General features: G+C 71.9%; 49 protein-coding genes and 1 pseudogene (1 of these 50 running past the window's edge). 33 read left to right on the top strand and 17 right to left on the bottom strand.

Annotation, left to right across the window (positions count from 1 at the left end; genetic code table 11):
- A protein-coding gene (locus tag ACFWRV_RS26155; protein ID WP_384338178.1) for a BTAD domain-containing putative transcriptional regulator crosses the window boundary here: on the bottom strand, positions 1–2258 show its 5' portion. Its footprint begins 709 nt before the window's first position; only the first 2258 of its 2967 coding nucleotides appear in the window; its start codon is at positions 2256–2258; its stop codon lies beyond the left edge, outside the window.
- A gap of 302 nt (positions 2259–2560) precedes the next feature.
- Between ACFWRV_RS26155 and ACFWRV_RS26150 the strand changes: the two genes are divergently transcribed.
- Complete coding sequence (locus ACFWRV_RS26150) at positions 2561–3781, top strand: amidohydrolase family protein (protein ID WP_384338177.1); 1221 nt, start codon at positions 2561–2563, stop codon at positions 3779–3781.
- Positions 3782–3841: 60 nt separating this feature from the next.
- On the opposite strand, the gene ACFWRV_RS26145 is transcribed toward ACFWRV_RS26150, so the two are convergent.
- A complete protein-coding gene (locus tag ACFWRV_RS26145) occupies positions 3842–4669 on the bottom strand; it encodes a MerR family transcriptional regulator (RefSeq protein WP_384338176.1) in 828 nt (275 codons plus the stop codon).
- A gap of 158 nt (positions 4670–4827) precedes the next feature.
- Positions 4828–5031 (bottom strand): cold-shock protein, encoded by a 204-nt coding sequence (locus ACFWRV_RS26140; RefSeq protein ID WP_003967102.1) that lies wholly within the window; start codon positions 5029–5031, stop codon positions 4828–4830.
- Positions 5032–5363: 332 nt separating this feature from the next.
- Here ACFWRV_RS26140 and ACFWRV_RS26135 point away from each other — a divergent pair, with 332 nt between their 5' ends.
- The 4 genes from ACFWRV_RS26135 to ACFWRV_RS26120 all read left to right on the top strand — a co-directional run bounded on the left by ACFWRV_RS26135 (position 5364) and on the right by ACFWRV_RS26120 (position 10679).
- Complete coding sequence (locus ACFWRV_RS26135) at positions 5364–6245, top strand: menaquinone biosynthetic enzyme MqnA/MqnD family protein (RefSeq protein WP_384338175.1); 882 nt, start codon at positions 5364–5366, stop codon at positions 6243–6245.
- 292 nt (positions 6246–6537) lie between these two features.
- Positions 6538–8520, top strand: coding sequence for a protein kinase (locus ACFWRV_RS26130; protein ID WP_384338174.1), 1983 nt, complete (start codon positions 6538–6540; stop codon positions 8518–8520).
- Between the two features lie 72 nt (positions 8521–8592).
- Positions 8593–9792 carry a cyclic dehypoxanthinyl futalosine synthase gene (gene mqnC, locus ACFWRV_RS26125; protein ID WP_384338173.1) on the top strand — a complete coding sequence of 400 codons (1200 nt, stop codon included), beginning with the start codon at positions 8593–8595 and terminating at the stop codon, positions 9790–9792.
- 206 nt (positions 9793–9998) lie between these two features.
- Entirely contained in the window at positions 9999–10679 is a 681-nt protein-coding gene (locus ACFWRV_RS26120) for a hypothetical protein (protein ID WP_384338172.1), read from the top strand.
- A 20-nt stretch (positions 10680–10699) separates the two neighbouring features.
- Here ACFWRV_RS26120 and ACFWRV_RS26115 read toward each other — a convergent pair whose 3' ends face one another.
- The 3 genes from ACFWRV_RS26115 to ACFWRV_RS26105 are packed head-to-tail and all read right to left on the bottom strand — an operon-like array spanning position 10700 to position 13194.
- Positions 10700–11722 carry a DUF3152 domain-containing protein gene (locus ACFWRV_RS26115; RefSeq protein WP_384338171.1) on the bottom strand — a complete coding sequence of 341 codons (1023 nt, stop codon included), beginning with the start codon at positions 11720–11722 and terminating at the stop codon, positions 10700–10702.
- On the bottom strand, positions 11719–12675 hold the full coding sequence (locus ACFWRV_RS26110) for a hypothetical protein (protein WP_384338170.1): 957 nt from the start codon (positions 12673–12675) through the stop codon (positions 11719–11721). Before ACFWRV_RS26110 ends, ACFWRV_RS26115 begins: the two co-directional genes overlap by 4 nt.
- Before the next feature lie 9 nt (positions 12676–12684).
- Positions 12685–13194 (bottom strand): SigE family RNA polymerase sigma factor, encoded by a 510-nt coding sequence (locus ACFWRV_RS26105; RefSeq protein ID WP_384338189.1) that lies wholly within the window; start codon positions 13192–13194, stop codon positions 12685–12687.
- 474 nt (positions 13195–13668) lie between these two features.
- On the opposite strand from ACFWRV_RS26105, the gene ACFWRV_RS26100 reads away from it, so the two are divergent.
- Genes ACFWRV_RS26100 through ACFWRV_RS26080 form a run of 5 tightly spaced genes read left to right on the top strand, consistent with a single transcriptional unit; the run spans position 13669 to position 18181 of the window.
- A complete protein-coding gene (locus tag ACFWRV_RS26100) occupies positions 13669–14559 on the top strand; it encodes an ABC transporter permease (RefSeq protein ID WP_384338169.1) in 891 nt (296 codons plus the stop codon).
- A 53-nt stretch (positions 14560–14612) separates the two neighbouring features.
- Positions 14613–15665 (top strand): ABC transporter substrate-binding protein, encoded by a 1053-nt coding sequence (locus tag ACFWRV_RS26095; RefSeq protein WP_384338168.1) that lies wholly within the window; start codon positions 14613–14615, stop codon positions 15663–15665.
- Complete coding sequence (locus ACFWRV_RS26090; protein WP_384338167.1) at positions 15649–16476, top strand: ABC transporter ATP-binding protein; 828 nt, start codon at positions 15649–15651, stop codon at positions 16474–16476. The genes ACFWRV_RS26095 and ACFWRV_RS26090 overlap by 17 nt, the downstream gene beginning before the upstream one ends.
- A gap of 58 nt (positions 16477–16534) precedes the next feature.
- Entirely contained in the window at positions 16535–17458 is a 924-nt protein-coding gene (locus ACFWRV_RS26085) for a TauD/TfdA dioxygenase family protein (RefSeq protein ID WP_384338166.1), read from the top strand.
- A gap of 30 nt (positions 17459–17488) precedes the next feature.
- A complete protein-coding gene (locus ACFWRV_RS26080; RefSeq protein WP_384338165.1) occupies positions 17489–18181 on the top strand; it encodes a demethylmenaquinone methyltransferase in 693 nt (230 codons plus the stop codon).
- Between the two features lie 181 nt (positions 18182–18362).
- Here ACFWRV_RS26080 and ACFWRV_RS26075 read toward each other — a convergent pair whose 3' ends face one another.
- On the bottom strand, positions 18363–18890 hold the full coding sequence (locus tag ACFWRV_RS26075; RefSeq protein WP_384338164.1) for a GNAT family N-acetyltransferase: 528 nt from the start codon (positions 18888–18890) through the stop codon (positions 18363–18365).
- Positions 18891–18987: 97 nt separating this feature from the next.
- Here ACFWRV_RS26075 and ACFWRV_RS26070 point away from each other — a divergent pair, with 97 nt between their 5' ends.
- A complete protein-coding gene (locus ACFWRV_RS26070; RefSeq protein ID WP_384338163.1) occupies positions 18988–20271 on the top strand; it encodes a geranylgeranyl reductase family protein in 1284 nt (427 codons plus the stop codon).
- On the opposite strand, the gene ACFWRV_RS26065 is transcribed toward ACFWRV_RS26070, so the two are convergent.
- The gene (locus tag ACFWRV_RS26065) at positions 20237–20905 is read right to left on the bottom strand and encodes a CGNR zinc finger domain-containing protein (RefSeq protein ID WP_384338162.1); all 669 of its coding nucleotides are present in this window, start codon (positions 20903–20905) and stop codon (positions 20237–20239) included. The genes ACFWRV_RS26070 and ACFWRV_RS26065 overlap by 35 nt on opposite strands.
- A gap of 100 nt (positions 20906–21005) precedes the next feature.
- Between ACFWRV_RS26065 and ACFWRV_RS26060 the strand changes: the two genes are divergently transcribed.
- From ACFWRV_RS26060 to ACFWRV_RS26050, 3 genes are all read left to right on the top strand, one after another.
- Complete coding sequence (locus ACFWRV_RS26060) at positions 21006–21743, top strand: metallophosphoesterase (RefSeq protein WP_384338161.1); 738 nt, start codon at positions 21006–21008, stop codon at positions 21741–21743.
- A gap of 256 nt (positions 21744–21999) precedes the next feature.
- Entirely contained in the window at positions 22000–22176 is a 177-nt protein-coding gene (locus tag ACFWRV_RS26055) for a hypothetical protein (protein WP_384338160.1), read from the top strand.
- Positions 22177–22594: 418 nt separating this feature from the next.
- On the top strand, positions 22595–23884 hold the full coding sequence (locus ACFWRV_RS26050; protein WP_384338159.1) for a Cmx/CmrA family chloramphenicol efflux MFS transporter: 1290 nt from the start codon (positions 22595–22597) through the stop codon (positions 23882–23884).
- Position 23885: 1 nt separating this feature from the next.
- Here ACFWRV_RS26050 and ACFWRV_RS26045 read toward each other — a convergent pair whose 3' ends face one another.
- On the bottom strand, positions 23886–24731 hold the full coding sequence (locus ACFWRV_RS26045) for a C40 family peptidase (protein ID WP_384338158.1): 846 nt from the start codon (positions 24729–24731) through the stop codon (positions 23886–23888).
- 774 nt (positions 24732–25505) lie between these two features.
- On the opposite strand from ACFWRV_RS26045, the gene ACFWRV_RS26040 reads away from it, so the two are divergent.
- The 15 genes from ACFWRV_RS26040 (at position 25506) to recQ (ending at position 43866) form a co-directional block, all read left to right on the top strand.
- A complete protein-coding gene (locus tag ACFWRV_RS26040) occupies positions 25506–25865 on the top strand; it encodes an NADH-quinone oxidoreductase subunit A (protein WP_003967084.1) in 360 nt (119 codons plus the stop codon).
- An 18-nt stretch (positions 25866–25883) separates the two neighbouring features.
- Positions 25884–26438 carry an NADH-quinone oxidoreductase subunit B family protein gene (locus ACFWRV_RS26035; RefSeq protein WP_018490715.1) on the top strand — a complete coding sequence of 185 codons (555 nt, stop codon included), beginning with the start codon at positions 25884–25886 and terminating at the stop codon, positions 26436–26438.
- Positions 26435–27160, top strand: coding sequence for an NADH-quinone oxidoreductase subunit C (locus ACFWRV_RS26030; protein WP_384338157.1), 726 nt, complete (start codon positions 26435–26437; stop codon positions 27158–27160). The genes ACFWRV_RS26035 and ACFWRV_RS26030 overlap by 4 nt, the downstream gene beginning before the upstream one ends.
- A complete protein-coding gene (locus tag ACFWRV_RS26025) occupies positions 27160–28482 on the top strand; it encodes an NADH-quinone oxidoreductase subunit D (RefSeq protein ID WP_384338156.1) in 1323 nt (440 codons plus the stop codon). The genes ACFWRV_RS26030 and ACFWRV_RS26025 overlap by 1 nt, the downstream gene beginning before the upstream one ends.
- Before the next feature lie 29 nt (positions 28483–28511).
- On the top strand, positions 28512–29351 hold the full coding sequence (nuoE, locus tag ACFWRV_RS26020) for an NADH-quinone oxidoreductase subunit NuoE (protein ID WP_384338188.1): 840 nt from the start codon (positions 28512–28514) through the stop codon (positions 29349–29351).
- Entirely contained in the window at positions 29348–30730 is a 1383-nt protein-coding gene (gene nuoF, locus ACFWRV_RS26015; protein WP_384338155.1) for an NADH-quinone oxidoreductase subunit NuoF, read from the top strand. The genes nuoE and nuoF overlap by 4 nt, the downstream gene beginning before the upstream one ends.
- On the top strand, positions 30727–33237 hold the full coding sequence (locus ACFWRV_RS26010; RefSeq protein ID WP_384338154.1) for an NADH-quinone oxidoreductase subunit G: 2511 nt from the start codon (positions 30727–30729) through the stop codon (positions 33235–33237). Before nuoF ends, ACFWRV_RS26010 begins: the two co-directional genes overlap by 4 nt.
- The gene (nuoH, locus tag ACFWRV_RS26005) at positions 33234–34637 is read left to right on the top strand and encodes an NADH-quinone oxidoreductase subunit NuoH (RefSeq protein WP_384338153.1); all 1404 of its coding nucleotides are present in this window, start codon (positions 33234–33236) and stop codon (positions 34635–34637) included. Before ACFWRV_RS26010 ends, nuoH begins: the two co-directional genes overlap by 4 nt.
- On the top strand, positions 34630–35319 hold the full coding sequence (gene nuoI / locus ACFWRV_RS26000; RefSeq protein ID WP_384338152.1) for an NADH-quinone oxidoreductase subunit NuoI: 690 nt from the start codon (positions 34630–34632) through the stop codon (positions 35317–35319). Before nuoH ends, nuoI begins: the two co-directional genes overlap by 8 nt.
- Positions 35316–36182 (top strand): NADH-quinone oxidoreductase subunit J, encoded by an 867-nt coding sequence (locus ACFWRV_RS25995; RefSeq protein WP_384338151.1) that lies wholly within the window; start codon positions 35316–35318, stop codon positions 36180–36182. Before nuoI ends, ACFWRV_RS25995 begins: the two co-directional genes overlap by 4 nt.
- Positions 36179–36478 carry an NADH-quinone oxidoreductase subunit NuoK gene (nuoK, locus tag ACFWRV_RS25990; protein ID WP_205080985.1) on the top strand — a complete coding sequence of 100 codons (300 nt, stop codon included), beginning with the start codon at positions 36179–36181 and terminating at the stop codon, positions 36476–36478. Before ACFWRV_RS25995 ends, nuoK begins: the two co-directional genes overlap by 4 nt.
- A 12-nt stretch (positions 36479–36490) precedes the next feature.
- Positions 36491–38386, top strand: coding sequence for an NADH-quinone oxidoreductase subunit L (gene nuoL / locus ACFWRV_RS25985; protein WP_384338150.1), 1896 nt, complete (start codon positions 36491–36493; stop codon positions 38384–38386).
- 4 nt (positions 38387–38390) lie between these two features.
- Positions 38391–39962, top strand: coding sequence for an NADH-quinone oxidoreductase subunit M (locus ACFWRV_RS25980; RefSeq protein WP_384338149.1), 1572 nt, complete (start codon positions 38391–38393; stop codon positions 39960–39962).
- A complete protein-coding gene (gene nuoN / locus ACFWRV_RS25975) occupies positions 39959–41623 on the top strand; it encodes an NADH-quinone oxidoreductase subunit NuoN (RefSeq protein ID WP_384338148.1) in 1665 nt (554 codons plus the stop codon). The genes ACFWRV_RS25980 and nuoN overlap by 4 nt, the downstream gene beginning before the upstream one ends.
- Positions 41624–41790: 167 nt before the next feature.
- Positions 41791–43866: a DNA helicase RecQ gene (gene recQ / locus ACFWRV_RS25970; RefSeq protein WP_384338147.1), complete on the top strand. Its 2076-nt coding sequence runs from the start codon at positions 41791–41793 to the stop codon at positions 43864–43866.
- Positions 43867–43892: 26 nt separating this feature from the next.
- Here recQ and ACFWRV_RS25965 read toward each other — a convergent pair whose 3' ends face one another.
- Both ACFWRV_RS25965 and ACFWRV_RS25960 read right to left on the bottom strand, forming a co-directional pair.
- Positions 43893–44501 carry a Uma2 family endonuclease gene (locus tag ACFWRV_RS25965; RefSeq protein WP_384338146.1) on the bottom strand — a complete coding sequence of 203 codons (609 nt, stop codon included), beginning with the start codon at positions 44499–44501 and terminating at the stop codon, positions 43893–43895.
- Between the two features lie 107 nt (positions 44502–44608).
- Positions 44609–46068 (bottom strand): annotated as a pseudogene (locus ACFWRV_RS25960) (alpha/beta hydrolase).
- A 191-nt stretch (positions 46069–46259) separates the two neighbouring features.
- Here ACFWRV_RS25960 and ACFWRV_RS25955 point away from each other — a divergent pair.
- Positions 46260–47525, top strand: a complete 1266-nt coding sequence (locus tag ACFWRV_RS25955) for a sensor histidine kinase (RefSeq protein WP_384338145.1) — start codon at positions 46260–46262, stop codon at positions 47523–47525.
- Complete coding sequence (locus ACFWRV_RS25950; RefSeq protein ID WP_384338144.1) at positions 47512–48204, top strand: response regulator; 693 nt, start codon at positions 47512–47514, stop codon at positions 48202–48204. The genes ACFWRV_RS25955 and ACFWRV_RS25950 overlap by 14 nt, the downstream gene beginning before the upstream one ends.
- Positions 48205–48259: 55 nt before the next feature.
- Here the strand turns inward: ACFWRV_RS25950 and ACFWRV_RS25945 are convergent, their stop codons facing one another.
- The 6 genes from ACFWRV_RS25945 to ACFWRV_RS25920 all read right to left on the bottom strand — a co-directional run bounded on the left by ACFWRV_RS25945 (position 48260) and on the right by ACFWRV_RS25920 (position 54952).
- Positions 48260–48526: a DUF4235 domain-containing protein gene (locus ACFWRV_RS25945; RefSeq protein ID WP_384338143.1), complete on the bottom strand. Its 267-nt coding sequence runs from the start codon at positions 48524–48526 to the stop codon at positions 48260–48262.
- The gene (locus ACFWRV_RS25940) at positions 48523–49110 is read right to left on the bottom strand and encodes a DUF3618 domain-containing protein (RefSeq protein ID WP_384338142.1); all 588 of its coding nucleotides are present in this window, start codon (positions 49108–49110) and stop codon (positions 48523–48525) included. The genes ACFWRV_RS25945 and ACFWRV_RS25940 overlap by 4 nt, the downstream gene beginning before the upstream one ends.
- Positions 49111–49317: 207 nt before the next feature.
- Positions 49318–50031 (bottom strand): GPP34 family phosphoprotein, encoded by a 714-nt coding sequence (locus ACFWRV_RS25935; protein WP_384338141.1) that lies wholly within the window; start codon positions 50029–50031, stop codon positions 49318–49320.
- The gene (gene fahA / locus ACFWRV_RS25930) at positions 50028–51257 is read right to left on the bottom strand and encodes a fumarylacetoacetase (RefSeq protein ID WP_384338140.1); all 1230 of its coding nucleotides are present in this window, start codon (positions 51255–51257) and stop codon (positions 50028–50030) included. Before fahA ends, ACFWRV_RS25935 begins: the two co-directional genes overlap by 4 nt.
- A 159-nt stretch (positions 51258–51416) precedes the next feature.
- Positions 51417–53411, bottom strand: a complete 1995-nt coding sequence (locus ACFWRV_RS25925; protein ID WP_384338139.1) for a CocE/NonD family hydrolase — start codon at positions 53409–53411, stop codon at positions 51417–51419.
- Positions 53412–53452: 41 nt separating this feature from the next.
- Positions 53453–54952 carry a peptide MFS transporter gene (locus ACFWRV_RS25920; protein ID WP_384338138.1) on the bottom strand — a complete coding sequence of 500 codons (1500 nt, stop codon included), beginning with the start codon at positions 54950–54952 and terminating at the stop codon, positions 53453–53455.
- A gap of 159 nt (positions 54953–55111) precedes the next feature.
- Here ACFWRV_RS25920 and ACFWRV_RS25915 point away from each other — a divergent pair, with 159 nt between their 5' ends.
- On the top strand, positions 55112–56122 hold the full coding sequence (locus ACFWRV_RS25915; protein WP_384338137.1) for a polyprenyl synthetase family protein: 1011 nt from the start codon (positions 55112–55114) through the stop codon (positions 56120–56122).
- Between the two features lie 205 nt (positions 56123–56327).
- Positions 56328–57584 (top strand): outer membrane lipoprotein carrier protein LolA, encoded by a 1257-nt coding sequence (locus tag ACFWRV_RS25910; RefSeq protein WP_384338136.1) that lies wholly within the window; start codon positions 56328–56330, stop codon positions 57582–57584.
- Positions 57585–57671 lie beyond the last annotated feature (87 nt).

The following is a 57671-nucleotide window of genomic DNA, read 5'->3' as shown; positions in this document are numbered from 1 at the left end:
GCTTCGTCGAATCGGCCCGCGAAGTGAAAGACGTTCGTGAGAGCGGTCCGGGCCCTGCCCTCGGCGTGCACATCGCCCGTACGGACGGCGGCGGCGAGCACGGCCTGAGCGGCCAGCTCGTACCGCCGGGAGTTGGCCCCGGACTCGGGCAGATCCTTCGCGGCGAGCAGGAGATCGGCCGCCCGGCGCAAGGAGGCCGAGTCGGTGCACTGGTGGGCGCACGCCAGCAGGCACTCGGCCTCCGCGTGGATCCAGTCCAGGGCGGGGCCCCGCTGCTCGAACACCAGGCCCGGCTGGTCGACGCGCGCCAGGTGATCCACCAGCCGGTCCCCCGGCCGCTCCAGCGCGTACACCCCCGCCGCCGTCGCCAGATAGAAGTCCAGCAGCCGCGACAGCGCCAGCTCCCGCTCCACCGGCGGCTGTTCGTCCCGCTCCGCGCACGCACGCGCGTAGAGCCGCACCAGGTCGTGGTAGCGGTAGCGGCCCGGAGCGGCGGACTCCACCAGGCTCGTGTCGACCAGGGCCTCCAGGAGGTCCTCCGCCGCATGCTGGTCCAGGTCCAGCAGGGCGGCGGCCGCCGCGAGGGAGATGTCCGGGCCGTCGGCGAGGCCCAGGAGGCGGAAGGCGCGGGCCTGGGCCGGTTCCAGCTGGCCGTAGCCGAGTTCGAACGTGGCCTTCACCGCGAGGTCGCCCGCCTGCAACTCGTCCAGGCGGCGGCGCTCGTCCGCGAGCTTCGCGGCCAGGACCGACACCGTCCAGGTGCGGCGGGCCGCCAGACGGGAGGCGGCGATACGGATGGCCAGGGGCAGGAAGCCGCACGCGGCCACCACGTCGAGGGCCGCCTCGCGCTCCGCGCCCACCCGCTCCGCGCCGACGATCCGGGTGAAGAGCTGGAGCGCCTCCTCGGGCGACATCACGTCCAGGTCCACCAGATGCGCCCCGGCCAGGTCCACCATCCGCACGCGGCTCGTCACCAGTGCCGCGCACCCCGGCGTACCGGGCAGCAGCGGGCGGATCTGGGCGGCGTCGTGGGCGTTGTCGAGGAGGATCAGGATGCGGCGGCCGTCCAGCGTCGAGCGGTACAGCGCGGCCCGCTCGTCCAGCGTGTCCGGGATCGCCGAGTCCGCCGTGCCGAGGGCCCGCAGGAACGAGCCGAGGACCGTCTCCGGCTCGGCGGCCCTGGCCCCCGCGCCCTGGAGGTCGACGTAGAGCTGCCCGTCCGGGAAGTGCCGGCGGGCCTGGTGGGCGACGTGCACGGCCAGCGTCGTCTTGCCGACGCCGCCGATCCCGGCCACCGCGGAGACCGCCATCACCGAGCCCTCGGCGGTGGCGAGCCGGCTGCCCAGCTCCGATACGAACGCGGACCGGCCGGTGAAGTCCGGCACCGTGGCGGGGAGCTGTGCGGGGCGCAACGGCGCGGGCGCGGGGGCCGGTTCGTCCGCCGGGCGGGCCAGCTCCTCGTCGGCGCGCAGGATCCGCTGCTGGAGCTGGGCCAGTTCGGGGCGCGGGTCCACGCCCAGCTCCTCCGCGAGGAGCCGGCGGGTGTCCGCGTACACCGCGAGGGCCTCGGCCTGCCGGCCGCTGCGGTACAGCGCCACCATCAGCAGCTCGCGCAGCCGCTCGCGCAGCGGGTGCGCGGCGGTGAGCGCGGTCAGCTCGGAGACGGCCTCCGCATGGCAGCCGACCTCCAGGTCCAGGTCGAGCCGGGTCTCGGTGAGCTGGAGCCGCCACTCCTCCAGCCGGGTCCGCTGGTTGTCGGCGTACGGTCCCGGCACCGAGGCCAGCGCCTCGCCGTCCCACAGCCCCAGCACCTTGTTGATCAGGGTGCGTGCCTGGCAGCGGTCCCCGGCCGCGCGCGCCTTCTCCGCCTCGCCCGCCAGGTCCTCCGCCAGGGTGAGGTCGAGCGCACCCCGGCCGATCCGGATCGCGTACCCGCCCGACTCGCTGACCAGGGTGTCCTGGCCCAGGATCTTGCGGAGCCGGGAGGCGTACGTCCGGATCGTGGCCAGTGCCTGCGAGGGCGGGTCCTCGCCCCAGAACGCGTCGATCAGCTCGCCCGCGGTGGCCGTCCGGCCCTCACGCAGCAGCAGCGCGGTCAGCAGGGCGCGCTGCTGGGGCGAGCCGGAGGACAGCAGCTCCGGGCCCCGCCAGGCCCGTACGGGGCCGAGCACGGTGAACCTGAGGGCGTCCGCCGTTCCCGGTTTCTCCGGAGCACGCTGCTCCGGTACGCGCACGCGTGGCCCGTTGTCACGGTCCATTGATGCCCCCTGTCCTGCTCGCCTGCCGGTCCCGCTCGTCTGCGGATCCTGCCGGTGGTGCCCGCGCCCGAAAGTCCGCCGTGCGCCGAAGTGCGGTGTGCATCCGGATGGCGCGGTACCGCTGGTATCGCGCTCAACAGTCTGCCTTGTCCCGGGCGGACTCGTCAGCAGTGGGTGACGCTCTGCACAAGCCCTCGACAACGATTCGGGAACCGCGCACCGTGCCGTGCTCCCCGCCGGATCCCACGTCAATGCGCGCACACTAGCTGACGGTTCGTCAGATCGACGCTACCGTGGAACGCATGGAGACCTTCCCGAAGATCATCTCGGTGGACGACCACACGGTGGAGCCCGCTCATGTCTGGCGGGACCGGCTCCCGTCCAGGTACGCGGACTCCGGACCCCGCGTCGTCCGCGCACCGCTGAAGGAAATGACCTTCATGGGCGGCAAGTTCGCGCCCGTGATGGGCGCGAAGGGCGACGACGGGCCGGTCGGCGACTGGTGGGTGTACGAGGACCTGCACCGCCCGCTCACCCGCCTGGACACGGCTGTCGGCTACGACAGGGACGAGATCAAGCTGGAGATCATCACCTACGAGCAGATGCGTCCGGGCTCCTTCTCGGTCCCGGACCGGCTCGCCGACATGGACGTCAACCACGTCCAGTCCGCGCTCTGCTTCCCGACCTTCCCGCGCTTCTGCGGGCAGACGTTCACCGAAGCGAAGGACCGCGAGCTGGGGCTCCTCGGCGTGCGCGCGTACAACGACTGGATGGTGGAGGAGTGGTGCGGCCCCGAGGCGCACGGCCGCCTCATCCCGCTCACCCTGGTCCCGCTGTGGGACGCGGAACTGGCCGCCGCCGAGGTACGGCGCAATGCGGCGCGGGGCGTGCGCGCCGTCGCATTCTCCGAGATACCTCCCCATCTCGGGCTCCCGTCCATACATACGGACGACTGGGATCCGTTCCTCGCGGCCTGCGACGAGACGGGCACCGTCATCGCCATGCACATCGGCTCCTCGTCGAGGATGCCGTCCACCTCCGCCGACGCGCCGCCCGCCGTCGGTTCCACCATCACCTTCGCCAACTGCTGCTTCTCGATGGTCGACTGGCTGATGAGCGGCAAGTTCGAACGCTTCCCCAACCTGCGGATCATGTACGCGGAGGGGCAGATCGGCTGGATCCCGTACATCCTGGAACGCGCCGACGTGGTCTGGGAGGAGAACCGGGCCTGGGGCGGCGTCGCCGAGAAGGTCCACCGGCCCCCGTCCGAGCTGTTCGCCGAGCACGTCCACGGCTGCTTCTTCGACGACGCCTTCGGGCTGAGGAACCTCGACGCGATCGGCGTCGGCAACGTCCTGTACGAGACGGACTACCCGCACTCCGACTCCACCTGGCCCCGCTCCCGCGAGGTCGGCGAGGAGCAGATGGGCCACCTCGCCCCGGATGTCGTCGACCGGATCGTGCGCGGCAACGCGATCGAGCTGCTGGGACTCACGGAGGACGGGCTCTGGGCGGGCCCTTGAGCCTCGGTGCCCAGCACGTGCGTACGGGGAGGGGGCCCGCGCCTCCCCGTACGCCCCGCGTCAGCTCTTCGCCACCGGCTCCTGGAGCTCCGTCACCCACTGCGTCCGGTCCGGCGGGCACTCCAGGTTGACCTCGCGGCTGTAGCCCGTGGAGCGGTAGCCGTTGGCGTCCAGCCAGCCGGCCAGGGTGTGGGTCGCCGGCAGTACGTCGTCCATCGCGCCGCGGTGCACGATCGTCGCCGCCTCGAACGCCGGCAGCTCCACCACCCGCACTCCCGTGTCCCCGACCGCGCCCACCGGGGCCGACACCGTCACCCCGGCGTGCACGACGATCGCGCCGCCGCCCCCGGGCTGGTCCTCGTACCGCGCGATCCCGGGGCCGGTGGGCCGCACGCCCGCGCCCTCCAGGAGCGGGAAGAGCCGCTCGTACAGCGGGCCGATCACCGGCCCGATGTCCTGCGGCTGGTAGCTCGCGGCCGTCCCGGTCAGCTCGGCCACCCGGACCGCCGGAACGGTCTTGATCACAACGTCGTCGGCAGGCATGCGCCCCTCGCTCTCGATCGACCGGAGCCTCGCCTCGACCCGGGCCAGCCGCGCCGTCGCGGCTGCCGCGGCCTCCGCCAGCTCCGCCCGCCGCAGCCGCAGCATGCCGCGCAGCTCCTCCGGACCCACCTGCTCGTCCAGGACCGCTCCCACCTGCTGGAGCGTGAAGCCGAGGTCCTTGAGCGCGATGATCCGGTTGAGCCGCCCGAGCTGGGCCGCGCCGTAGAGGCGGTAGCCGGTGGCGGGGTCGATGCGGACCGGGCGCAGCAGCCCGATGGCGTCGTAGTGACGCAGCATCCGGGGCGACACCCGTCCGTACCTGGCGAAATCTCCGATGGTGAACATGATGGCTCCCACTGCACCGCCTCACACGGTGTCAAGGTCAAGCTACGGCCGGACCCGGGCCACCGCGCACAGGCAGGAGCCCCGTTCCTCCGCCGAAGCGGGGGAGCGGGGCTCCTTGGTTACTGCTGTGTACGGCCGCGATCGACCGACCCGGGCAACTAGGCCGGGGTGACGTTCTCAGCCTGCGGACCCTTGGGTCCCTGAGTGACGTCGAAGTTCACGACCTGGTTCTCCTCAAGGGAGCGGAACCCGGACGCGTTGATCGCGGAGTAGTGAACGAAGACATCCGGGCCGCCGCCGTCCTGGGCGATGAAGCCGAAGCCCTTTTCAGCGTTGAACCACTTGACGGTTCCGGTAGCCATAAGCCCTCCTTGGGCCAAAGGGTTGCCCTGCTCCAGAACCTGCAAACAAGTCTGAAAACTACAAAAGCCTGCGGGTTACATGCTCCGCAGGCTCTGTACTGCAAGGGAAACCAAACTGCAACTTGCGGGCGAGCCTAGCACGCAGTCTCCGGAGAGCGGTAGAGGGAAAGATCACTTCACCCGAAGGTTTGACGGCCCCCGTCGGGCGTCTGACGGGAGGGCTGCGCGGGGGCCTTCGGAAGGGGGCGCGGAGTGGCGTACGGGCGGGGCGCGGGGCGGGGCGCACGGGCCCCGGTGGTGCCCGCGGCCGGATGCGGGTCTAGCCTCGCGATGTGGACAATTCAACCGTCTCCCCCCGCGAAGGCGACGACGACCGTCGCAGCCGGCCCCGCGTCGGCCACATCCAGTTCCTGAACTGCCTCCCCCTCTACTGGGGCCTGGCGCGGACCGGAACCCTGCTCGACCTGGAGCTCTCCAAGGACACCCCGGAGCGGCTCAGCGAGCAGCTGATCAGGGGGGACCTGGACATCGGCCCGGTCACCCTCGTGGAATACCTGCGCAACGCCGACGACCTGGTGGCCTTCCCCGACATCGCGGTCGGCTGCGACGGGCCCGTGATGTCCTGCGTGATCGTCTCCCAGCTCCCGCTGGAACAGCTCGACCGGGCCCGGGTGGCGCTCGGCTCGACCTCCCGTACCTCGGTGCGGCTGGCCCAGCTGCTGCTGGCCGAGCGCTACGGCGTGCGGCCCGACTACTACACCTGCCCGCCCGACCTGGGCCTGATGATGCAGGAGGCGGACGCCGCCGTGCTGATCGGCGACGCCGCGCTGCGCGCCAACCTCCACGACGCCCCCCGGCTCGGGCTCCAGGTCCACGACCTGGGCCGGATGTGGAAGGAGTGGACGGGGCTGCCGTTCGTCTTCGCGGTCTGGGCGGCCCGCAAGGACTTCCTCGCCGCGCACCCCGAACAGACGGCCCAGGTCCACGAGGCGTTCCTGGCCTCCCGGGACCTCTCCCTGGAGGAGGTCGCCAAGGTCGCGGAGCAGGCGGCCCGCTGGGAGGCCTTCGACGCGAAGGTGCTGGAGCAGTACTTCACGACGCTCGACTTCCGCTTCGGCCCGGACCAACTGGCCGGCGTCCGCGAGTTCGCCCGCCGCACCGGCCGGGACACCGGTTACCCGGCCGACGTCCGCGTGGAGCTGCTCGGCGGCTGAACCGGGGATCTCGGCGGCCGCACATCCGGGAAAGGAAGAATTCCCTTTCCCGTTCCCGGGCAGGCAATCCCGATAGGCCTGCCGGCTGCGGAATGACGGGCGGCGCAACAACACATTCGCGCCTTTCCCCGGGGCGAAAAGATCCCCTCCTGACCGGAGAAGGGGGAATGGTCCGGCCGTTTCCCGGTGACCACGCCGGTGGCGCGCCCTAGGCTTCGGTCCGGGTCCGGGCCGTCCACACGGTTGACCGTCGGCAGTTCACCGTCCGCAGGGGTCACAGGGGGAGTCCAATATGCAGCCGCTGGAAGCGGGCGAACCGCACACCATCGGTGCCTACCGGCTGCTCGGCAGGCTCGGCGCGGGCGGTATGGGCCGGGTCTATCTCGGCCGCAGCGCGGGTGGGCGCACGGTCGCGGTCAAGGTGGTCCACCCCCACTTCGCCCTCGACGAGCAGTTCCGCGCCCGGTTCCGGCGCGAGGTGGAGTCCGCCCGGCGCATCGGCGCCCAGTGGACGGCCCCCGTCCTGGACGCCGACCCGGACGCCCCGGTGCCGTGGGTGGCCACCGGTTACGTCGCCGGGCCGCCGCTCTCCCAGGCGGTCACCGAGCACGGTCCGCTGCCCGAGCACGCGGTACGCACCCTGGGCGCGGGTCTCGCCGAGGCCCTCGCGGCCGTCCACGACCAGGGCATCGTCCACCGCGACGTGAAGCCGTCCAACGTGCTGCTCGCTCTCGACGGCCCCCGCCTCATCGACTTCGGCATCGCCCGGGCCCTCGGCGCGACCGTCTCGCTGACCTCCACCGGGGTCTCCGTCGGCTCGCCCGGCTACATGGCGCCCGAGCAGATCCGGGGCCGGGACGTCTCCGGCGCGGCCGACGTCTTCTCGCTCGGCGCGGTGCTCGCGTACGCGGCGACGGGCGCGGCCCCCTTCCCGGGCGACTCCTCCGCCGTACTCCTCTACAAGGTGGTCCACGAGGAACCCGAGCTGGGCGACCTGGAGGGCGAGCTGCGCGAGGTGGTCGCGGGCTGCCTCGCCAAGGACCCGGCAGCTCGCCCCGCCCCGGCCGACCTCGCCCGGGTGCTGGCTCCCGGCGGAGCGGCGGCGATGGTGGCGGGCGGCTGGCTGCCGGGCGGCCTGGTGCGCGAGGTGAGCCGGTCCGCTGTGGCGCTGCTGGACCTGGAACCGCAGGACGCGCCGGTGCAGTCGGGGCCGGTGCCCTTCAGCAGCGCGTCGCTGGGAGCGGGGGCCGGGCCTCGCCCCTGGCCGGGGGAGGCCGCACAGGGCCGGCCCGGCGTATCCGGCCCGCCCGCCCCGAACCCGCGGGAAGCGTCGTACGGGACACCGCGTCCGCAGGAAGCGCCGGGTGAAGCGCCGGGTGAAGCGGCGCCGGAAGCGACGCAGGACGACGTGCCGTTCCGGACCCCGCATCCGCAGGACGACGCGTACGGGACGCCGCATCCGCAGGACGACTACGGCCCGCCGCCCCCGCCTCCGCCATCGATGCCTCCGCGTGCCAGGTCCGCCCCCACCGGACCCCCGCCCCCGGCGCACGCCGGGACCTACCGGCAGGGCGGCGACGGCACGCGCGGCGCGAGCGGCCTGCCGGGGCAGCGGGCCGGCGACCCGCGTCTCTCCTTCACCGTCAGCGCCGAGGACCGCCGGACGACCGGGGAACGCCGCGGCCGCCGGGTCAGCTGCACCGTCGCCCTGGCCGTGGCGGGCGCGCTCGCCGTCGTCACCCTCGGCACGGGGCTGCTCGACGGCCTCTTCCCGGGCGGCGACGCCGAACAGGGCAACGACACCGCGGCGAACCCGTCGTCCTCCGCCTCCACCTCCCCGCCGGCCGGGGAGAAGCCGAAGCCCGCCGAGTCCGACGACGCGGGCGAGGCCCCGGCCGGCGAGCTGCCGAAGGCGTACGTCGGCACCTGGGAGGGGCCCGTCACCGAGAAGACGACCGGCCAGCCCCACGGCACCCTCACCGCGGTCTTCACCGCGGGGAAGCGGGGCGAGCGGGTCGTCCGGATGAGCACGACCATCTCCCAGCTCGGCATCACCGTCACCTGCAACAGCGTCGGCACCCTCGCCTCCGGCACCGCGCAGGAGCTGAACATCCGCGAGGCCACCGACCCGGACCGCCCCAGCACCCCCGGCCTGTGCACCGGCACCGAGGCCGACCTGGTCTTCCGTCTCGCCGACGACGGCACCCTGGACTACCGATCGAAGGAACGCGCCGCCGGTCTCCCGTACGGGAAGCTCACCCGGTCCGGCGGCTGATCGCGCAAGGGGCTGGCGTACGCTGGATCGGTCCGAGGATCCTCAAAAAAACCGCCGAAAGGTGACAGCCCGGTGACCGAGAAGGCCGACCTTCAGCCCGTCCTCGACCGAGCCGCCGAGGGCGGTCGGATCACCCCGGAGGAGGCGCTCGACCTCTACCGGTCCGCGCCCCTGCACGCGCTGGGCGCCGCCGCCGACGCCGTACGCCGCCGCCGCTACGCCGGTACGGAACACATCGCGACGTACATCATCGAGCGCAACATCAACTACACCAACGTGTGCGTGACGGCCTGCAAGTTCTGCGCCTTCTACGCCCCGCCCAAGGCCACCGACAAGGGCTGGACCCGCGACCTCGACGACATCCTGCGCCGCTGCGCGGAGACCGTGGAGCTGGGCGGCACCCAGATCATGTTCCAGGGCGGCCACCACCCGGACTTCGGCGTGGAGTACTACGAAGAGCACTTCTCCGCGATCAAGAAGGCGTACCCGCAGCTGGTCATCCACTCGCTGGGCGCCTCCGAGATCGAGCACATGGCCCGGATCTCGAAGGTCTCCGCCGAGGAGGCCATCAGCCGCATCCACGCCGCCGGGCTCGACTCCTTCGCCGGCGCGGGCGCCGAGCTGCTGCCCGCCCGGCCGCGCACCGCGATCGCCCCGCTCAAGGAGTCCGGCGAGCGGTGGCTGGAGATCATGGAGATCGCCCATGGCCTCGGCGTGGAGTCCACCTCCACCATGCTGATGGGCACCGGCGAGACCAACGCCGAGCGCATCGAGCACCTGAAGATGATCCGGGACGTCCAGGACCGTACGGGCGGCTTCCGCGCCTTCATCCCGTACACCTATCAGCCGGAGAACAACAAGCTGAAGGGCCAGACGCAGGCCACGCTCTTCGAGTACCTGCGGATGATCGCCATCGCCCGGCTCTTCCTCGACAACGTGGCCCACATCCAGGGCTCCTGGCTGACCACGGGCAAGGAGGTCGGCCAGCTGTCGCTGCACTACGGCGCGGACGACCTCGGCTCGATCATGCTGGAGGAGAACGTCGTCTCCTCGGCCGGGGCCAAGCACCGCTCCAACCGGCTGGAGATCATCGACCTGATCCGCAAGGCGGACCGGGTCCCCGCGCAGCGCGCCACGACGTACGAGCACCTCGTCGTGCACGACGACCCGGCGATGGACCCGGTCGACGAGCGCGTCGTCTCGCACATCTCGTCCACCGCGATCGAGGGCGGCACGGCCCACCCGGAGCTGAAGCTCCTCAACGCCAACTAGGGCCGTTCGTCTGGATCATGCCGGGCTCGCGGGGTCCGGCACGCACTCCCCCAAGCTCTCGGCTCCGCTCGAGCAGGGAGGGGCCCCCTCCCGCGTTGTCGTCAATCACCGTGGCTCCGCCATGCCTCAATCCTCCGCCTTGCAGCTGCACGCACCGGACCCCGCTCCCTGATCCGGCCTGATCCAGACGAAAGGCCCTCGCCCCCGTGCTGACCATTCACGCCGCGCCGCTGCTCCTTCCGCTCGGCGCGGCGGCCGTCGTGGACGGGGCGGTGGCGGTGGACGGCGACCGGATCGCCGCCCTCGGGACCTACGAGGAGGTCGCCGCCGCGCACCCGGCCGCCCGGGTCCGCCGCTGGCCCGGCCTCCTCACGCCCGGACTGCGCCAGGACCGGGCCGCCGAACTGCTCACCCGCTGCTACCACCCGGACCCCCGCGAGGCCGACGAGCTGGGCGAACTCCCGCTCCGGGGCGAGCAGTTCGAGCGGCTGGCGGCGACGATGGACCCGGCCCGGCGGGCGGGCAGCGTGCGGCGCGGGCTCCAGCGGATGCTGCGGCACGGCACGACGCACGTGGCGGGCCCCTTCGGCGCGGACGACCCGGCGCTGCGCACCGCCGTCGCCCGGTCGGGCCTCGTGCAGGTCCCGGCCCCGCCGGTGAGCGAGGGGCCCGGCGAGCCCCCGCCCCAACGGAACGGTCCGCCGGACCTGGATCCCTTCGCGGCGGGCGGTGATCTGGCCCGTACGGCGCACGGCCCGCTGAGGGTGGGCGGCCGGGCCGACCTCGCTGTCTTCGACGTGGCCGACGAGGCGGCGCTGTACGGGGGAGGGCCCCGGCCCTGCGTGGCGACCGTGCTCGCGGGGCGGCTCGTGCACCGCGCCCGCTGAGGCCGCCTCCCCCGCAGGCGTCACGGCACCTTCGGGCCGCCCAGATAGCGTCCCTTCGCGTCGTACGGCCAGGCGTTGGCGACGCAGCCCTTCAGTCCGTCGATCTGCTGCATCATCGCGGGCGCGGGGCGGCCCTTCCCCGGGCAGGTCTCGTGGCCGCGCCCCAGCCAGTGGCCGACCTCGTGGTTCACGATCAGCGCCCGGTACTCGGAGACCGGCCCGTCGAACTGCGGTGAACCGAGCTGCCAGCGCTTCAGGTTGACCATCACCTTCTCGCCGCCCCGGCAGTTGACCTCGCCGCGCGTGTTCAGGCCGTACTCGCCGCACATCCGGTCGGTGGTCGCCGGAGTGGCGATCCGGATCACCAGTCCGGCCGATCCGTCGGCGACCTGGCGGACCGAGCGCTCGCCGCCGTGACTCCAGCCGCGCGGGTCGGCGAGGACGTCGGCGATGTCGGCGGCGGCCCGGTCGGGGTCGACGCCGCTGCCGTTCTCCACCTCGACCCGGTAGGCGCTGCCCCCGCCCTTCGCCGTGACGCCCGCCCGGGCCACGGTGAACGTGCCGGGCCCCGAGGCGGGGATGTCCTCGGCCCGGGGGTCGTCTTCCGCCTCCGCCCCGGCCTCGGCCGACGGGCTGGTCGACGGGGTCGGCGGGGGAGGGGGCGCGGGGGCGTCCTCCAGAGGCTTTGACGCGTTGTCCGGTCCGCCCGCCGGAGCGGTACGGGAGGGGGCCGGGGTCGCGTCGGCCGGACCGCCCCCGGACTGCCAGGGGCGGCCCACGAGGAGCGCCGCCCCCGCCGCGACCGCGAGCGCCAGCACGGCGAGCCCGGCCGCCCGCCGCCGGTTCCGCTGCCGCCGCCGCACCCGGGACCGCACCGCGGACCGGGACCGCGGAGCGGGCGCGGAACGGGGAGCCGACCGGGGCCCGCTCCGGGTGGGCTCCGAACTCCGGGGCGGCGGCACGCGCAGCCGGAACGTGTCCTCGTCGCGGGCCGGTTCCCCGGACGCGGGCGGCAGGGTGCCGGTCGTGCGGCGGCGCGTCACGAGGCGGCCCCGCTCCACGCCACCGGGTTCTCGTCGGCGTACGCGATCAGCTCCCGGAACCGGGGGCTCTGGACGACCCGGACGAGGTCCTCGGCGGTGACGGGAGTGCCGCCCGCCCCGGTCGGCGCGGGCGCGACGGACAGCGCCACCGTGCTGCGGCCGTACCGGTACTGGAGGGAGACCTCCGTGCCCGTCCGGCCCTCAACGGACTGCCGGTAGGCCTGCGCGGGCGTGCCGTCGTCCAGGGTGACGGACTCGCAGGTCAGCCCCTTCTCCGGGAGGTCGCGGCAGGCGGGCTCCGGGCTCCCCGGATCCGGGCGTAGCGCCAGCCGGACGGGGTGCACGACGCCGGCGTGCCGCCCCTGGTAGGCCTCCGGGTCGTCCCCGGCCGGCAGGACGGTCCCGACCGAAGCGGGCAGCAGGGCGTCCAGGACCCCGGCCGCCTGCTGCCGGAAGTCCGCCAGGCGCTGGGCCTCCTGGGGGCCGAGGCCGGGCGGGCCCGACAGGGAGGGCGCGGGCGGCCCGGGGGGAACGGGCGGCACGGCCGCGGACTCCGTCGGCACGGGGGTGGCGGTGGGGCTCGGCATGTCGGGGAGTGGCTCCGTACGTCGGGGGGACGGGGTGGGCGTGGGGGCGGGCAGGGAGAGGGACGGTCCGGCGGGCGACGCGGGTTCCTGGTTCGGGCCCGACAGCAGCCACGGGCCGAGCACGGAGAGGCCCAGAGTCAGGGCGGTCACCGCGACGAAGGTGCCCGCGACCGCGTACGCCCGGCTCCTGGCCCGCCGCCGGTGGCCCTCCCGTACGGCGTCGGGGACCAGATCGGGCTGGAGGGACAGCGGGCCGGCCGTCCGGTGCAGGGCGTCCCGGAACAGCTCCTCGTCGGGTGTGCCGTGGCCGGGGGCGCCCTCCCCGTGCTCGCGGGGCGGCAGGAGCTCGTGCGGTTCAGGGGTCATGACCGGCCCTCAGCTTCCGGTGGAGTAGAGCTGGACGTCGCCCATCCGGGCGCGCAGGCGGACGAGCGAACGCGAGCACTGGCTCTTCACCGTGGACTCGCTGCACCGCAGGAGCGACGCGACGGTCTCCACGCTCAGGTCGTCCCAGTAGCGCAGGACGACCATCGCCCGGGCCCGGGGCGGGAGTTCGGCGAGCAGCCCGAGCAGCGTGACCCGCAGGTCGGCGCCCGGCGCGGGATTGGGCTGCGGGCGGGGCGCGTTGCGGTTGTGGGCGAGCAGATCCCTTACGGAGCGGCGGCGTTCGGCGACGAAGGTGCGCACCAGCACGGTCTTGGCGTAGGCGTCGAGGTTGTCCGCCCGGCTCGCCCTGCGCCAGTGCTGGAACAGTTTGGCGAGCGTCGTCTGCGTCAGGTCCTGCGCGCCCTCGACGTCGCCGCACAGCAGGTAGGCCGTCCGGTACAGCCGGCGCTGCCCGGTCCGGGCGTACGCCTCGAACGCGGCGCGCTCGCCGTCCGCCATGGCGGGCTCCGCCCCTGCCGGCATCCGCTCTCCCCTCTCCTCGGCTCCCACCCCTTACAGAGCACCCGTGTGCCGGAAAGGTTGAAGAGAAGTGAAGATCAGTTCGAGACGGTGTGCGCACCCGTCCACGCACCGGTCCGGGGGTGTCTCACTCCCTGGCGGATCCTGGTGTCCGAGCGAAGCGCTGTGCTAGAACAGCGCCCGTGACAGTCGATCGTTTTCTGGTGGAGTGCCTCCACATCGATCTCTGCCGCGTCTCCAGCGCATCCTGTTGATGCCGGCCGCGGCATCCTCGGTGATGCCCACGTGATGCCTGCGCGCGTCCCCGGTATCAGCACCTTGAGCGCCTTGAGCGCCTGATCCCCTCCGGGTCCCGTCCCTCGCATCGTCGCGTTCCCAGCGCCGCCCCTCGCGTGTCCCTCCGGCCTGCCTGACGCAGGTCCGGCGACGCTCCATGACTCCGGAGATCCCTCCATGCCGACCTCCCCGTCCCTGCGGGAACGGACCGCCGAAGCCGCGGCCGCTCCGGCGTCCCCGGGCCCGCCGAACGCCGGCGGCGGCCGCCGCCGTCCCGAACGCGCCGCCCTGCTGCGCCGGATCGGACTGCGGGTCCTCGCGCTCGCCGTCCTGCTCGGCGGCTGGCAGCTGGTGACCGTGCTCCAGCTGTGGTCGCCGGTGCTGGTGCCCTCGCCCGCCGCCGTGTGGCGGGCGCTGCTGGAGACCTCCGGTACGCACGACGGCGTCCGGGGCTACCAGGGGCACACCCTGGTCGAGCACCTCGGGATCAGCCTGCGCCGGATCTTCATCGGGGCCGGTGCGGGCGTGGTGGCGGGGCTCGTGCTCGGCGTCCTCATGGGGACGCTGCCGTGGGTGCGGGTGGTGCTGGAACCCGCGGTGGCGTTCCTGCGCACCCTGCCCCCGCTCGCCTATTTCAGCCTGCTGATCATCTGGTTCGGCATCGACGAGGCGCCCAAGCTGTGGCTGCTGGCCATCGCCGCGATGCCGCCGGTCGCCGTCGCCACCGCGTCCGCCGTGGCGTCCGCGCCGACGGCCCTGGTCGAGGCGGCCCGGGCGATCGGGGCCCGGCGGGGACAGGTCGTCACCTCCGTCGTGCTGCCCTCCGCGCTGCCCGAGATCCTCGTCGGCGTGCGGCTCGCCTTCGGCATCGCGTACTCCTCCGTCGTCGCCGCCGAGACCGTCAACGGACTGCCGGGGATCGGCGGCCTGATCCGGGACGCCCAGCGCTACAACCAGTCCGACACCGTCGTGCTCGGCCTCTTCGCGATCGGTATCTCCGGCCTGCTCATCGACGCGGCCCTGCGCCTGCTGGCGGACCGCCTCGCCCCGTGGCGCGGCCACGCCTGACCGCCCTTCCCCTTTCCGCCCACCCCTCCCCCTCCCGTACGAAGGACACGCACATGCCCCGAACACGCGGCCCGCTCCGCCTCACCTTCCTCGCCGTGACGCTCGGCGCCCTGCTGGCGGTGACGGCGTGCGGCCAGGGCGGCGGCTCCGGCGACGGGGGCGACGGCGGCAAGACGATACGCATCGCCTACCAGGCGTTCCCCAGCGGCGATCTGATCGTCAAGGAGAGGGGCTGGCTTGAGAAGGCGCTCCCCGGCTACGACATCACGTGGACCAAGTTCGACTCCGGGGCCAGCATCAACACCGCGTTCGTCGCCGGGTCCGTGGACCTCGCCGCGATCGGCTCCAGCCCCGTGGCCCGGGGGCTCTCCGCGCCGCTGAACATCCCGTACGAGGTCACCTGGGTGCTCGACGTCGCCGGGGACAACGAGGCGCTGGTCGCCCGCGACGGCTCCAAGGTCTCCTCCGTGAAGGACCTGGAGGGCAAGAAGGTCGCCACCCCGTTCAGCTCCACCTCCCACTACAGCCTGCTCGCGGCGCTCGACCGGGCCGGGGTCGACGCCTCGAAGGTCCAGCTGCTGGATCTGGAGCCGCAGGACATCCTGGCCGCCTGGACGCGCGGCGACATCGACGCCGCCTACGTCTGGCTGCCGACGCTGGAGGAGCTGAAGAAGACCGGCGAGGTCATCGTCTCCAGCCGCGAACTCGCCGCCGGCGGCAAGCCCACCCTCGACCTCGGGGTCGCCTCCACCCGCTTCCTCAAGGCCCACCCCGACGTGCTCCCCGCCTGGCGCAAGGCCCAGGCGCGGGCGCTCGACCTGATCCACGACGATCCCGACGCCGCGTCGGCCGCCGTGGGCAAGCAGCTCGGCATCAGCCCGGACGAGGCGGGGTCCCAGCTGAAGCAGGGCATCTTCCTCAAGCCCGCCGAGCAGGCCGACGCCACATGGCTCGGCGCTCCGGGCGAGGTCGGCGGCCTGGCGGACAACCTGCGCAGCGCCGCGCAGTTCCTCGTCGACCAGAAGCAGATCGACTCCGCGCCGGACATCGAGGCCCTGCGCGAGGCCATCCACGTGGAAGGGCTCAGCGATGCCGTCAGCCCCTGACCTCAGCAAGGCCCCCGAGGCGGCGGCCGGTACGGACGAGAGCACCGGCCCCGTCGTCTCGGTGACGGACGTCCGGCACTCCTACGGCCGGGGCGCGGACGCGGTCACCGCCCTCGGCCCGCTCTCCCTGGAGATCCCGGCCGGGGAGTTCCTGGTCCTCGTCGGCCCCTCCGGCTGCGGCAAGAGCACCCTGCTGCGGCTGATCGCCGGCTTCGAGCAGGCCACCGAGGGCGCGGTCGAGGTCTTCGGAGAGCGCCCCGAACCCGGCGACCAGGCGGGCATCGTCTTCCAGCAGCCGCGCCTCTTCCCCTGGCGGACGGTCGGCGACAACATCGGCCTCGCGCTGAAGTACGCGGGCGTGCCCCGCGCGAGAAGGCCGGAGCGCGTCGCGGGGTTGCTGGCGCGGGTCGGGCTCGCGGACACGGCGGGCCGCCGCGTCTGGCAGATCTCCGGCGGCCAGCAGCAGCGCGTCGCCATCGCCCGCGCGCTGGCCGGCGGCAAGCGGCTCCTGCTGCTCGACGAGCCGTTCGCCGCGCTCGACGCGCTGACCCGGGAGCGGCTCCAGGAGGATCTGCGCACCGTGAGCGCCGAGACCGGGACCACCTCGGTCTTCGTCACCCACAGCGTGGACGAGGCGGTCTTCCTCGGCACCCGGGCGGTCGTCCTCACCAACCGCCCGGGGACCGTCGCCCTGGACATCCCCATCGACCTGCCCCGTACCGGCACCGACCCCGACGAGCTGCGCGGGCTGCCCGAGTACGCCGCGCTGCGCGCCGGGATCGGCACGGCGGTACGCGAAGCGGCCAGCTGAGCCGCACGGCCCCAACCGGCGCCGAGACGCACGGCCCCCACCGGAGGAGGAGAACCTCATGACCACCACCGCACCCCCCGTCCTGCGCGACCACCGCATCCCCGCCGACGGACTGTACGAGGGCCCGCGCGAGCTGCGCCGGGTCCCGGAGGGCTGGACCGACCGCCCGTACGAGCGCTTCCGCCTGGTCCCGCTCGGCCGGGTCATCGGCGCGGAGATCCACGGCGTCGACCTGTCCCGCCCGCTGGAGGCGGCCGTGCGCGCCGAGCTGGACCGGGCGCTGCTGGAGTGGAAGGTGCTGTTCTTCCGCGACCAGCACCTCACCTCGCGGCAGCAGCGGGCGTTCGCCGGGCACTGGGGCGAGCTGGAGACCAACCCGCTGCTCGCCACCGGCGACGACCCGGAGGTGGCCCGGCTCGACCGCACCGCCGTCCCCACCTTCGAGAACGTCTGGCACACCGACGTCACCTTCCGCGAGCGCCCGGCCCTCGGCGCGGTCCTCCAGCTCCGGGAGGTGCCGCCGGTGGGCGGCGACACGCTGTGGGCGGACATGGCGGCCGCGTACGACGATCTCGCCCCGGAGGTGAAGGAGCGCATCGAGGGGGCGCGGGCGGTGCACGACTTCATCCCCGGCTTCTCCCGCTTCTCTCCGCCGGAGCGGCTGGCGGCCCACCAGGAGCAGTTCCCGCCGGTCGAGCACCCGGTGGTGCGCCGGCACCCCGTGACCGGCCGCCGGACGATCTTCGTCAACGCCTCGTTCACCACGCGGATCACGGGGTTCGCGCGGGAGGAGAGCGACCGGCTGCTGCGGCTGCTGTTCCAGCAGGCGCACGCCCCGGAGTTCCAGGTGCGGTTCTCCTGGCGCGCGGGCGACGTCGCGTTCTGGGACAACCGGGCCACCCAGCACTACGCGGTCAACGACTACGCCCCGCACCGCCGGGTCGCCGAACGCGTGGCGATCGCCGGAGACCGCCCCCACTGATCGCCGCGGCCGGGCTGCTTGAATGGAAGGGTGACCCGAGCCTCCCTGGAAAAGCAGCCGCACGAAGTCGCCTCGATGTTCGACGGTGTGGCGGCCAACTACGACCTGACCAACGACGTGATCTCGCTGGGCCAGGCCCGGCTGTGGCGCAAGGCGGTCGCGGCGGCGGTCGACGCCCGCCCCGCGCAGAGGATCCTGGACCTGGCGGCCGGTACGGCGACCTCCTCGCAGCCCTTCGTCAAGGCGGGCGCCTACGTCGTGCCGTGCGACTTCTCGCTCGGCATGCTCAAGGTCGGCAAGGAGCGCCACCCGTGGATGCCGTTCACGGCGGGCGACGGCATGAAGCTGCCGTTCAAGGACGAGACGTTCGACACCGTGACGATCTCCTTCGGGCTGCGCAACATCCAGGACACCGAGGTCGCTCTCCGCGAGCTGTACCGGGTGACGAAGCCCGGCGGGCGGGTCGTGATCTGCGAGTTCTCGCAGCCCGTCTGGACCCCGTTCCGCACGGTCTACACGGAGTACCTGATGCGGGCGATCCCGCCGGCCGCCCGCGCGGTGTCCTCCAACCCGGACGCGTACGTCTACCTCGCCGAGTCCATCCGCGACTGGCCCGACCAGCCCGCCCTCGCCGCACTGCTCCAGAAGGCCGGCTGGTCGAAGGTCGCCTGGCGCAACCTGACCGGCGGCGTGGTGGCCCTGCACCGGGCCACCCGCGCCTAGGGCCTGTCGTTCGGATCAGGCCGGGCTCGCGGGCCCCGGCACGCGCATCTGCGGCGTTGTCGTCGGTCGCCAATGCTCCGCAGTGACTCCCTCCTCCGCCTTGCAGCTGCACGCACCGGACCCCGCTCCCTGATCCGGCCTGATCCGAACGACAGGCCCTGATCCCGCAACGGCCCCGGCCTCACAGCTCCAGCCGGAAGCAGACGGCCTGCTGGCCGCGCGGGGTGTCGTACGACTCGGCCCGCCGCATCCCGAGCCGCTCCGCCACCGCCATCGACCGGGCGTTACGGGAGTGGATCAGCGCGACCACCTCGCCCACCCCCGCCGCCCGCACCCGCTCCAGCGTGGTGCGGGCGGCGGCGGAGGCGTACCCGCGCCCCCAGGCCGGACGGCCGAGGCGCCAGCCGATCTCGGTCGCGCCGACCGGCCCGTAGTGCGTGTGCGGCCACGGCTGCGCCCCGGTGAAGCCGAGGACGGTGTCGTTCTCGTCCGCGAGCGTCCACAGGCAGTAGCCCAGCTCCGCGTCGTGCCGGCGCTGGCGCGCGGTGAGCTCCTCGTACACGGAGAGGTCCGCCCGGCGGCCCCCGAAGAACTCCATCACCTCGGGGTCGTCGAAGACCCGGTGCCAGCTCAGGGCGTCCTCGTCCGTCGGAACACGGAGGCGTACGGCGGGGGCCGAAGCGTGGGGCGTGGCAGGTGCGATCGACATCGGGGAGCCCTTCGGAGGGTTGGTTCGCAGGCACCCATAGACTGCACGGGACATGTGCCGCGCGGCACGCGAATTCGAGTCTTCGGGAGATCCGACCGTGACCGAGCCCCTCTCCGAGCACAGCGCGGACGTGATCGTCGTCGGAGCGGGCCCAGCCGGCTCCACGACCGCCTACTACCTCGCCAAGGCCGGACTCGACGTCCTGCTTCTGGAGAAGACCGCCTTCCCCCGGGAGAAGGTCTGCGGCGACGGGCTCACGCCCCGCGCCACGAAACAGCTCGTCTCCATGGGGATCGACATCTCCGAGGAGGCGGGCTGGCTGCGCAACAAGGGCCTGCGCATCATCGGCGGCGGCGTACGGCTCCAGCTGGACTGGCCGGACCTCGCCTCCTACCCGGACTACGGGCTGGTGCGCAAGCGCGACGACTTCGACGAGCAGCTGGCCCGGCAGGCGCAGAAGGCCGGCGCCCGGCTGTACGAGCGCTGCAACGTGGGCGCGCCCATCCGCGACGAGCGCACCGGCCGCATCACCGGCGTCGAGGCGAGGATCGGCGAGGAGAAGACCCCGGTCACCTTCCACGCCCCGCTCGTCGTCGCCGCCGACGGCAACTCCACCCGGCTCTCCCTGGCGATGGGCCTGCACCGCCGCGAGGACCGCCCGATGGGCGTCGCCGTCCGGACGTACTTCACCTCGCCCCGCCACGACGACGACTACCTGGAGTCCTGGCTGGAGCTGTGGGACAAGCGCGGCGCCGAGGACCGACTGCTGCCCGGCTACGGCTGGATCTTCGGCATGGGCGACGGCACCTCCAACGTGGGCCTCGGCATCCTCAACTCCTCCTCCGCCTTCAAGGAGCTGGACTGGCGCGAGGTCCTCAAGGCCTGGTGCGCCTCGATGCCGGAGGACTGGGGCTACACCCCGGAGAACATGACGATGCCGATCCGTGGCGCGGCCCTCCCGATGGCGTTCAACCGGCAGCCGCACTACACCAAGGGCCTCCTGCTCGTCGGCGACGCGGGCGGCATGGTCAACCCGTTCAACGGCGAAGGCATCGCGTACGCCATGGAGTCGGGCCAGATCGCGGCCGACGTCATCGTCCAGGCCCACGCCCGTGCCACCCCCGCCCAGCGTGAACTGGCCCTGAACAACTACCCGAAGGTCCTCAAGGAGACCTACGGCGGCTACTACACGATGGGCCGCGCCTTCGTGAAGCTGATCGGCAACCCGAAGATCATGAAGGTCGCCACGCAGCGCGGCCTGACCCACCCGCTGCTGATGAAGTTCACGCTCAAGATGCTGGCCAACCTGACCGACCCGCAGGGCGGCGACGCGATGGACCGCATCATCAACGGCCTGTCGAAGGTGGCCCCGAAGGCCTGACAGCGGCCGCGCTTGGCTCCGCGACGGCGGGCGGACCCACTCCGCCCGCCGTCCCGCGCGTCCGCTCGTAGTGGCGGGCCACCCGGGCCCGGTTGCCGCAGGACGGCTTGCACCACTCCTGACGGCCGTGGCTCTTGACGAAGTACCGGACGCAGCGCGGCGCGTGGCAGGCCCGCAGGTGCTCGCGCTGCGGCCCGCTCAGGAAGTCGACGGCGTCGCGCGCCAGCGCCGCCACCAGCCGTACTCCGGGGTCGTCCTCGGTGGACAACAGGCCCGCCGCGGGCGGGCCTTCGGCGGGCCAGCGCAGTTGGGGTGCGACCGGTTCCCGGGCGGCGGCCGCGTTCAGCAGGGCCAGCGCCTCGTCGGCGGGCGGCAGGCGGTGGGCGTCGGCCGGGCTGGGCGGGGCCGGGCTGACCGCCCGTGCGAACAGGGCCCGGACAGCCCGCCGTACGCCGACGACCGCCTCCCTGAGCTCCTCGTCGACGACGCACCCCCCGGTGACGGCGGCCGGCAGACCGGGCTGCTGCCGCAGCCAGTGGTTCGCTCCCCGGACCGTCTCCAGGTCGTCGAGGACTCCACCGTCTCCGTCGTGCCGGATGGTGCCCACCAGCTCCAACACGGGTCGTTGTGCCACTGCTCGCTCCCTCCGCCCCCTCTTGAACGTCCGCCCCTCCCACTCTAGAGTCCTAACGGAAGAACGTGAATTGACATTAGGCAATGGGGGAGGGCCGCACATGCTGCTTGCTCAGATCAGCGATCTGCACCTGGACGGCAGCGAGCGCGCGACACGGCGGGCCGCCCGCGTCATGGACCATCTGCGGGCCCTGCCCCGCCCGGTCGACGCGTTGCTGGTCACCGGGGACATCGCCGACCACGCGGCCGAGGCCGAGTACGAGGAGGCCGTACGCCTGCTGGACGCGCCGTTCCCCGTGCTCGCCTGCCCGGGCAACCACGACGCCTGCCCCGCCTACCGCAAGGCCTTCCTCGGGGAGGCGCCGGACAGCGCGCCGGTCAACCGGGTCCACCGCATCGCCGGATGCGCCGTCCTGATGTGCGACTCCACGATCCCCGGCCGCGACGAGGGACGCCTCGACGCACAGACGCTGGCGTGGATCGACACCACGCTCACCGGGCTGCCCGACGACGTCCCGGCGCTGATCGCCTTCCACCAGCCGCCCGTCGAGCTCCACCACCCGCTGCCGGACGCCGGGATGCTCCAGGAGCCCCAGCGGCTCGCCGCCCTGCTGGCCGCCCACCCCCGGGTCGTCGCCGTCCTCACCGGGCACGCCCACACGGCCGCCGCCTCGGCCTTCGCCGGCCGCCCCCTGATCGTCGGCCCCGCCGTCACCTGGACCCTGCGCCTGCCCTGGGAGGGCGACCTGCCGGCGGACCGGGACCAGCCGCCCGGCCTGGCGTTCCACGTCCTGGGCGAGGACCGGCGGCTGACCACCCACTTCCGCGTCGTCCTCTGACGTGCCCCCACGACACTGCCGAACCAGCCGCTCCGCTTCACACCCGGGTTAATCCTCATCGCCCCAGGTGATCGTGTGCGATGATTTGCGCGCCTGCCGGGCCGTCAACGACCCGGACCGGCCGACGCCTGCCCCGCCCACCGTGGCGACACGCGGCGCGTCACATCTTCTTTGACGCACTCTCACATTGAACGCAGGCCGGCGGGGTACAGAAAAGCCGCTACAGCGCTGCTCGACCCCAAGGACAGACAGAGCCATGACCACCGCTTCCCTGCCCCAGCACCAGGGCCTCTTCCTGGAGCCCCGCTTCACCGTGGACCTGACCGCGCCGGACGACGACGAGGACTTCGACGCCGTGTACGACGCGCTGCCCGCGCCCACCACCTCGGCCAAGGAGCAGGAGCGGCCGAACCGCCGCCCCCGCCGCCGCTGAGCGGCGGGGGCGGCTCCTCCGGCTCTCCGGCCCCGGCCGGGAAACCGCTGGTGGTCCGGCCGCCCGCCCGGTAGCCTCCCCTCCCATGAACAGCCCCGAGTCCGACAGACTCCGGCCACCGGTGCGCCGGTGGCCGTGTTCCCGCTGAGCGTCGCCGGCTGACCCCTGGGGTCCCCGGCCTCCTTCATCACGGTTCCACGCCCGCCGGATCACCGCGGGTACGGGCCGTTCCCCCTCGCGTACGCGCCGAACCACCGCCGTACGCAGGATTCGTGCCACCGGCCGCTCACCGCCGGGCACTCCTGAGCGCCGCCCCCGCCGGGCCCCACAGGCTGCGGCGAGGGCGTCCGCGCGGCCCGTATCCCCGCACCCGGTCTGTCTGTCCACCCGACGGTTCCGTCCAAGGGGCTACTCACCCATGCCATTCGCCGTCTACGTCCTCGGGCTCGCGGTCTTCGCCCAGGGCACCTCCGAGTTCATGCTGTCCGGGCTGCTCTCGGGCATCGCCGCCGACCTCGACGTCTCCCTCTCCGCCGCCGGCCTCCTCACCTCGGCCTTCGCCGTCGGAATGGTGGTCGGCGCACCCCTCATGGCGCTCGCCGGCCGCAGCTGGCCGCGCCGCCGCGCCCTGCTCCTCTTCCTCGCGGTGTTCGTCGCCGTCCATGTCGCCGGCGCTCTCACCCCGAGTTACGGGGTGCTCCTCGCGACCCGCTTCGTCGGGGCCCTCGCCAACGCGGGGTTCTGGGCGGTCGCCCTGACGACCGCCGTCGCGATGGTCCCCGACCGGCTGAAGGGCCGGGCCACCGCCGTGGTGGTCGGCGGCGTGACGATCGCCTGCGTGGTGGGCGTACCGGCCGGCGCGGTGCTGGGGGAGCGGTGGGGGTGGCGGTCGGCCTTCTGGGCCGTCGCGATCGTCTCGCTGCCCGCGTTCCTCGCGGTCCTGCGCTCCATCCCGGGCGGGCGGGCCGACCGGGGCGGCCAGAACGGTACGGGCGTGGGCGCCGCTCCCGTACCCGCTTCCGCTTCCGCTCCCGTGCCCGTGCGCGACGAACTGCGGGCGCTGACCGGGCCCCTGCTGCGGCCGGTCCTGCTCACGATGGCCCTGGTGCAGGGGGCGACCTTCTGCACGTTCTCCTACCTGGAGCCGTTGCTCACCCGGGAGACGGGTCTGGGCGAGGGGTGGGTGCCGGTGTCCCTGGCGCTCTTCGGGGCGGGCTCGTTCGCCGGGGTCACGCTGGCGGGCCGGTTCGCCGACGCCCGCCCGGTCGCCGTCGTCGCCACGGGCATGGCCGCGCTCGCCCTCGGCTGGGCCGCGCTCGCCCTGACGGCGGGCAGCCCGGTGTCGGCCCTCGTGCTGGTGCCGCTGCTCGGCCTGTTCGCCTTCGGCACGGGCACCGCCCTGATCACCCGGGTCCTGGGCCTCGCCCCCGGGGCCCCGACGCTGGCCGGGGCCTTCTCGACGACCGCGTTCAACCTGGGGGCGACGGTGGGCCCGTGGGCGGGCGGTCTGGCCCTGGACGCCGGGTTCGGCTACCGGGCGCCGGTCTGGGTGAGCGCCCTGCTGATGGTCCTGGCGCTGCTCGTCGCCGCGACGGCGACGGCGAAGGGCCGCCGCCCCCGAGCGGGGGAGCGGCGGCCCTCAGCCGTGCACAGGAGCGCCCAGGGGCGCCACGGGTCGCCGGGAGAACACCCGGGGACCCGCTGGTGAATCAGAGAACGCGGACCGCGCCGGTCGGCCGGTCGTAGTCCATGGAGCGCTGCACCGTGCCGGTGCTGGAGTTCTGCGCACCGACGAACTCGCCGCCGCCGACGTAGATCGCCACGTGGTACGCGCTGCCCGCGCCGCCCCAGTACAGGATGTCGCCGGGCAGCAGGTTGTCCAGGGAGACCTGGGTGCCGGCGGTCGACTGCGACTGCGAGACGCGCGGCAGGTCGATGCCCGCCGTGCGGTAGGCGGCCTGGACGAGGCCCGAGCAGTCCCACGCGTTCGGGCCGGTGCCGCCGGAGACGTACGCGTCGCCGACCTGGGCCTTGGCGAACGCCACGATGGAGGCGGCGGAACCGCTCACGTTCGAGGAGGGGGAGGGCGCGGAGGCGGAGCTGCCGGAGTCCGAGGAGCCGGAGGAGGCGCTGAGCGTCGTGCGCTCGGAGGTCCGGGAGGCGCGCTCGGCGCGCTCCTCGGCCTCTGCCTCGGCCTTGGCCTTCGCGGCGGCTTCGGCCTTCTTCTTGGCCTCGTCCTTGCGGACGGCCTCGGCGTGGGCCTTCTTGGCCGTCTTGGCGGCCTTCTGGGCCGCGGCGTCCTCTGCGGCCTGCGTCTCCAGGTCGAGGGCGACCTGCTGGGTGGCCTGAGCGGAGGCGGCCACAGCGGTGGAGAGATCGGCCGTGATCGTGGGCATCTCGATCGTCTGGGTCACCGGCTCGGCCTGGGCCGGACCGGCGGCACCCGCGACCGCGATGGTGCTGAGGACGCCACCGGCAACTCCGGCCCGCAGTGCCGACTTCGAGGCGCGCTGACGGGGCTTCCGGTGGCTGGGTATGTGAGCGGTGTGGGACATGGGTACTAGCGCTATCAGGGCTGTAGGGGTCCCATCAAGAAACGTGTGTTGCGACACAGTTACGTTCGGAATCTGTGAATCCGCTTTCTGAGCGCCTTTATTGACGCCGTAACGGGCAAAACGGGCAGTCGTGATCGGGCCCGTGATCACGGCCTTTCGGTAATACGCCCGAATTGCCCGTCGCTTACCATCCGTTCACACCGATGGCCAAGCCCGGTTTCCTGGGGTGGGGGATCGAGTGGCGCAGGTCACAGTGTGCGTGCGCCGGGGCGGGCAACCCTCGCGGCCGCGACGCGCGTCGGCGTGCGAGGCCGGACCGGAGTGCGGGGCACCGCCGGGCGGGTGATCCGGAACCTCGTGAATGCGTGCACATGTCCCGTCGATTCCCGCCGCCCCTCGTCCGTGTGGGCGTCGAGGTCGGACGGTGCTCTTATCACCCCGGCGCGTCCATCGCCAATTTGCTTGTACGGGCCTTCGATTGATAGCGCCGCACGCTTTTGACCAGCGGTAACACCATCGAATGTCACGTCTCGTGATCACTCGGCCGCTTCGCGTACGAAGATCACCGCTCATACGACTTCATGATCCTTCGTCAGGTGGTGGAGATCACAAAGCCGTTGTCGTACCCCGTGTCGCAGATCACAGGGGACCAGGCATAGGATGCGGGGCAGTCGGGCTTGTGAACTGCCTCACATGTGCACGATCTTGGTGAGGTGGCGAGCCGGTCGCCCGATGCGGTCCAAAGGTCAAGGACGACTGGAAGGAGCGAGGAGCGTGAATGCCTACGCGCCCATCCTCGTGCTCGGCGCCCTCGGGGCAGGGTTTGCGATCTTCTCCGTGGTCATGGCCACGCTTATCGGCCCCAAGCGCTACAACCGGGCAAAGCTCGAAGCGTACGAGTGCGGTATCGAACCCACCCCGACTCCCGCCGGAGGCGGCCGCTTCCCGATCAAGTACTACCTGACGGCGATGCTGTTCATCGTCTTCGACATCGAGATCGTCTTCCTCTATCCCTGGGCGGTCTCCTTCGACGCCCTCGGGATCTTCGGGCTCGTGGAGATGCTGCTCTTCGTGCTCACCGTCTTCGTCGCCTACGCGTATGTATGGCGTCGCGGCGGCCTGGAATGGGACTGAGGGGCTGAGGGGCACACCATGGGACTCGAAGAGAAACTGCCGAGCGGCTTCGTTCTGACCACGGTCGAGCAGGCCGCGGGCTGGGTGCGGAAGTCCTCCGTCTTCCCGGCCACGTTCGGACTAGCCTGCTGCGCCATCGAGATGATGACGACCGGCGCCGGCCGCTACGACCTGGCCCGGTTCGGGATGGAGGTCTTCCGCGGATCGCCGCGCCAGGCGGACCTGATGATCGTCGCGGGCCGGGTGAGCCAGAAGATGGCGCCCGTCCTGCGGCAGGTCTACGACCAGATGCCGAATCCCAAGTGGGTCATCTCCATGGGGGTTTGCGCGTCATCGGGTGGAATGTTCAATAACTACGCCATTGTGCAGGGTGTTGATCACATTGTTCCGGTAGATATCTATTTGCCGGGTTGTCCGCCCCGTCCCGAGATGCTGCTGGACGCCATCCTCAAGCTCCACCAGAAGATCCAGGACGGGAAGCTCGGGGTCAACGCGGAGGAAGCCGCCCGCGAGGCCGAGGAAGCGGCCCTCAAGGCACTGCCCCTGATCGAGATGAAGGGGCTCCTGCGGTGAGCGACAACACCCACGGCGAGGAGCAGAACGGCAACGCCGTACCCGCCCCGCGCGACACCGGCGGCGAGGTCATCCGCGTCCGCAAGGGCATGTTCGGCGCGAACAACGGCGGCGACACCTCCGGCTACGGCGGCCTCGTCCGCACCGTGACCCTGCCGGGAGCCTCCTCCCGGCCCTACGGCGGCTGGTTCGACGAGGTGGCCGACGAGCTCGAAGGGGCCCTGGAGGAACAGGACCTGCTCCCCTCCAACGCCATCGAGAAGACCGTCGTCGACCGTGACGAGCTGACCTTCCACATCGCCCGCGAGCACCTGGTCCAGGTCGCCCGCACCCTGCGCGACGACCCCGCCCTGCGCTTCGAGCTCTGTACCGGCGTGAGCGGCGTCCACTTCCTGGGCGACAAGGGCCGCGAGCTGCACGCCGTCTACCACCTGCGCTCGCTCACCCACGGCCGGCTGATCCGGCTGGAGGTGTCCGTCCCGGACAGCGACCCGCACATCCCGTCGCTCGTCGAGGTCTACCCGACCAACGACTGGCACGAGCGCGAGGCGTACGACTTCTTCGGGCTCGTCTTCGACGGGCACCCGGCCCTGACCCGGATCATGATGCCGGACGACTGGCAGGGCTTCCCGCAGCGCAAGGACTACCCGCTCGGCGGCATCGCCGTCGAGTACAAGGGCGCCCAGATCCCGGCTCCGGACCAGCGGAGGTCGTACTCCTGATGACCACTCCCCACGCGACACCCCGAGCGACCACCGAGGGGACTGTATATACGGTCACCGGCGGCGACTGGGACGAGGTCGTCGAATCCGCCGTCAAGTCCGACGACGAGCGCATCATCGTCAACATGGGTCCCCAGCACCCGTCCACGCACGGCGTGCTGCGCCTCATCCTGGAGATCGACGGCGAGACCGTCACCGAGGCCCGCTGCGGCATCGGCTACCTCCACACCGGCATCGAGAAGAACCTCGAATTCCGCAACTGGACACAGGGCACCACCTTCGTCACGCGGATGGACTACCTGACGCCGTTCTTCAACGAGACGGCGTACTGCCTGGGCGTCGAGAAGCTCCTCGGCATCGAGGACCAGATCCCCGACCGGGCCACCGTCCTGCGCGTCCTGCTGATGGAGCTCAACCGGCTCGCCTCGCACCTCGTGTGCATCGCCACCGGCGGCATGGAGCTCGGCGCGACCACGATCATGATCTACGGCTTCCGCGATCGTGAACTGGTTCTCGACCTCTTCGAGCTCTTCACCGGCCTGCGCATGAACCACGCGTTCGTCCGCCCCGGCGGCCTCGCCCAGGACCTGCCCCCGGGCGCGGTCGACCAGCTGCGCGAGTTCATCAAGACCATGAAGAAGAACCTGCCGGAGTACGACAAGCTCGCCACCGGCAACCCCATCTTCAAGGCCCGGATGAAGGACGTCGGCTACCTCGACCTCACCGGCTGCGTGGCGCTCGGCGCCACCGGCCCGGTGCTGCGCTCCGCCGGCCTCCCGCACGACCTGCGCAAGAGCGACCCGTACTGCGGCTACGAGACCTACGACTTCGACGTCCCGACCGCCGACACCTGCGACTCCTACGGACGCTTCCTCATCCGGCTGGAGGAGATGCGCCAGTCGCTGCGCATCATCGAGCAGTGCATCGACCGCCTGGAGCCCGGGCCGGTGATGGTCGCCGACAAGAAGATCGCCTGGCCCGCCCAGCTCGCTCTCGGCCCGGACGGACTCGGCAACTCGCTCGACCACATCCGGAACATCATGGGCACCTCCATGGAGGCCCTGATCCACCACTTCAAGCTGGTGACCGAGGGCTTCCGGGTCCCCGCCGGACAGACGTACACCGCCGTCGAGTCCCCCAAGGGCGAACTCGGCGTGCACGTCGTCTCCGACGGCGGCACCCGCCCCTACCGGGTCCACTTCCGCGACCCGTCCTTCACCAACCTGCAGGCCATGGCGGCGATGTGCGAGGGCGGCCAGGTCGCCGACGTCATCGTCGCCGTCGCGTCCATCGACCCCGTGATGGGAGGCGTCGACCGGTGACCACCTCACGCCAAGACGTCAGTCTGGGGATGCCGCAGCTCCCCGCCACCCCCTACCCGGCCGAGGTGCGCGCCCGGCTCGACGCGGACGCGAGGGAGGTGCTCGCCCGCTACCCCGGCAGCCGCTCCGCCCTGCTGCCGCTGCTGCACCTCGTGCAGTCCGAGGAGGGATACGTCTCCCGTACGGGCATGGCCTTCTGCGCCGAGACGCTCGACCTCACCACCGCCGAGGTCACCGCCGTCGCGACCTTCTACTCCATGTACCGGCGCAGGCCGAGCGGCGACTACCAGGTCGGCGTCTGCACCAACACCCTGTGCGCGGTCATGGGCGGCGACGCCATCTTCGACACGCTCAAGGAGCACCTCGGGGTCGGCAACAACGAGACCACCGAGGACGGCAAGGTCACCCTCGAACACATCGAGTGCAACGCCGCCTGCGACTTCGCGCCCGTCGTGATGGTCAACTGGGAGTTCTTCGACAACCAGACGCCCGAGAGCGCCACCCGGCTGGTCGACGACCTGATCGCCGGCCGGACCGTCGAGCCCACCCGCGGCGCTCCCCTCTGCTCCTACAAGGACACCGCCCGCATCCTGGCCGGTTTCCCCGACGAGCGCCCCGGCGCCGTCGAGGCCACCGGCGGCGCGGGCCCCGCCTCCCTCATCGGGCTGAAGCTCGCCAAGGGCGAGGCGCTGCCGAAGGCGCGCGTGGTCTCCCCGCGCGCCGGACAGTCCCAGGACGCGCCACCGCACGACGCGCAGGTCCACGATCCGTCGCCGACCGAGCGCCTCAGCTCGCACGACGCACCGCAGCAGACCTCGGCGTCCGACCCGGAGCACCCGGCCGGGCCGACAGCCGAGGAGGGGGAGTGATGACCTTGGCCGCCGAGATCGACCACAACGGGACGAGCCCCGAGAAGCTGCTCGCCCCCGTCCTCTCCGCCTTCTGGGACCAGCCCGCATCGTGGACCCTGGACACCTACCGCCGTCACGAGGGCTACGAGGGTCTGCGCAAGGCCCTCGCCATGGACCCCGACGACCTCATCGCGTACGTCAAGGACTCCGGTCTGCGCGGGCGCGGGGGCGCCGGCTTCCCCACCGGGATGAAGTGGCAGTTCATCCCGCAGGGAGACGGCAAACCGCACTATCTGGTGGTCAACGCCGACGAGTCGGAGCCGGGAACCTGCAAGGACATCCCGCTCCTCTTCGCGAACCCGCACAGCCTCATCGAGGGCATCGTGATCGCCTGTTACGCGATCCGTTCCTCGCACGCGTTCATCTACTTGCGCGGTGAGGTCGTCCCCGTGCTGCGACGACTGCACGAGGCGGTACGAGAGGCGTACGAGGCGGGCTATCTGGGGACGAACATCCTGGGTTCAGGACTCGATCTGGAACTCACGGTGCACGCGGGCGCCGGTGCGTACATCTGTGGTGAGGAAACCGCGCTGCTCGACTCTCTCGAAGGACGGCGGGGCCAGCCCCGGCTGCGGCCCCCCTTCCCTGCGGTCGCCGGTCTGTACGCCTGTCCCACTGTGGTGAACAACGTCGAGTCCATCGCGTCGGTTCCCGCGATCCTGAACAAGGGCAAGGACTGGTTCAAGTCGATGGGCAGCGAGAAGTCCCCGGGCTTCACGCTCTACTCGCTCAGCGGCCATGTCACCAGCCCCGGCCAGTACGAGGCCCCGCTCGGCATCACGCTGCGCCAGCTCCTCGACATGAGCGGCGGCATGCGGGCCGGCCACCGGCTGAAGTTCTGGACGCCGGGCGGCTCCTCGACCCCGATGTTCACCGAGGAGCACCTCGACGTCCCCCTCGACTACGAGGGCGTCGGCGCCGCCGGGTCCATGCTCGGCACCAAGGCGCTCCAGTGCTTCGACGAGACGACCTGCGTCGTGCGGGCCGTCACCCGCTGGACCGAGTTCTACGCCCACGAGTCCTGCGGCAAGTGCACACCCTGCCGCGAAGGGACCTACTGGCTCGTCCAGTTGCTCCGCGACATCGAGTCCGGCCAGGGCGAGATGGCCGACCTCGACAAGCTCAACGACATCGCCGACAACATAAACGGCAAGTCGTTCTGCGCGCTCGGCGACGGCGCGGCCTCGCCGATCTTCTCCTCGCTGAAGTACTTCCGCGAGGAGTACGAGCAGCACATCACCGGCAAGGGCTGCCCCTTCGACCCCGCCCGGTCCACGGCCTGGGCCGACGACAAGAACACCGACGGCAAGAACGCTCACCGGGGGGTGAACGCATGACAGTCACCACGAGTGCGCCCTCCGGGGGCGGCGAGGCGGCCATCCCGCCCGAGGACCTGGTCACGCTGACCATCGACGGCATCGAGATCAGCGTCCCCAAGGGGACCCTGGTCATCCGCGCCGCCGAACTCCTCGGCATCGAGATCCCGCGCTTCTGCGACCACCCGCTCCTCGACCCCGCGGGCGCCTGCCGCCAGTGCATCGTCGAGGTCGAGGGCCAGCGCAAGCCGATGGCCTCCTGCACCATCACCTGCACCGACGGCATGGTCGTCAAGTCGCAGATCACCTCTCCTGTCGCCGAGAAGGCGCAGAAGGGCGTGATGGAACTGCTGCTGATCAACCACCCGCTGGACTGCCCCGTCTGCGACAAGGGCGGCGAGTGCCCGCTCCAGAACCAGGCGATGTCGCACGGCGAGGCCGACTCCCGGTTCGAGGGCAAGAAGCGGACCTTCCAGAAGCCCGTCCCGATCTCCACCCAGGTGCTGCTGGACCGTGAGCGGTGCGTGCTCTGCGCGCGCTGCACCCGGTTCTCCAACCAGGTGGCGGGCGACCCGATGATCGAGCTGATCGAGCGCGGCGCGCTCCAGCAGGTCGGCACCGGTGAGGGCGACCCCTTCGAGTCGTACTTCTCCGGCAACACCATCCAGATCTGCCCGGTCGGCGCGCTGACCTCGGCGGCGTACCGGTTCCGCTCCCGCCCCTTCGACCTGGTCTCCACCCCCTCGGTGTGCGAACAGTGCTCGGGCGGCTGCTCGACCCGCACCGACCACCGGCGCGGCAAGGTCATGCGGCGCCTCGCGGCCAATGAGCCCGAGGTCAACGAGGAGTGGCTCTGCGACAAGGGGAGGTTCGGCTTCCGCTACGCCCAGCAGCGCGACCGCCTCACCACCCCGCTGGTCCGCAACGCCGACGGCGAGCTGGAACCGGCGAGCTGGCCCGAGGCGCTGGAAGCCGCGGCGGCCGGACTCCTCGCCGCCCGCGGCCGTACCGGCGTCCTCACCGGCGGCCGGCTGACCGTCGAGGACGCCTACGCGTACAGCAAGTTCGCCCGGGTCGCCCTCGACACCAACGACATCGACTTCCGCTCCCGGGTCCACAGCGCCGAGGAGGCCGACTTCCTGGCCGCCCGGGTCGCCGGACGCGGCCTGGACCTGGACGGCGCGGGCGTCACGTACACCGCGCTGGAGAAGGCCCCGGCGGTCCTCCTCGTCGGGTTCGAGTCCGAGGAGGAGGCCCCCGGCGTCTTCCTCAGGCTGCGCAAGGCCCACCGCAAGGGCGGCCAGCAGACGTTCGCGCTCGCCTCGCACGCCACCCGGGGCCTGGTGAAAGCGGGCGGCACTCTGCTGCCCGCCGCCCCCGGCACCGAGACCGAGTGGCTCGACGCGCTCGCGGGCGGCGTCGGCCTGGAAGCCGAAGGAGCGGCGGCCGCCGAAGCGTTGCGCGCCGAGCACTCCCTGATCATCGTCGGGGAACGGCTCGCGGGCGTGCCCGGCGCACTGTCCGCCGCGATCCGCACCGCCAGCGCCACCGGCGCACGCCTGGTGTGGATTCCGCGCCGGGCGGGCGACCGGGGCGCGATCGAGGCGGGCGCACTGCCCTCGCTGCTGCCCGGCGGCCGTCCGGCCACCGACCCGCGCGCCCGCGACGAGGTCGCTGAGCTGTGGCGGCTGGCCGAACTGCCCTCCCGGCACGGCCGCGACACCGGCCAGATCGTCGAGGCCGCCGCCACCGGAGAACTGGGCGCGCTGCTCGTCGCCGGGGTCGGCGTCGAGGACCTGCCCGACCCCGCTCGCGCCCTCCAGGCGCTGAACGAGGTCGGCTTCCTGGTCTCCCTGGAGCTGCGGCCGAGCGCGGTCACCGCCCGGGCGGACGTGGTCTTCCCGGTCGCCGCCGTCGCGGAGAAGTCCGGCACCTTCCTCAACTGGGAGGGCCGGGTCCGGATGTTCCAGGCCGCGCTGAAGCCGGAGCAGATGCCCCGGACGCTCGCGCCGACCGACTCCCGGGTGCTGCACATGCTGGCCGACGCCATGGACGTGCACTTCGCGCTCCCGGACCTGACCGCCGCCCGCCGCGAGCTGGACCGGCTCGGCGGCTGGGAGGGCGGCCACGCGGAGGACCCGCGCGAGAACGCGCAGCCGCTGCCCCGCCCCGGCGACGGCGAGGCGGTCCTGGCGGGCCACCGGATGCTGCTCGACCTCGGCCGGCTCCAGGAGGGCGACACCGCCCTCGCCGGAACCCGGCACGCGGCCGTCGCCCGGCTCTCGGCGGTCACCGCCGCCGAGTCCGGAGTCAAGGACGGCGACCTGCTCGCCGTCACCGGACCCGCCGGCACCGTCGAACTGCCCCTCGCGGTCACCGACATGCCGGACCGGGTGGTCTGGGTGCCGCTGAACTCGGTGGGACGCGGCATCCCCGCCGACACCGGCGTGAACCCGGGCGGCCTGGTGCGGATCGGCCCCGCCGCCGCGCCGGGCGCACCCGTCGAACCATCGGAGGTACGAGCGTGACTGGCCTCGCCGCACTCACGACGGCGCCCGAGAGCGTCGTCCTCGCCGCCGAGGATCTCTCGATGTTCGGCACCGACCCCTGGTGGCTCGTCGCCATCAAGGCGGTCTTCTGCTTCGCGTTCCTGATGCTGATCGTGCTGTTCTCCATCGTGTGGGAGCGCAAGGTCGTCGCCTGGATGCAGTTGCGCATCGGCCCCAACCGGCACGGGCCCTGGGGCCTGCTCCAGTCGCTGGCCGACGGCATCAAGCTGATGCTGAAGGAAGACGTGATCGTCAAGCGCGCGGACAAGGCGGTCTACGTCCTCGCGCCGATCCTCGCCGCGATCCCCGCCTTCATGGCGATCGCCGTGATTCCCTTCGGCCCGGCAGGCAACGAGGTCTCCATCTTCGGGCAGCGCACCACGATGCAGCTCACCGACCTCCCGATCGCCGCGCTCTACATCCTGGCCGTCGGCGCGGTCGGGGTGTACGGATTCGTCCTCGGCGGCTGGTCCTCGGGCTCGACGTACCCGCTGCTCGGCGGAATCCGCTCGTCCGCCCAGATGATCTCGTACGAGATCGCCATGGGCGCGGCCTTCGCCTCGGTCTTCCTCTACTCCGGGTCGATGTCCACCTCGACGATCGTGGACGCACAGGCGGACCGCTGGTACATCATGCTGCTGCCGGTCTCCTTCATCATCTACATGGTCACGATGGTCGGTGAGGCCAGCCGGGCGCCGTTCGACATGCCGGAGTCCGAGGGCGACCTGGTCGGCGGCTTCAACACCGAGTACAGCTCCATCAAGTTCGCGATGTTCATGCTCGCCGAGTACATCCACATGGTCACGGTGTCGATGATCGCGGTGACGCTGTTCCTCGGCGGCTGGCGGGCTCCGTACCCCGTCTCCGCGTTCTGGGAGGGTGCGAACCACGGCTGGTGGCCGATGCTCTGGTTCTTCCTGAAGCTCCAGTTGCTGATCTTCTTCTTCATCTGGCTGCGCGGCACGCTTCCCCGCGTGCGCTACGACCAGCTGATGAAGCTCGGCTGGAAGGTCCTCATCCCGGTCTCGATCGTCTGGCTGATGCTCGTGGCCACCGTCCGGGCGCTGCGCAACGAGGGCTACGACTTCTCGCGGATCGTGCTGTACGTGGGCGCCGTCGTGATCGCGATCCTGCTGATCTCCTTCGTCGTCGACATGTTCCGCGACCGCAGGAACCGGGTCGAGACGGAAGCGGCCGGACCGGAACCCGCCTTCGACCCGATGGCGGGCGGCTTCCCGGTGCCTCCGCTGCCCGGACAGACACTGCCGCCCGTGCCCAGGCGCAGGCCACGACGGGAGCGCGAGCTCGTTGTCAGTGGCGGGGCGGATACTCAGAGTGACGACAGCGCGAGTGACGGAAAGGAGGCCGGCGGTGTCTGAGAAACCAGAGCTCACGGGCTCATCGGGATCCGCCGAGCCCTCGGGGGGCTCGGGCGACAAGTTCCAGAACCCCGTGGCCGGCTTCGGCGTGACCTTCAAGGCCATGTTCAAGAAGCGGCTCACCGAGCAGTATCCGGAGACGCCGAAGGTGACGGCGCCCCGCTTCCACGGCCGCCACCAGCTGAACCGCCACCCGGACGGACTGGAGAAGTGCGTCGGCTGCGAGCTGTGCGCCTGGGCCTGTCCGGCGGACGCGATCTACGTGGAGGGCGCGGACAACACCGAGGAGGAGCGCTACTCCCCGGGCGAGCGCTACGGCCGCGTCTACCAGATCAACTACGCGCGCTGCATCCTGTGCGGACTCTGCATCGAGGCGTGCCCCACCCGGGCGCTGACCATGACGAATGAGTTCGAGCTCGCCAACACCACCCGCGAGAGCCTCATCTACACCAAGGACGAGCTGCTCGCGGGCCTGGAGGAAGGCATGGTCGACAGCCCGCACGCGATCTTCCCCGGCATGGACGAACAGGACTACTACCGGGGCGTGGTCACGGAGGCCGCCCCCGGCACCGTCCGGCAGACGGCCGTGTCCAAGGGCGAGGGCGACAAGCCCGACGAGGACCCCATCGAGTCCACCCGGGCCGCCGACGCCACCCGGCACGACAAGGGGGTGGGCGCGTGAACGCGCTGGCCGCAGCCACCACCACCTCGACCGGCGAGGCCATCCAGTTCTGGATCCTGGGCACCGTCGCCGTGATCGGCGCGCTCGCCACGGTGCTGATGAAGAAGTCCGTGCACAGCGCCCTGTCGCTCGCCGGGACCATGATCATCCTCGCGGTCTTCTACCTCGCCAACGGCGCGTACTTCCTCGGCATCGTCCAGATCGTCGTCTACACCGGCGCGATCATGATGCTGTTCCTCTTCGTCGTCATGCTCGTCGGCGTCACCGCGGCGGACTCCCTCAAGGAGACTCTCAAGGGACAGCGCTGGCTGGCCCTCGGATGCGCCCTCGGCTTCGCCGTGCTGCTGATCGCGGGCATCGGCAACGCCTCCCTGAGCACCTTCAACGGGCTCGGCGCGGCCAACGCCCGGCACGGTGGCAACGTCGAGGGAATCGCCAACCTCATCTTCACCAAGTACGTCTTCGCCTTCGAGATCACGGGCGCCCTGCTGATCACCGCGACCGTCGGCGCGATGGTGCTCACTCACCGCGAGCGCACCGAACGGGCCAAGACCCAGCGGGAGATGTCGGAGGAGCGCGTACGCGGCAAGCACCTCCCGCCGCTCCCCGCCCCCGGCGTCTACGCCCGGCACAACGCGGTCGACATCCCCGGTCTGCTTCCCGACGGCACAGCGTCCGAGCTCACCGTCATGCAGACGCTGCGTCAGCGCGGCCAGATCCGGGACGTCTCGCAGGAGTCCCTCGCCGATCTCAAGGCCCTGGAGCAGCGCTCCGGGGAGCGGCTCGGACGTGAGGACGCGGACGCCGTGACACGCGGAGCCGGTTCCGCGTCCGCGGCGGAGAATTCGGAGGCCGCCAAGTGAACCCGGTCAACTACCTCTACCTCGCGGCCCTGCTGTTCGCGATCGGCGCCTCCGGGGTGCTGATCCGGCGGAACGCGATCGTGTTGTTCATGTGCGTCGAGCTGATGCTCAACGCCTGCAATCTGGCGCTCGTCACGTTCTCCCGGATGCACGGCAACCTGGACGGGCAGATCGTCGCGTTCTTCACGATGGTCGTCGCCGCCGCGGAAGTCGTCGTCGGACTCGCGATCATCGTGTCGTTGTTCCGCTCCCGCCACTCGGCCTCGGTCGACGACGCCAGCCTGATGAAGCTGTAAGGGGTCGGAAACGTGGAGAACCTGATTGCGCTGCTCGTCGCGGCGCCCCTGCTCGGAGCGGCGGTCCTGCTCTGCGGCGGACGCCGGCTGGACAAGACGGGCCACTGGCTCGGCACCGCGCTCGCCGGCGCCTCGTTCGTCGTCGGACTGATCCTGTTCACCGACATGCTGGGGAAGGGCGCCGAGGACCGGGCCCTGCACCAGCACCTGTTCAGCTGGATTCCGGTCGAGGGCTTCCAGGCCGACATCGCCTTCCAGCTCGACCAGTTGTCGATGACGTTCGTCCTGCTGATCACCGGTGTGGGCACGCTGATCCACATCTACTCCATCGGCTACATGGAGCACGACGAGCGCAGGCGCCGCTTCTTCGGCTATCTCAACCTGTTCCTCGCGGCGATGCTCATCCTGGTCATCGCCGACAACTACCTGCTGCTGTACGTCGGGTGGGAGGGCGTCGGTCTGGCGTCGTTCCTGCTGATCGGCTTCTGGCAGCACAAGCCCACCGCGGCCACCGCCGCGAAGAAGGCCTTCCTGGTCAACCGGGTCGGCGACATGGGCCTGTCGATCGCGATCATGCTGATGTTCACCACCTTCGGCACCTTCGCCTTCGGGCCGGTGCTGGAGTCGGCGGACGAGACGAGCCAGGGCAAGCTGACGGCCATCGGGCTGATGCTGCTGCTGGCCGCCTGCGGCAAGTCGGCCCAGGTGCCGCTGCAGTCCTGGCTCGGTGACGCGATGGAGGGCCCGACCCCGGTTTCGGCTCTCATCCACGCCGCGACCATGGTCACCGCCGGTGTCTATCTCATCGTCCGCTCCGGCGCGATCTTCAACGCCGCCCCGGACGCCCAGCTGGTCGTCGTCATCGTCGGCGCGGTCACGCTGGTCTTCGGTGCGATCGTCGGTTGTGCGAAGGACGACATCAAGAAGGCCCTCGCGGGCTCCACGATGTCCCAGATCGGCTACATGATCCTGGCCGCGGGCCTCGGCCCCATCGGCTACATCTTCGCGATCATGCACCTGGTGACGCACGGCTTCTTCAAGGCCGGGCTCTTCCTCGGCGCGGGCTCCGTCATGCACGGCATGAACGACGAGGTCGACATGCGCAAGTACGGCGGCCTGCGGACGTACATGCCGGTCACCTTCGTCACCTTCGGCCTCGGTTATCTGGCCATCATCGGCTTCCCCGGCCTCTCCGGCTTCTTCTCCAAGGACAAGATCATCGAGGCGGCCTTCGCCAAGGGCGGCGCCGAGGGCTGGATCCTCGGCTCCGTGGCCCTGCTGGGCGCCGCGATCACCGCGTTCTACATGACGCGCGTGATGCTGATGACCTTCTTCGGCGAGAAGCGCTGGCAGCCGGACGCGGAAGGCCACGAGCCGCACCCGCACGAGTCCCCGAAGTCGATGACGATCCCGATGATCGTGCTGGCCTTCGGTTCGGTCTTCGCCGGCGGGTTCTTCGCGATCGGCGACCGGTTCGTCAACTGGCTGGAGCCGGTCACCGGTTACGACCACGGGCACTCCCCGCTGAGCGCGGCCACGGTCACCGGAGCCACGGTGGTGGCGCTGGTCATCGGCGTCGGCATCGCCTGGGCGATGTACGGGCGCAAGCCCGTGCCCGTCGTCGCCCCGCGCGGCTCGGTCCTCACCCGGGCCGCCCGTCGCGATCTCCTCCAGGACGACTTCAACCACGTGGTCCTGGTCCGCGGCGGCGAGCACCTCACCCGCTCGCTGGTCTACGTGGACCACTCCCTGGTCGACGGCGTCGTCAACGGCACGGCCGCATCGGTCGGCGGGCTCTCCGGCCGGCTGCGCAAGCTCCAGAACGGCTACGCCCGCACCTACGCGGTCTCGATGTTCGGCGGTACGGCGGTCGTCATCGCCGCGACCCTGCTGATGAGGGCGGTCTGATCACATGTCCTTTCCCCTCCTGACCGCGACGGCGGCGCTCCCGGCGATCGGCGCGATCGCCACCGCGGCCGTCCCCGCCGCGCGGCGCACCGCGGCCAAATGGCTCGCGCTGCTCTTCTCGCTCGGCACGCTCGTCCTGGCAGCGGTCGTCTTCCTCCGCTTCGAACCGGGCGGCGACCGCTATCAGCTCACCGAGTCCCGGGCCTGGATCGCCGACTTCGGCGTCCGCTACGAACTGGGCGTGGACGGCATCGGGGTGGCGCTCCTCGGCCTCACCGCACTGCTGATCCCGTTCGTCATCGTCGCCGGCTGGCACGACGCCGACCCCCTGGAGACGAAGTCCTCGCGCTGGCGCCCGACGCAGGGCTTCTTCGCCCTGATCCTCATGGTCGAGGCCATGGTGATCCTGTCGTTCGTCGCGACCGACGTCTTCCTCTTCTACATCCTGTTCGAAGCCATGCTCATCCCGATGTACTTCCTCATCGGCGGCTTCGGCGACCGGGCCCACGCGGGCACCGACGAGAACGCCGCGGCCCAGCGTTCCTACGCCGCGGTCAAGTTCCTTCTCTACAACCTGGCCGGCGGTCTGATCATGCTGGCCGCGGTCATCGGCCTGTACGTGGTCGCGGGCAGCTTCTCGCTCTCCGAGATCGCCGAGGCCCGCGCCAACGGCTCCCTGGAGATGGCGACCAGCACCGAGCGGTGGCTGTTCCTCGGGTTCTTCCTCGCCTTCGCGATCAAGGCCCCGCTGTGGCCGCTGCACACCTGGCTGCCCAACGCGATGGGCGAGGCGACCGCCCCGGTCGCCGTGCTGATCACCGCGATCGTCGACAAGGTCGGCACCTTCGCGATGCTCCGCTTCTGCCTCGGGCTCTTCCCGGAGGCCAGCAAGTGGGCGACTCCGGTGGTCATCACCCTGGCGCTGGTCTCCATCGTGTACGGGGCGCTCCTCGCGGTCGGCCAGCGCGACATCAAGCGGCTCATCGCCTACGCCTCGATCTCGCACTTCGGCTTCATCATCCTGGGCATCTTCGCGATGACCAGCCAGGGCCAGTCGGGCGCCACGCTCTACATGGTCAACCACGGCATCTCGACGGCCGCGCTGCTGCTGGTCGCCGGCTTCCTCATCACCCGGCGCGGCTCGCGGCTCATTGCGGACTACGGCGGGGTGCAGAAGGTCGCCCCGGTGCTGGCCGGGACGTTCCTCATCGGCGGGCTCGCCACCCTGTCGCTGCCCGGACTCGCCCCGTTCGTCAGTGAGTTCCTGGTCCTGGTCGGCACGTTCAGCGCGTATCCGGTGGCCGGTGTCATCGCCACCTCCGGCATCGTGCTCGCCGCGCTCTACGTCCTGGTCCTCTACCAGCGCACGATGACCGGCCCGGTGCGGGAATCGGTCCGCTCCATGCCGGACCTCAGGGCCCGTGAGCTGGCGGTCGCGCTTCCGCTGATCGCCGTGCTGATCTTCCTGGGCGTCTTCCCGAAGCCGCTCACCGAGGTCGTCAACCCGGCGGTGGAGCACACCATGTCCGACGTACAGAAGAAGGACCCCCAGCCCGAGGTGGAGGCCGCCAAGTGAGCGCAACAGCTGTCCACAGCCTGTGGACGACGGCGAGCGGGGTGACATCGGCGGCACCGGGCGACTCGTTCACCATGCCGAAGATTGAGTACACCCAGCTGATGCCGGTCCTGATCATCCTGGTCGCCGCGGTGCTGGGCGTCCTGGTGGAGGCCTTCGTGCCGCGCCGGGCCCGCTACCACACCCAGCTCTTCCTGACCGTGGTGGCGGCCGCCGCCTCGTTCGCCGCGATCGTCGGCCTCGCGGCCGGCGGATACGGCACCACGAAGGCCATGATCGCGGCCGAGGGCGCCATCGCGATCGACGGCCCCACCCTGTTCCTCCAGGGCACCATTCTCCTGGTCGCCATGGTGGCGGTGTTCACGTTCGCCGAGCGGCGGCTGGACCCCACCGCCCACGGCAACCGGGTCGACTCCTTCGCCGCCCAGGCCGGAGCCGTACCGGGCGGCGAGGGCGAGAAGGCCGCCGTGCGGGCCGGGTTCACCACCACCGAGGTCTTCCCGCTGCTCCTCTTCTCGGTGGCGGGGCTGCTGGTCTTCCCGGCCGCCAACGACCTGCTGACCCTGTTCATCGCGCTGGAGGTCTTCTCCCTCCCGCTCTACCTCCTGTGCGCCGTGGCCCGCCGCAAGCGGCTGCTGTCCCAGGAAGCGGCCGTGAAGTACTTCCTGCTCGGCGCGTTCTCCTCGGCGTTCTTCCTCTTCGGGATCGCGCTCCTCTACGGCTACGCGGGCTCCCTCGCGTACGCCGACATCGCCAACGTCGTCGACGGCTCGGTCCTGGAGATCGATCCGGCCCTCGCCGACACCATGGGCAACGACGCGCTGCTGCTCGTCGGCGGCGCGATGATCCTGGTCGGTCTGCTCTTCAAGGTCGGCGCGATCCCGTTCCACATGTGGACCCCGGACGTCTATCAGGGCGCCCCGACCCCGGTGACCGGCTTCATGGCCGCCGCCACGAAGGTCGCCGCGTTCGGCGCGATGCTGCGCCTGCTGTACGTGGCGCTGCCGGGCCTCACCTGGGACCTGCGGCCGGTCATGTGGGCGGTGGCGATCATCACGATGCTGGGCGGCGCGATCGTCGCGATCACCCAGACCGACATCAAGCGGCTGCTGGCCTACTCCTCGATCGCGCACGCGGGCTTCATCCTCGCGGGCGTCATCGCGGCCAGCCCGGAGGGCATCTCCTCGGTCCTCTTCTACCTGCTGGCCTACTCCTTCGTGACGGTCGGCGCGTTCGCCGTCGTCACGCTGGTGCGGGACGCGGGCGGCGAGGCCACCCACCTGTCGAAGTGGGCCGGGCTCGGCCGTCGCTCGCCGCTCGTCGCGGCGGTCTTCGCGGTGTTCCTGCTGGCCTTCGCGGGCATCCCGCTGACCTCCGGGTTCTCCGGGAAGTTCGCGGTGTTCAAGGCGGCGGCCGAGGGCGGCGCGGGCGCACTGGTGGTCGTCGGTGTGCTCTCCTCGGCCGTCGCGGCGTTCTTCTACATCCGCGTGATCGTCCTGATGTTCTTCAGCGAGCCGAAGGCGGACGGCCCCACCGTCGCCGTCCCGTCCCCGCTGACCATGACGACGATCGCGGTCGGCGTCGCCGTCACCCTGGTGCTGGGCCTGGCCCCGCAGTACTTCCTGGACCTGGCGAGCCAGGCGGGGGTCTTCGTGCGGTAGCCCGCGCGGAAGCCCCGCAGTATGAGCGACGACAACGCCGGACGGCCGGTTATCCACAGACCGTCCGGCGTTGTCGTCGGCTCCGCCTATCGTGGACGGGGACGAGAGCAGGACGGACGGGTCCGGGCGTGCGGACCCTCGGGGGGAACAGAGCATGGGGCGTGAGCATGGATGAGACCGGGACGGTGACCGACACCGGCGCGGCAGGCGAGAGCGAGGCGCGGCGCACACTGCACCGCGTCTTCGGGTACGAGTCGTTCCGCGGCGAGCAGGGCGCGATCATCGAGCATGTGGTCGCCGGCGGCGACGCCGTCGTGCTCATGCCCACCGGCGGCGGAAAGTCCCTCTGCTACCAGATCCCGTCCCTGGTCCGGCGGGGCACCGGCGTCGTCGTCTCCCCGCTGATCGCCCTCATGCAGGACCAGGTCGACGCCCTGCGGGCGCTCGGCGTCCGGGCCGGCTTCATGAACTCCACGCAGGACTTCGACGAGCGCCGCTCGATGGAGGCGCAGTTCCTCGCGGGCGAGCTGGACATCCTCTACCTGGCCCCCGAGCGGCTGCGGCTGGACTCCACCCTCTCCCTGCTGGCCCGGGGCGAGGTCTCCGTCTTCGCGATCGACGAGGCGCACTGCGTCGCCCAGTGGGGCCACGACTTCCGCCCCGACTATCTGGCGCTGTCCGTGCTCGGCGAGCGCTGGCCGGACGTGCCGCGCATCGCCCTGACGGCGACCGCGACGAACGCCACGCACGAGGAGATCACCCGCCGGCTCGGCATGCCGGACGCGAAGCACTTCGTCGCGAGCTTCGACCGGCCGAACATCCAGTACCGGATCGTGCCGAAGTCCGAGCCGAAGAAGCAGCTCCTCTCCTTCCTCAAGGAGGAGCACGCCGGGGACGCGGGCATCGTCTACTGCCTCTCGCGCAACTCCACCGAGAAGATCGCGGAGTATCTGAGCGGCAACGGCGTGGAGGCCGTTCCGTACCACGCGGGCCTGGACGCCGGGACGCGCGCCGCCCACCAGGCGCGGTTCCTCCGGGAAGAAGGGCTCGTCGTCGTCGCGACGATCGCGTTCGGCATGGGCATCGACAAGCCGGACGTCCGCTTCGTCGCCCACGTCGACCTCCCCAAGTCCGTCGAGGGCTACTACCAGGAGACGGGCCGCGCGGGCCGTGACGGGGAGCCGTCCACGGCCTGGATGGCGTACGGACTCCAGGACGTCGTCCAGCAGCGCAAGCTCATCCAGGGCGGTGACGGCGACGAGGCCCACCGCCGACGGGCCGCAGCCCACCTGGACTCGATGCTGGCGCTCTGCGAGACGGTCCAGTGCCGCCGGGCCCAGCTCCTCACCTACTTCGGCCAGGAGCCCACCGCCGCCGCGTGCGGCAACTGCGACACCTGCCTCACCCCGCCGGAGACCTGGGACGGCACGGTCGTCTCGCAGAAGCTGCTCTCCACGGTGGTGCGACTGAAGCGCGAGCGGAACCAGAAGTTCGGCGCGGGCCAGATCATCGACATCCTGCTCGGCCGCAAGACCGCCAAGGTCATCCAGTTCGACCACGACCAGCTCTCCGTCTTCGGCATCGGCGAGGAGCTGGCCGAGGCGGAGTGGCGCGGTGTGGTCCGCCAGCTGCTGGCCCAAGGCCTGCTCGCGGTCGAGGGGGAGTACGGCACGCTGGTCCTGACCGACGAGAGCCCGACGGTGCTCGGCCGGGAGCGGGAGGTGCTGCTCCGCAAGGAGCCGAAGAAGCCGACGTCCCGCTCGTCGTCCTCGGCGGGCGTCGGCAGGGGCGCCAAGGGCAAGGCGGCCGCCGCCGACCTCCCCGAGTCCGCCGTCCCGGTCTTCGAGGCGCTGCGCGCCTGGCGCGGCGCGACGGCGAAGGAGCAGGGCGTCCCGGCGTACGTGATCTTCCACGACGCGACGCTGCGGGAGATCGCGACCGTCCACCCGACGACGATCGGGGAGCTGGGGGGCATCAGCGGCCTCGGCGAGAAGAAGCTCGCGACGTACGGGGAGGGCGTGCTGGAGGTCCTGGAGCAGGCACCGGCGGGCGCGGCACCGGCGCCAACGGAAGCATCTGCCCCGGCTGCCCGCGGAGCCTTCGCCCCCGCGTCCCGCCCGGCCTCTGCCTCCGCCCCCGCCCCGCGCCGGGCCCCGGCCCGTGAGCAGACCCCGGCCGCTGCGGCCCCGCAGCACAGCGACCCCGAGTTCGCCTGGGACGAGGAACCGCCCGAGTACGAGTGAGACGCGGGCCGGGCGGCGGGGGAGACCTACTCCGGGTCCGCCGCCCGGCGGCGGGCCGTGATCGCCGCCAAGTCCAGGTCCACGGCGAAGGGCACCGACACCTTCATCCGGTCGTGGAAGATCCCGGTCGAGGTGTACGCGCCGGTGGCGGGCTCCCGCTCGAAGACGTACACCACGGCACGCCCGTCGTGGTTCTCCACCCGCCAGTAGTGCGGGATGGCCGCACGGGCATATTTCACGGGCTTGGTCTCCCGGTCGCGGGACCGGGACTCCGGCGAGACGACCTCGACGGCCAGTCGGACAGCCTCGGCGGGGAACCGGGTCTGGTTCGGGTCATCGACGACATCGCCGTCGATGACGATCACATCGGGCTCGGGCCGGTTGTAGCGGTCGATGTCGATGGTGAACTCCCGCACGACCTCCAGCTCGGGCGGTGCCAAGGACTGCAGCTGCCATGCGAAGAAGCTGACGGCTCGCGAATGGAAAAGGGTCTGCGGACTGACGAAAACGAGGCTCCCGTCGATCAGCTCCGTGTGCGGAGGCAGATTCGGGAGTGTGTCCAGGTCATCGGCGGTCCAGCCGCCCTCGGGCGGGACCGCCCACCGCGGCTCGGAGGCCTCGGGTTCGATGCTCATCATTGCTCCCATGGGGAGGAGTCTCGCGGGCCCGACCAGCGTATCCGCCGGAAACCGGATCCGGCTGACCCGAACGTGGGAACGCCCCCGACCGGCGATGACACCGCCTAGTCGGCCGCGCAGTTCAGGTCGCGTGCCGGGCGCGCTTCCCCGTGGTGAGGAACGTGGTGGTCGCCTCGGTGGCGCAGGTGTTGGCGCCGAAGGGGTAGACGCCGTGGCCGCCTTGGTCGGCGGTGACCATCCTGGCCCGTTGGCCCAGTGCCTGCCGGAGCTTCAGGGCTCCCACCAACGGGGTTCCCGGGTCGCGTTCGTTCTGGACCAGCAGGATGTTCGACGGTCCCCGGTCGCCGATGCGCACCGGCGGCTCGCGGTGCTCGGACGGCCAGGACGCGCAGGGGGTGATGTTCGCCGTGGAGCCGCCGAGCTTCGGGTACCGCGCGCGGTCGGCCAGGACGTTCAGTTGGTAGCCGAGCTGGTGGCGGGGCCACCGGGAGTCCGCGCACAGGACATGGAGGCGGGAGGCGGCGGAGTTCTCCTGGTCCGGTGTCGGCTCGAAGGGGTAGGGCTTCCCGGCCTTCAGGGTCTGCCACATCTTCGCCAGCTCCGGAAGCTGCGCGTCCGAGTAGAGCAGTTCCAGGGTCAGCCCGCGGAACAGGGTTCCGGTGATGTTCCCCTGCGGCTCGGCGTCCAGGCGGCGGGCGAGGGCGGTGTAGGTGGCCTCCACCGCGGCCGGGGTGGTGCCCAGACCGTATTCGGGGTGCGCGGACGCGAACGCCGCGAAGTCGGGGAACCGGTCCTCCATGCCGCGGGCCAGCAGCCGGAACGCGGTGACGTCGTAGCCGTGCGGGCCGAGGGCGCTGTCGAGCACGATCCGGTCGCCGCGCCCCGGGAAGAGTTGCGCGTAGGCAGCGCCGAGCTGGGTGCCGTACGAGGCGCCGAGATAGGAGATCCTGGGCTCGCCGATCGCGGCCCGGACGCGGTCCATGTCCCGCGCGGTGTTCGCCGTCGTGGTGTGCGGCAGCATCCACGCGGTGTCCGACGCGGCGCACTGCTGGGCGAGGGTGCGCGCGTACCGCGCCTCGCGCACCACGTCGCCCGGGTTGTGGGCGTACCTGGGGTACGCGCCGCGCCTCAGCTGGGCCGGCGTCAGGTCGCAGGTCACCGGGGTGCTGCGGCCCACACCGCGCGGGTCCATCCCGATGATGTCGTAGGTGTCCAGCACCTCTCGGGGCAGCGTCGCCCCCAGGGCCAACGGGTAGCCCAGGCCGGAGCCTCCGGGGCCGCCCGGGTTGGTGAGCAGCGCACCGCGGCGCTGCGTGGGCTTCTGGCTCGGCAGCCGGGAGACCGCGATCTCGATCCGGCGGCCTCCGGGGTCGCGGTAGTCCAGCGGAACCTTCAGCGTGCCGCACTGGAGCTGTTTCGGAGGGTTCGTCCCCGGACAGGGCCCCCACTTCAGCGGTGCCGGCGCGGTGGCCGCCGAGTCCGGTGTCGCGCCCGAGGCCGGGACGACCCAGGTCGCGACGACGGCGGTGGCGGCGAGAGCCAGTGCCAGGGGTTTCCGGCGCATACGAAGTCCTCCTCGTCGTCCGTGAGAAGGCCCCAGTCTTCCGACCGCGCGGTCGTCCGCGCATCGCCCGCTCGGGCCGTCGTGCCCGGCACCGGAGGCGAGTGCGCGGACCCGGACCTTCGACCGGAGTCGAAGGCGTTCCCCTTCCCAGGTCGTACGTCCCGGCCGGGCGGCGTCGCGATAATGAACCGATGGAGACGGACGCCGTGCCACCCCGGAGGCCCCTGCCGCCCTGGCAGCAGGTGGTGCGGCTCGGGGCGGCCGCCGTGGTGGGGGTGCTGCTCTGGCTGCTCACCGGCTCGATGCTGCCGCGCGGATGTGCGGCGGACTCCTGCTCCTGGTACGTCACCGGCGACCCGCTGATCGCCCTCGGCTGCCTGACGGCGTTGGCCTGGCGGCGGCGGTTCCCCGCCCCCGTGGCGCTCGCCGTCGCCGTCGCGTCGGCCGCCTCCGCCCTGGCGTCCGGGGCGGCGCTGCTGGCGATCGGCTCCCTGGCGACCCGCCGGCGTCCGGCCGAGATCGCGATGGTGGCGGCCGCGTTCGTCGTCGCGCCGCTGTTCACCACCGGGCTGTACCCCGTGGAGCGGCCGCCCGGCTCCCCCTGGATTCAACTCGTCCTGCAGCTGCTGACGGCGGGGGTCGCCGTCACCACGGGATGGGCCGTGGGAGCCCGTCGCGCCGAGGTCCTGTCGCTCCGGGAGCGGGCCCGGAGCGCGGAACGCGAACAGGCCGCCCTGGCGGACCGGGCCCGGGTGCTGGAGCGCAACCGGATCGCCCGCGAGATGCACGACAGCCTCGCCCACCGGATCTCCCTGGTCGCCCTGCAGGCCGGCGCGCTGGACCGCCGCGCCGACCTGGCGGACGAGGAGCGCGGGGTGCTGGTGCGGGGCATCGCGGACGGTTCGTACCGGGCCCTGGAGGATCTGCGCGACGTGCTCGGCGTCCTCCGGGCCGAAGAGCCGGACCGCCCCGAGCCGCCGGGCCCCTCCTTCGGCCGCGTCCCGGCCCTGGTGGACGACGCACGCGCCTCCGGCATGGACGTGGTGCTCACCGTCGACGCGGCCGGCGAACCCCCGGACGCGGTGGGCGACGTCGGCTACCGCGTCGTCCGGGAAGCGCTGACCAACGCCGCCAAGCACGCCCCCGGCGCCCCGGTCCGGATCACCCTGGACGGGGAGCCGGGCGGCGCGCTCGGCGTCGCCGTCCGCAACGGTCCGGCCGCCCGTACGGTCGCCCCGCCGCCGGCCTCCGGGTACGGCCTGCCGGGTCTCGCCGAGCGGGTCCGGGCCGTCGGCGGGACCGTCGGCCACCACCCGGCGCCCGACGGCGGGTTCGTCCTGACCGCCCGGCTGCCCTGGCCGGCCGAGGCCGAGCGACGGGCCGGGCCGGACGAGCCCGCCCGGCCGCCGCGGCCCGGCGACGAGCCCGAGCGGAGGGCTGGGAGTGGAGTCCGGTAAGCCGCCGGTGCGGGTGGTCGTGGTCGACGACGAACAGCTGATCCGGATGGCGGTGCGTCTGGTCGTCGACGGCGAGAGCGACCTCACCGTGGTGGCCGAGGCGGCCGACGGGGAGGAGGCCCTCGCCGTCGTACGGGAGACGACGCCGGACGTCGTGCTGATGGACGTACGGATGCCCGGGCGGGACGGCGTGAGCTGGACCCGGGAGCTGCTGGCGCTGGACCGGCCGCCGCGGGTCATCGTCCTGACCGCCTTCGACTCCGAAGCGCTGGTCCTCGACGCGCTGCGCGCGGGAGCCCTCGGCTTCGTCCTCAAGCACACCCCGCCCGACCGGATCATCGACGCGGTACGGACGGTCGCGAACGGCGAACCCGCCCTGTCGCCGGGGGCCACGACGCGGCTCATCGCGGCGGCCACCGCGGCCGGCGGCCCGGTGGTCGCCGGGGCCGTCCGCGAAGCCGCCCGGAAGCGGCTGTCCGCCCTGACTCCGCGCGAACGCGACACCGCGCGGGCCATCGCGGACGGGCTGGGCAACCGGGAGATCGCCGAGCTGCTGGGCATCACCGTCGCCACCGTCAAGGCCCACACGAGCAGCCTGTTCAGCAAGCTGGAGGTGGACAACCGGGTGCGGATCGCCTTGCTGGTCCGGGACGCCGAAGGCCCGGGTCCGGGGCGCTGAGCCAGGGACCCGCGGCCGTGTCGGCCGGTCTACCGGGGGCCGGCACCGCCGCGGGTCACGCCGGCCAGGTGCCCGTGACGCGCCGGGTCGCCTGGGCGCCCGAGCGTTCGACGGTGGCCTTGACCACGGCGAAGATCGCGCCCTGTACGGCGGCGGCGAGGAGGATCTGCCGCCACGGGCGGTCCTCGTCGAGGGCGTCGGGGGCGTCGCCCTCGCCTTCGACGATCTTCCACGTCTGCTTGAACACGGCGCTCGCGATCATGCCGCTGACCGCGCCGAGGGCGAACCCCACCGGCTTGTAGGCGAGCTTCGACGCCTTCACTTGTCGCGTCCCCGGCCGCGGCGTACCAGCAGGAAGGCGATCAGGAGTGCGCCGCCCGCGAGGAGCGGGGTGCGGTTGGCGCGGGCGGCCTTCGCGGCCCGGTCCGCCTTCTCCAGCAGCGGGTCGGGGGTACGGTCCGTCGCGAACTGCCCCGCCCGGGCCGCGCTCTCGCGCACCTGGGTGGCGGCCTGTGCCGTCTTCTCCTGCACGGAGTCCGGAGTCCTGTCCTTCACCGCCTGTGCGGCCTGCCCTGTCTTCTCGCGGATCTGGGCGGTGGCCGATGCGGCCTGCTCCTTCAGCTCGGCCGTCTTCTCCGCGGCCTGTTCCTTGAGTTCGGCCGTCTTCTCGGCGGCCTGTTCCTTCAGCTCGGCGGTCTTCTCGGCGGCCTGCTCCTTCGCCGCCGCCGCCTTCTTTCCGGCCTGTTCCTTCGCCGCCGCGGTCTTGTCCTTCGCCTGCGCCTTGACGTGGGCCTTGCCCGCCCATGCTTCGACGTTCCGGCCGAGTCCGTCGCGCGCCTGCTCGACCTGCTCGCGCAGTTCCTCGGGGGTGGGCGTACCCATGGTGTTCTTCGACTCGTCGTTCATCGGTGAGCCCTCTCGTTGACCTCCGCCGGATCGGCCTTACCGAAGCGCTTGCCCTTCTGCGTCATCTCCGAACGTCCCGGCCGGATTTCCTTGCGGACCGGTTCCGGGTTCCGCGAGAGGGCCCCGCGGCCACGGGGTTCGCCGCGCAGCCCCCGGCGACCGTGCGAAGGCGCCGCCGTCGCCGGAGTGCCCGCACCGGATGTCCTCTCAGTCCCCGCCGCCCCCGCAGCCGCCCCCGCCGCCGTCGCTCCAACCGCCGCCGCCGCCGTCGCCGCCCCCGCTGCCGCTGGACTGGTTCTGGCGGACGTTGTGGTGGACCGCCGAGGCGAACCACTGGGCGCGGCGCAGGGTCTTCATTGCGGAGCGGCCCGTGCGGCCGGCGGTGGTGAGGGTGCCGCCGAGGCCGGTCGCCGAGACGAGGCCGGCCAGGGCGCGGCTGCGCTGGTCGGGGAAGCCCCGGGCCTCGGCCTGGCCGAAGCGCCACAGGGTCGCGCCGGTCAGGTCGGGGTCGCCCGGGAAGTGCCGCTGGTAGGGGAGTACGCCGAGGAAGCGGCGGGTCTCGCGGCGCAGCACGCCGCGTTCCACCAGGTGGTCCAGGTGGCTTTCCTCGACGTTCCGGCCGTACAGCCGGATCCAGCTCTTGGCGCTGGTCCCCGGCCGGAAGCGCTTCTTCTTGGACGGCGGGTCGAGTGTGGTCAGCAGCGAGGCGAGCAGCGGGTGGGCCGGGTCCAGGGGGTTGACCACCTGGACCCGGCCGCGCTCCTCGCGTATCCGGCCCTGGAGCTCCAGCTCGGCGAGGACCGCGCCCGCCGTGCCGTATCGCAGGTACGCGCGGTCGCAGAGCGGCTTGCCGCGGTGCGGGTCCAGCGCCAGCAGGAGCAGTTCCTCGGGCAGCGTCAGCGTGGGGGCGTCGTGCGTCATGGCGCGGTGACGATCCTTCCGGTGACGTCGCCGAGGCCGACGCGGGTGCCGTGCGGTCCTGGTGCCCAGGCGGTCAGAGTGACCGTGTCGCCGTCCTCCAGGAACGTCCGCTTGCCCTCGGGGAGTTCGAGCGCGTCGCGGCCGTTCCAGGTGAGCTCCAGGAGCGAGCCGCGCTGGGCGGGCTCGGGGCCGCTGACCGTGCCGGAGCCGTACAGGTCGCCGGTGCGCAGCGACGCGCCGTTCACCGTCATGTGCGCGAGCTGCTGGGCCGCCGTCCAGTACATCGAGGCGAACGGCGGCTCGGCGACGACCTGGCCGTTGATCTCCACGGTGATCCGGATGTCGAAGCCGCCCGGCTCCTCGTCCTCGGCGTCGTCGAGGTAGGGCAGCAGCGGGAAGTCCCGGGCGGGCGGGGCGGTGCGGGCTGCGTCCAGGGCCTCCAGCGGGGTGACCCACGCCGATACGGAGGTGGCGAAGGACTTGCCGAGGAACGGGCCGAGCGGCACGTACTCCCAGGCCTGGAGGTCGCGCGCGGACCAGTCGTTGAGGAGCGAGAGCCCGAAGACGTGCTCGCGGAAGTCGGCCAGCGGCACCGGGGCGCCGTGGGCGGAGGGGACGCCGACGACGAAGCCGACCTCCGCCTCGATGTCGAGCTTCACCGAGGGCCCGAAGACGGGCGCCGGGTCGGTGGGGGCCTTGCGCTGGCCGCTGGGGCGGACCACGTCCGTGCCGGAGACCACGACGGTGCCGGAGCGGCCGTGGTAACCGATCGGCAGGTGCTTCCAGTTGGGGGTGAGCGCGTCGCCGTCCGGCCGGAAGATCCGGCCGACGTTGGTGGCGTGGTGCTCGCTGGCGTAGAAGTCGACGTAGTCCGCGACCTCGTACGGCAGGTGCAGGGTCACCGTGTCCACCGGGTGCAGCAGCGGCTCGATGTCCGCACGGTGGGCGGGGACGGTGAGCCAGGCGGTGAGCGCGCGGCGCACGTCACGCCAGGCGGTGCGGCCCGCCGCGAGCAGGGGGGTCAGGCTCGGCCTGGCCAGCAGCCCCGCATACGGGGAGCCCAGCGCGTGGGCGGCGGCCCCGGCGTCCAGGACGTGGTTGCCGATGCGGACGCCGACCCGGCGGACGTCGGGGTGGTCGGGGGTGGAGAACACACCGTACGGAAGGTTGTGCGGGCCGAAGGGGTCGCCCTCGGCCAGATCGAGCGGGCTGCTCTGCTCGGGCATGTGGTGCTGCCTCGCTTTCCAGGTCGCGTGGAGGACACGTTACGTCGGGGCTCCTACCCAGCGGCAGTGCCCCGACTATCCCCAACTGTGTGTATTGCCCGGAAAGTTCACCGGGTCCCCCGGAAACCCGGGGGACCCGACGGGAAACACGCGCGCCGCTCAGCCCGCCGTGCGCGGGATGCGCTTCTCCCAGGTGCGGTGGAAGACGACCTCGTCGCCGTCCTTGCAGACCACCTCGTTGGAGGTGATGAAGTCGTTCTCGTCGGCGGCGATCTCGGAGCGGGTCTCGATCTCCACGTCCCAGGCGGCCTCCGGGCGGTGCAGCCGGATCCGCCAGTCGGAGCGGGTCCGTGCGGAGAGCGGGTCGTCCTGCTGGATCGTGTACGTCTCCAGGGCGTCCTCGGTGAATTCGAGGCCGTCGGGGTAGACCCGCGTACCGCCGTAGCGGGGGTCGACCTCCAGGCGCCATTCGCCCTTGGCGACATCGCGCACGACGAGGCGTTCCGGGCGCGGCTCCTCCAGGGTGACCGGGTAGACCACGCCGAGCGGTTCGGACTGCTCCGGTTCGCCGAAGGTGATCGCCGGGTCCTCGGTGTGGCGGCGCACCGGCAGCTCGACGAAGCTCCCGTCGGCGTCCAGGGTGAACCCCGCCGAGCCGGCCTGCGGCCAGATCCAGGGCCAGTAGGAGGAGGAGACGGCGAGCCGGATGCGGTGGCCGCGGGGGAAGGTGTGCCCGATGCCGTTGAGGTCGAAGACGACGTCCTCGCTCTCGCCGGGCGTCCAGTCGTCGGTGCGGTCGCGGCCGTGCCGGGCGGCGAGGTTGAGGACGCCCCGGGTGACCAGGGTGGAGGAGCCGTCGGGCGCGACGTCGCAGAGCCGGGCGATGGCCTGGCCGCGGGTTGCGTCCATCCGGACGCGGAGCTTCACCCGGGGGCGGCCGAGGATCTCGATCGGCGCCTCCTCGACGGGGAATTCGAACGACACCGACTTCGCGTCCTCGTCCCGCTGGTCCGGCGGCAGGTCCGCGTCGTTGCCGAACGGGAAGAAGCGGCCCGCGTCCAGGCCGGTCTGCTGCGGCGAGGCGACGATCCGCTCGCCGCCCTGGAGGGCGTACGCCACCGGGGAGACGTTCTCCGAGGGCCAGCTCGCGTCCCCGACCCAGCGGCCGGGCAGCGTCTCGTACACCGTGGCGGGCGGGTGCGAGCCGCTGATCCAGGACCGCAGCAGCGGCTCCCGCATCACGCCCGTCTCCTTGCCCTTGAGGTGCTGGTCCCACCAGCGCAGCGTCTCCTGGAGGAAGCCGATCGCGGGCCCCGGCGGCAGCCCCCGGTCCGGGTACTGGTGGGACCACGGCCCGATGATCCCCCGCACCTGCCCGGGGTCCAGGTGCTCCACCAGCCGCAGGACGGTGTCCCGGTACGGGTCGTGCCAGCCGCCGACCGCGAGGACGTTCGCCTTGATCGCGCCGTAGTCCTCGCAGACGCTGCCGTGCTGCCAGTAGGCGTCGCGGCTCTGGTGGGCCAGCCAGGTGTGGATGAACGGGTCGACGGCCTCCAGCCGCTTCAGCCACATCTCCTTCCAGTCGTCGCCGACCTGTGCCGGGTCCGGCGGGCGGCAGACGAAGGCGAGCATGGTGGCGGCCCAGGCGTGCATGTCCACGGCGAGGACCGAGCCGCCCATGTAGTGCACGTCGTTGTCGTAGCGGTCGTCGGCCGAGCAGACGGTGACGATCGCCTTCAGCGGCTCGGGGGCGAGCGCGGCGATCTGGAGCGAGTTGAAGCCGCCCCAGGAGATGCCGAACATCCCGACCCGGCCGGAGCACCACTCCTGCTGGGCCAGCCAGTGGATGACGGCGACCCCGTCCTCCAGCTCCTGCGCGTCGTACTCGTCGCCGGGCAGCCCCTCGCTGTTGCCGTGGCCCCGGACGTCGACGCGTACGGAGGCGTAGCCGTGGCCCGCGTACCAGGGGTGGCGCTGCCAGTCGCGCGGCGCGGTCCAGTCGCCGAGCCGGTAGGGCAGGTACTCCAGCAGGGCCGGGACCGGTTCGTCGGTCAGCGGCCGCCAGATCCGGGCGTAGAGCCGGGTGCCGTCGGGCAGCGGGATGCGCACGTCCTCGCGGGTGGTCTCGTACGGGAAGTCGGTCGTGATGTTCATGGGCCACCTCGGTGGGGGACGGGGTGCTTCAGGCGTACGGGTCAGTGGACGGGGTGCATCGTGCGCTTCAGCCACGGCGCGGCGAGGATCATCGCCACACCGGCCGCCACGGCGATGGCCCCGTTGACTCCGAAGTAGGCCGGGTTGGAGACCTCGCCGTAGAGCTTCACGATCTGGGCCTGGATGCCGTTGGCGACGGCCAGCGAGAGGAACCACAGGGCCATGGTCTGGCTGGCGAAGGCCTTCGGGGCGAGCTTGCTGCTGGCGGAGAGGCCGGAGGTCTCCAGCAGGACGTCGCCGAGTCCGAGCAGCAGATAGGAGCCGACGATCCACCAGGCGGCCATCTTGTAGGTGTCGTCCGCGTGCCCGGACGTCGGCAGGACCATCAGCAGGAAGGAGAGCCCGCCGAGGATCACGCCGAAGGCGATCTTGTTGGAGGCGTGCGGCTGGCGCTTGCCCATCCTGACCCAGGTGGCGGCCACCACCGGGGCGAGCGCGACCTCGAAGGCGCCGAGCGCGGAGGCGTACCAGCTGGCCGGGAAGGTGAAGCCGAGGATCTCGGTGCGGGCGTTGGTCGAGGCGAGCAGGATCATCGTCGAGTACGCCTGGAACAGGATGAAGTTGAAGACGACTGAGCCCAGGAAGAGCACGACGTACGGGCGCAGCCTGCCGCGTTCCTCGGCGGTGACCCGGGGGCTCTTGAACATCACCACGAAGTAGGTGACCGGGGCGATGATCGAGATCACCGTGAGCACGTCCACGAACCGGTCGATGGTCAGCCAGCCCACCAGCGCCAGGACGGTCGCGAGGACGGCGACCACGACGGCCCCGCCGATGATCAGCCGGACCGCGCGGCGCATCGCGTCCGGGGCCAGCGCGAATTCGGCGGCGTGCTTACGCCCGGCCAGGTGACGGCGGCCCACGACGTACTGGATCAGGCCGAAGGTCATGCCGATCGCGGCGGCCGAGAACCCCCAGTGCCAGCTCCAGTGCTCGCCGAGCCAGCCGGTGATCAGCGGGCCGGCGAACGCGCCGATGTTGATGCCCATGTAGTAGAGGGCGAAGCCGGCGTCGCGCCGCTCGTCGTCGGTGCGGTAGAGCTTGCCGACCATGGAGGCCACATTGGGCTTGAGCAGGCCCGTTCCGGCGCTGATCAGGCCGAGGCCCACCCAGGTCATGGCGTCGGTGGGGACGGCCATGGAGTAGTGGCCGCAGGCGATGAGGATGCCGCCGTACAGCACGGCGCGGTACGAGCCCAGGATCCGGTCGGCCAGCCAGCCGCCGGCCACGGAGACCAGGTAGACGAGCGTCCCGTACGCGGCGGAGACGGAGGCGGCGGTGCCGGGGTCCATGTCCATGCCGCCGTTCGCCACCGTGTCGGCGAAGAACAGCACCAGGATGGCCTGCATGCCCAGGAACGAGAACCGCTCCCAGACCTCCAGGCCGGACAGGGTCATCAGGCCCCGTGGGTGCCCGAAGAAGGCGTGGTCGTCCGCGGGCGGGGGCTTGGCCGGCTCGGTGCCGGCTGTGCTGTGGGACAAAACAGAGACTCCTGATCGTATGAGCTGATCCCGAACATACCGGCGGTGATGGGAAGCCGCCCACGGTGATCCATAGCGGACCGGATACGCTGAAGTTGCTAGGAGAGACAGCGACACATCGACATTGCGTGTGATCGTCAGCAGACAGGAGATGTCCCCGTGACCGTCGTCGGGCCGTTCGGACTGCACGTGCGGGACCAGGCTCTTGAGGCCGATGTCCAGTCGGGCCTGGCCGCTGTCGAGGCGGGGCTGCTCGAAGCCACCAAGAGCGACGTCCCCTTCATCACGGACGCCGCCCAGCATCTGGTGCGCGCGGGGGGCAAGCGGTTCCGTCCCTTGCTGGTCATGCTCGCGTCACAGTTCGGCGATCCCGACGCGCCGGGAGTCATCCCCTCGGCCGTCGTCGTCGAGCTGACCCATCTGGCCACGCTGTACCACGACGACGTGATGGACGAGGCCGACGTGCGGCGCGGGGTGCCCAGCGCCAACACCCGCTGGGGCAACTCGGTGGCCGTCCTGACCGGCGACTTCCTCTTCGCCCGCGCCTCCCACATCCTGGCCGACCTCGGCCCCGAGGCCGTCCGCATCCAGGCGGAGGCCTTCGAGCGGCTCGTCACCGGCCAGATCCTGGAGACCGCGGGCCCGCGCGACGGCCGCGACCCGGTCGACCACTACCTGGACGTCCTCAGCGGCAAGACCGGCTCGCTGGTCGCCGTCTCCGGCCGGTTCGGCGCGATGATGTCCGGTGCGGACGAGCGGACCGTGGACGTCCTCACCCAGTACGGGGAACGGCTCGGCATCGCCTTCCAGCTCGCCGACGACGTCCTCGACATCGCCTCCGACTCCCACGAGTCCGGCAAGACCCCCGGCACCGACCTGCGCGAGGGCATCCCGACGCTCCCGGTCCTGCGGCTGCGCGCCCAGGCGGCGGCCGACGGCAAGCCCGACGACCTGGAGCTCGTCGGCCTGCTCGACGGTGACCTGAGCAGCGACGACGCGCTGGCCGAGGTGCTGCGCCGGCTGCGCGCCCACCCGGCGCTGGAGCAGGCCCGCCAGGACACCGTGCGCTACGCCCAGGCCGCGCGCGCCACGCTGGCGCCGCTGCCCGAGGGATACGCGAAGGCCGCCCTGGAGGAGCTGTGCGACGCGGTGGTGCACCGCGCGGGCTGAGGTCCGGGAGGCCCCCGGTGTGCGGGGGCGGTGACGGTGCGTCACCCGGATGGGGCGATACCCCTACTGGTTGGCGTACACGCCCCTTCCGGTTGTCATACCGGAGCAGTAGGCGGAGTTGATTCCCCGGGCTGACGCTTCGAACCGCCCGATTTGGTCAGATGGTTAACAACGGAAGCCGCCGACCACGGAGGTAGGGCACACCATGGCACCGAACGACAGCGCAGAGACCACCGGCGAGGCCACGAGCACTGTCGTGGGCCGCCGGAAGGCGGCGCGCTACATCGTCCCCGTCGCGGTCGCGGGGGTGGCGGCCGCGACCATCGGGCTCGTCCCGGCGCTCGCGAGCTCCGGCGACCCGGACCTGCCGAAGATCAGCGCACAGGAACTCATCGAGAGGATCGCCGCTTCCGACGAGGAGCAGCTCTCCGGCACGTTCAAGATCAGCACCGACCTGGGCCTGCCCCTCGACGGCCTCGCGGGCTCGTTCGTACCGGGCGGCGAGGGCGGGGACAAGGACGGCGGCGCGGCCGCCCCGCAGGACAAGCTCATGGAGCTGACGTCCGGCACGCACACGCTGCGGGTGGCCGCCGACGGCCCGGAGCGGCAGAAGCTCTCCGTTCTCGGGGACGCGTCCGAGTACAGCGTCATCCACAACCAGGGCGAGGTCTGGGCGTACGACAGCGAGTCCGACGAGGTCTACCACGCCGAGGCTCCCGAGGGCCGGGACGGCGACGGGCGCGCGGAGAAGGACCCGAAGGCTCCCGAGGGCGCTCCGGCCACCCCGAAGGACTTCGCCGAGCAGGCGCTCGCGGCGGTCGGCGACACCACCTCGGTCACCGTGGACGGCACGGCGCAGGTCGCCGGGCGGGACGCGTACCAGCTGCTGATCAAGCCGAAGCAGTCCGGTTCGACGATCGGCTCGGTCCGGATCGCCGTGGACGCCGAGAACGGCGTGCCGCTGAAGTTCACCCTGTCCGCGGCGAGCGGCGGCAAGGCCGTGGTCGACGCCGGGTTCACCAAGGTCGACTTCTCCAAGCCCGCCGCGTCCACGTTCGCCTTCACGCCGCCCAAGGGCGCCGAGGTGACCGAGGCCGACGAGGTGGAGACCGGCAAGGACGAGCACGGCGCGGCGCAGCAGGCGCTGCCCGGGCAGCTGGCCGAGCTGGACGGCTTCGCGGGCAAGGAGGGCCTCAACGTCATCGGCGAGGGCTGGACCTCGATCGCCGAGATCAAGTCCCCCGGCGGCAAGGGTCTGCCCGAGGCCGGCTCGGGCGACGTCCCGGCCGAGGCGCAGGGCTTCCTCGACGCGCTCGGCGACAAGGTCACCGGGAAGTTCGGCTCGGGCACGGTCTTCCAGACGCGCCTGGTCAACGCCCTGCTGACGGACGACGGCTCGGTGTACGTCGGAGCGGTGACGAAGGACGCGCTGGTGCGTGCCGCCGACGCCGCGGCGAAGTAGAACCTTCCCAGGGACGCCTGGGCATCGGGTCACCCGGCCGTGCCCGCCCGCCCCCGGCGCCCCCCGGGCGGGCGGGGGGGGGCCCCG

The organism is Streptomyces sp. NPDC058576 (assembly GCF_042718715.1).
In the GTDB taxonomy this organism is placed as follows: Bacteria; Actinomycetota; Actinomycetes; order Streptomycetales; family Streptomycetaceae; genus Streptomyces.
This window is presented reverse-complemented; position numbering and strand designations above follow the sequence as displayed.

What these genes read in the sequence shown, in the direction of transcription:
- ACFWRV_RS26150 (WP_384338177.1), top strand. Translation starts at nt 2,561, where the DNA reads ATGGAGACCTTCCCGAAGATCATCTCGGTGGACGACCACACGGTGGAG.
- ACFWRV_RS26145 (WP_384338176.1), bottom strand. Translation starts at nt 4,669, where the DNA reads ATGTTCACCATCGGAGATTTCGCCAGGTACGGACGGGTGTCGCCCCGG.
- ACFWRV_RS26140 (WP_003967102.1), bottom strand. Translation starts at nt 5,031, where the DNA reads ATGGCTACCGGAACCGTCAAGTGGTTCAACGCTGAAAAGGGCTTCGGC.
- ACFWRV_RS26130 (WP_384338174.1), top strand. Translation starts at nt 6,538, where the DNA reads ATGCAGCCGCTGGAAGCGGGCGAACCGCACACCATCGGTGCCTACCGG.
- ACFWRV_RS26110 (WP_384338170.1), bottom strand. Translation starts at nt 12,675, where the DNA reads ATGACCCCTGAACCGCACGAGCTCCTGCCGCCCCGCGAGCACGGGGAG.
- ACFWRV_RS26105 (WP_384338189.1), bottom strand. Translation starts at nt 13,194, where the DNA reads ATGGCGGACGGCGAGCGCGCCGCGTTCGAGGCGTACGCCCGGACCGGG.
- ACFWRV_RS26100 (WP_384338169.1), top strand. Translation starts at nt 13,669, where the DNA reads ATGCCGACCTCCCCGTCCCTGCGGGAACGGACCGCCGAAGCCGCGGCC.
- ACFWRV_RS26095 (WP_384338168.1), top strand. Translation starts at nt 14,613, where the DNA reads ATGCCCCGAACACGCGGCCCGCTCCGCCTCACCTTCCTCGCCGTGACG.
- ACFWRV_RS26090 (WP_384338167.1), top strand. Translation starts at nt 15,649, where the DNA reads ATGCCGTCAGCCCCTGACCTCAGCAAGGCCCCCGAGGCGGCGGCCGGT.
- ACFWRV_RS26085 (WP_384338166.1), top strand. Translation starts at nt 16,535, where the DNA reads ATGACCACCACCGCACCCCCCGTCCTGCGCGACCACCGCATCCCCGCC.
- ACFWRV_RS26075 (WP_384338164.1), bottom strand. Translation starts at nt 18,890, where the DNA reads ATGTCGATCGCACCTGCCACGCCCCACGCTTCGGCCCCCGCCGTACGC.
- ACFWRV_RS26060 (WP_384338161.1), top strand. Translation starts at nt 21,006, where the DNA reads ATGCTGCTTGCTCAGATCAGCGATCTGCACCTGGACGGCAGCGAGCGC.
- ACFWRV_RS26055 (WP_384338160.1), top strand. Translation starts at nt 22,000, where the DNA reads ATGACCACCGCTTCCCTGCCCCAGCACCAGGGCCTCTTCCTGGAGCCC.
- ACFWRV_RS26050 (WP_384338159.1), top strand. Translation starts at nt 22,595, where the DNA reads ATGCCATTCGCCGTCTACGTCCTCGGGCTCGCGGTCTTCGCCCAGGGC.
- ACFWRV_RS26045 (WP_384338158.1), bottom strand. Translation starts at nt 24,731, where the DNA reads ATGTCCCACACCGCTCACATACCCAGCCACCGGAAGCCCCGTCAGCGC.
- ACFWRV_RS26035 (WP_018490715.1), top strand. Translation starts at nt 25,884, where the DNA reads ATGGGACTCGAAGAGAAACTGCCGAGCGGCTTCGTTCTGACCACGGTC.
- ACFWRV_RS26025 (WP_384338156.1), top strand. Translation starts at nt 27,160, where the DNA reads ATGACCACTCCCCACGCGACACCCCGAGCGACCACCGAGGGGACTGTA.
- nuoE (WP_384338188.1), top strand. Translation starts at nt 28,512, where the DNA reads ATGCCGCAGCTCCCCGCCACCCCCTACCCGGCCGAGGTGCGCGCCCGG.
- ACFWRV_RS26010 (WP_384338154.1), top strand. Translation starts at nt 30,727, where the DNA reads ATGACAGTCACCACGAGTGCGCCCTCCGGGGGCGGCGAGGCGGCCATC.
- ACFWRV_RS25980 (WP_384338149.1), top strand. Translation starts at nt 38,391, where the DNA reads ATGTCCTTTCCCCTCCTGACCGCGACGGCGGCGCTCCCGGCGATCGGC.
- recQ (WP_384338147.1), top strand. Translation starts at nt 41,791, where the DNA reads ATGGATGAGACCGGGACGGTGACCGACACCGGCGCGGCAGGCGAGAGC.
- ACFWRV_RS25965 (WP_384338146.1), bottom strand. Translation starts at nt 44,501, where the DNA reads ATGAGCATCGAACCCGAGGCCTCCGAGCCGCGGTGGGCGGTCCCGCCC.
- ACFWRV_RS25955 (WP_384338145.1), top strand. Translation starts at nt 46,260, where the DNA reads ATGGAGACGGACGCCGTGCCACCCCGGAGGCCCCTGCCGCCCTGGCAG.
- ACFWRV_RS25940 (WP_384338142.1), bottom strand. Translation starts at nt 49,110, where the DNA reads ATGAACGACGAGTCGAAGAACACCATGGGTACGCCCACCCCCGAGGAA.
- ACFWRV_RS25935 (WP_384338141.1), bottom strand. Translation starts at nt 50,031, where the DNA reads ATGACGCACGACGCCCCCACGCTGACGCTGCCCGAGGAACTGCTCCTG.
- fahA (WP_384338140.1), bottom strand. Translation starts at nt 51,257, where the DNA reads ATGCCCGAGCAGAGCAGCCCGCTCGATCTGGCCGAGGGCGACCCCTTC.
- ACFWRV_RS25925 (WP_384338139.1), bottom strand. Translation starts at nt 53,411, where the DNA reads ATGAACATCACGACCGACTTCCCGTACGAGACCACCCGCGAGGACGTG.
- ACFWRV_RS25910 (WP_384338136.1), top strand. Translation starts at nt 56,328, where the DNA reads ATGGCACCGAACGACAGCGCAGAGACCACCGGCGAGGCCACGAGCACT.